50 protein-coding genes are annotated in these 57,357 nt (G+C 66.7%); 29 read left to right on the top strand and 21 right to left on the bottom strand.

The window, feature by feature from the left end; all coding sequences use genetic code 11:
- The first annotated feature begins 308 nt into the window (after positions 1 to 308).
- The 12 genes from MRBLWO13_RS00250 (at position 309) to MRBLWO13_RS00195 (ending at position 13,988) form a co-directional block, all read left to right on the top strand.
- A complete protein-coding gene (locus MRBLWO13_RS00250; protein ID WP_341975746.1) occupies positions 309 to 2,117 on the top strand; it encodes a nucleoside-diphosphate sugar epimerase/dehydratase in 1,809 nt (602 codons plus the stop codon).
- The gene (locus MRBLWO13_RS00245) at positions 2,114 to 3,247 is read left to right on the top strand and encodes an aminotransferase class I/II-fold pyridoxal phosphate-dependent enzyme (RefSeq protein ID WP_341975745.1); all 1,134 of its coding nucleotides are present in this window, start codon (positions 2,114 to 2,116) and stop codon (positions 3,245 to 3,247) included. Before MRBLWO13_RS00250 ends, MRBLWO13_RS00245 begins: the two co-directional genes overlap by 4 nt.
- Positions 3,247 to 4,242: an ATP-grasp domain-containing protein gene (locus MRBLWO13_RS00240; protein WP_341975744.1), complete on the top strand. Its 996-nt coding sequence runs from the start codon at positions 3,247 to 3,249 to the stop codon at positions 4,240 to 4,242. The genes MRBLWO13_RS00245 and MRBLWO13_RS00240 overlap by 1 nt, the downstream gene beginning before the upstream one ends.
- On the top strand, positions 4,235 to 4,945 hold the full coding sequence (locus MRBLWO13_RS00235) for an HAD family hydrolase (RefSeq protein ID WP_341975743.1): 711 nt from the start codon (positions 4,235 to 4,237) through the stop codon (positions 4,943 to 4,945). The genes MRBLWO13_RS00240 and MRBLWO13_RS00235 overlap by 8 nt, the downstream gene beginning before the upstream one ends.
- Positions 4,942 to 6,153, top strand: a complete 1,212-nt coding sequence (locus tag MRBLWO13_RS00230) for a polysaccharide pyruvyl transferase family protein (RefSeq protein WP_341975742.1) — start codon at positions 4,942 to 4,944, stop codon at positions 6,151 to 6,153. Before MRBLWO13_RS00235 ends, MRBLWO13_RS00230 begins: the two co-directional genes overlap by 4 nt.
- Position 6,154: 1 nt before the next feature.
- A complete protein-coding gene (locus MRBLWO13_RS00225) occupies positions 6,155 to 6,838 on the top strand; it encodes a sugar transferase (RefSeq protein WP_341975741.1) in 684 nt (227 codons plus the stop codon).
- Positions 6,835 to 8,058 (top strand): glycosyltransferase family 4 protein, encoded by a 1,224-nt coding sequence (locus tag MRBLWO13_RS00220; RefSeq protein ID WP_341975740.1) that lies wholly within the window; start codon positions 6,835 to 6,837, stop codon positions 8,056 to 8,058. The genes MRBLWO13_RS00225 and MRBLWO13_RS00220 overlap by 4 nt, the downstream gene beginning before the upstream one ends.
- 61 nt (positions 8,059 to 8,119) lie before the next feature.
- The gene (locus tag MRBLWO13_RS00215; RefSeq protein WP_341975739.1) at positions 8,120 to 9,166 is read left to right on the top strand and encodes an SDR family NAD(P)-dependent oxidoreductase; all 1,047 of its coding nucleotides are present in this window, start codon (positions 8,120 to 8,122) and stop codon (positions 9,164 to 9,166) included.
- Positions 9,163 to 10,257 carry an NAD-dependent epimerase/dehydratase family protein gene (locus MRBLWO13_RS00210; protein WP_341975738.1) on the top strand — a complete coding sequence of 365 codons (1,095 nt, stop codon included), beginning with the start codon at positions 9,163 to 9,165 and terminating at the stop codon, positions 10,255 to 10,257. The genes MRBLWO13_RS00215 and MRBLWO13_RS00210 overlap by 4 nt, the downstream gene beginning before the upstream one ends.
- A gap of 1 nt (position 10,258) precedes the next feature.
- On the top strand, positions 10,259 to 11,386 hold the full coding sequence (wecB, locus tag MRBLWO13_RS00205) for a UDP-N-acetylglucosamine 2-epimerase (non-hydrolyzing) (RefSeq protein ID WP_341975737.1): 1,128 nt from the start codon (positions 10,259 to 10,261) through the stop codon (positions 11,384 to 11,386).
- 85 nt (positions 11,387 to 11,471) lie between these two features.
- On the top strand, positions 11,472 to 12,602 hold the full coding sequence (locus MRBLWO13_RS00200; RefSeq protein WP_341975736.1) for a hypothetical protein: 1,131 nt from the start codon (positions 11,472 to 11,474) through the stop codon (positions 12,600 to 12,602).
- Between the two features lie 99 nt (positions 12,603 to 12,701).
- The gene (locus MRBLWO13_RS00195; protein ID WP_341975735.1) at positions 12,702 to 13,988 is read left to right on the top strand and encodes an oligosaccharide flippase family protein; all 1,287 of its coding nucleotides are present in this window, start codon (positions 12,702 to 12,704) and stop codon (positions 13,986 to 13,988) included.
- A gap of 45 nt (positions 13,989 to 14,033) precedes the next feature.
- Here MRBLWO13_RS00195 and MRBLWO13_RS00190 read toward each other — a convergent pair whose 3' ends face one another.
- The 3 genes from MRBLWO13_RS00190 to MRBLWO13_RS00180 are packed head-to-tail and all read right to left on the bottom strand — an operon-like array spanning position 14,034 to position 18,211.
- Positions 14,034 to 14,915, bottom strand: coding sequence for a glycosyltransferase (locus MRBLWO13_RS00190; protein ID WP_341975734.1), 882 nt, complete (start codon positions 14,913 to 14,915; stop codon positions 14,034 to 14,036).
- Positions 14,916 to 14,920: 5 nt separating this feature from the next.
- Positions 14,921 to 16,174, bottom strand: coding sequence for an O-antigen ligase family protein (locus MRBLWO13_RS00185; RefSeq protein WP_341975733.1), 1,254 nt, complete (start codon positions 16,172 to 16,174; stop codon positions 14,921 to 14,923).
- Between the two features lie 39 nt (positions 16,175 to 16,213).
- The gene (locus tag MRBLWO13_RS00180; RefSeq protein WP_341975732.1) at positions 16,214 to 18,211 is read right to left on the bottom strand and encodes an acyltransferase family protein; all 1,998 of its coding nucleotides are present in this window, start codon (positions 18,209 to 18,211) and stop codon (positions 16,214 to 16,216) included.
- A 103-nt stretch (positions 18,212 to 18,314) separates the two neighbouring features.
- On the opposite strand from MRBLWO13_RS00180, the gene MRBLWO13_RS00175 reads away from it, so the two are divergent.
- From MRBLWO13_RS00175 to MRBLWO13_RS00160, 4 genes are read left to right on the top strand one after another with little or no spacing between them, the layout of a single operon-like run.
- Entirely contained in the window at positions 18,315 to 19,619 is a 1,305-nt protein-coding gene (locus tag MRBLWO13_RS00175; RefSeq protein WP_341975731.1) for a nucleotide sugar dehydrogenase, read from the top strand.
- Positions 19,620 to 19,669: 50 nt separating this feature from the next.
- Entirely contained in the window at positions 19,670 to 20,224 is a 555-nt protein-coding gene (locus MRBLWO13_RS00170; RefSeq protein ID WP_341978514.1) for an acyltransferase, read from the top strand.
- The gene (locus MRBLWO13_RS00165; protein WP_341975730.1) at positions 20,221 to 21,318 is read left to right on the top strand and encodes a DegT/DnrJ/EryC1/StrS family aminotransferase; all 1,098 of its coding nucleotides are present in this window, start codon (positions 20,221 to 20,223) and stop codon (positions 21,316 to 21,318) included. Before MRBLWO13_RS00170 ends, MRBLWO13_RS00165 begins: the two co-directional genes overlap by 4 nt.
- Positions 21,318 to 22,316, top strand: a complete 999-nt coding sequence (locus MRBLWO13_RS00160) for a Gfo/Idh/MocA family oxidoreductase (protein ID WP_341975729.1) — start codon at positions 21,318 to 21,320, stop codon at positions 22,314 to 22,316. The genes MRBLWO13_RS00165 and MRBLWO13_RS00160 overlap by 1 nt, the downstream gene beginning before the upstream one ends.
- Positions 22,317 to 22,329: 13 nt before the next feature.
- Here MRBLWO13_RS00160 and MRBLWO13_RS00155 read toward each other — a convergent pair whose 3' ends face one another.
- The 3 genes from MRBLWO13_RS00155 to MRBLWO13_RS00145 all read right to left on the bottom strand — a co-directional run bounded on the left by MRBLWO13_RS00155 (position 22,330) and on the right by MRBLWO13_RS00145 (position 25,574).
- Positions 22,330 to 23,097: a low molecular weight phosphatase family protein gene (locus MRBLWO13_RS00155; protein ID WP_341975728.1), complete on the bottom strand. Its 768-nt coding sequence runs from the start codon at positions 23,095 to 23,097 to the stop codon at positions 22,330 to 22,332.
- A gap of 63 nt (positions 23,098 to 23,160) precedes the next feature.
- Positions 23,161 to 24,264 (bottom strand): glycosyltransferase, encoded by a 1,104-nt coding sequence (locus tag MRBLWO13_RS00150; RefSeq protein ID WP_341975727.1) that lies wholly within the window; start codon positions 24,262 to 24,264, stop codon positions 23,161 to 23,163.
- A complete protein-coding gene (locus MRBLWO13_RS00145) occupies positions 24,264 to 25,574 on the bottom strand; it encodes a UDP-glucose/GDP-mannose dehydrogenase family protein (RefSeq protein ID WP_341975726.1) in 1,311 nt (436 codons plus the stop codon). Before MRBLWO13_RS00145 ends, MRBLWO13_RS00150 begins: the two co-directional genes overlap by 1 nt.
- A 153-nt stretch (positions 25,575 to 25,727) precedes the next feature.
- Here MRBLWO13_RS00145 and MRBLWO13_RS00140 point away from each other — a divergent pair, with 153 nt between their 5' ends.
- Positions 25,728 to 26,780, top strand: a complete 1,053-nt coding sequence (locus MRBLWO13_RS00140) for a heparan-alpha-glucosaminide N-acetyltransferase domain-containing protein (RefSeq protein WP_341975725.1) — start codon at positions 25,728 to 25,730, stop codon at positions 26,778 to 26,780.
- Positions 26,781 to 26,784: 4 nt separating this feature from the next.
- Here the strand turns inward: MRBLWO13_RS00140 and MRBLWO13_RS00135 are convergent, their stop codons facing one another.
- Both MRBLWO13_RS00135 and MRBLWO13_RS00130 read right to left on the bottom strand, forming a co-directional pair.
- Positions 26,785 to 27,810 (bottom strand): MauE/DoxX family redox-associated membrane protein, encoded by a 1,026-nt coding sequence (locus MRBLWO13_RS00135; protein WP_341975724.1) that lies wholly within the window; start codon positions 27,808 to 27,810, stop codon positions 26,785 to 26,787.
- Positions 27,811 to 27,831: 21 nt separating this feature from the next.
- Entirely contained in the window at positions 27,832 to 28,476 is a 645-nt protein-coding gene (locus tag MRBLWO13_RS00130) for a hypothetical protein (RefSeq protein ID WP_341975723.1), read from the bottom strand.
- Positions 28,477 to 28,717: 241 nt separating this feature from the next.
- On the opposite strand from MRBLWO13_RS00130, the gene MRBLWO13_RS00125 reads away from it, so the two are divergent.
- From MRBLWO13_RS00125 to MRBLWO13_RS00110, 4 genes are read left to right on the top strand one after another with little or no spacing between them, the layout of a single operon-like run.
- Positions 28,718 to 30,163 (top strand): O-antigen ligase family protein, encoded by a 1,446-nt coding sequence (locus MRBLWO13_RS00125; protein WP_341975721.1) that lies wholly within the window; start codon positions 28,718 to 28,720, stop codon positions 30,161 to 30,163.
- 25 nt (positions 30,164 to 30,188) lie between these two features.
- Positions 30,189 to 31,793, top strand: a complete 1,605-nt coding sequence (locus MRBLWO13_RS00120) for a polysaccharide biosynthesis tyrosine autokinase (RefSeq protein ID WP_341975720.1) — start codon at positions 30,189 to 30,191, stop codon at positions 31,791 to 31,793.
- A gap of 4 nt (positions 31,794 to 31,797) precedes the next feature.
- A complete protein-coding gene (locus tag MRBLWO13_RS00115; protein WP_341975719.1) occupies positions 31,798 to 32,952 on the top strand; it encodes a glycosyltransferase family 4 protein in 1,155 nt (384 codons plus the stop codon).
- Entirely contained in the window at positions 32,949 to 33,848 is a 900-nt protein-coding gene (locus MRBLWO13_RS00110) for a polysaccharide pyruvyl transferase family protein (protein ID WP_341975718.1), read from the top strand. Before MRBLWO13_RS00115 ends, MRBLWO13_RS00110 begins: the two co-directional genes overlap by 4 nt.
- Positions 33,849 to 33,936: 88 nt before the next feature.
- Here MRBLWO13_RS00110 and MRBLWO13_RS00105 read toward each other — a convergent pair whose 3' ends face one another.
- Genes MRBLWO13_RS00105 through MRBLWO13_RS00085 form a run of 5 tightly spaced genes read right to left on the bottom strand, consistent with a single transcriptional unit; the run spans position 33,937 to position 38,960 of the window.
- Positions 33,937 to 35,136 (bottom strand): hypothetical protein, encoded by a 1,200-nt coding sequence (locus MRBLWO13_RS00105; protein WP_341975716.1) that lies wholly within the window; start codon positions 35,134 to 35,136, stop codon positions 33,937 to 33,939.
- 28 nt (positions 35,137 to 35,164) lie between these two features.
- Positions 35,165 to 36,193: a glycosyltransferase family 1 protein gene (locus tag MRBLWO13_RS00100; RefSeq protein ID WP_341975715.1), complete on the bottom strand. Its 1,029-nt coding sequence runs from the start codon at positions 36,191 to 36,193 to the stop codon at positions 35,165 to 35,167.
- A 26-nt stretch (positions 36,194 to 36,219) separates the two neighbouring features.
- Complete coding sequence (locus tag MRBLWO13_RS00095) at positions 36,220 to 37,080, bottom strand: glycosyltransferase (protein WP_341975713.1); 861 nt, start codon at positions 37,078 to 37,080, stop codon at positions 36,220 to 36,222.
- 48 nt (positions 37,081 to 37,128) lie between these two features.
- Positions 37,129 to 37,968, bottom strand: a complete 840-nt coding sequence (locus tag MRBLWO13_RS00090; RefSeq protein ID WP_341975712.1) for an alpha-1,2-fucosyltransferase — start codon at positions 37,966 to 37,968, stop codon at positions 37,129 to 37,131.
- 41 nt (positions 37,969 to 38,009) lie between these two features.
- Complete coding sequence (locus tag MRBLWO13_RS00085) at positions 38,010 to 38,960, bottom strand: glycosyltransferase (protein ID WP_341975710.1); 951 nt, start codon at positions 38,958 to 38,960, stop codon at positions 38,010 to 38,012.
- A 50-nt stretch (positions 38,961 to 39,010) separates the two neighbouring features.
- Here MRBLWO13_RS00085 and MRBLWO13_RS00080 point away from each other — a divergent pair, with 50 nt between their 5' ends.
- Positions 39,011 to 39,919: a glycosyltransferase family A protein gene (locus MRBLWO13_RS00080; RefSeq protein ID WP_341975708.1), complete on the top strand. Its 909-nt coding sequence runs from the start codon at positions 39,011 to 39,013 to the stop codon at positions 39,917 to 39,919.
- 1 nt (position 39,920) lies between these two features.
- On the opposite strand, the gene MRBLWO13_RS00075 is transcribed toward MRBLWO13_RS00080, so the two are convergent.
- Complete coding sequence (locus MRBLWO13_RS00075; protein ID WP_341975706.1) at positions 39,921 to 41,732, bottom strand: ABC transporter ATP-binding protein; 1,812 nt, start codon at positions 41,730 to 41,732, stop codon at positions 39,921 to 39,923.
- A 157-nt stretch (positions 41,733 to 41,889) separates the two neighbouring features.
- Between MRBLWO13_RS00075 and MRBLWO13_RS00070 the strand changes: the two genes are divergently transcribed.
- Entirely contained in the window at positions 41,890 to 42,396 is a 507-nt protein-coding gene (locus MRBLWO13_RS00070) for a hypothetical protein (protein ID WP_341975704.1), read from the top strand.
- Between the two features lie 45 nt (positions 42,397 to 42,441).
- Here the strand turns inward: MRBLWO13_RS00070 and MRBLWO13_RS00065 are convergent, their stop codons facing one another.
- Genes MRBLWO13_RS00065 through MRBLWO13_RS00055 form a run of 3 tightly spaced genes read right to left on the bottom strand, consistent with a single transcriptional unit; the run spans position 42,442 to position 46,605 of the window.
- Complete coding sequence (locus tag MRBLWO13_RS00065) at positions 42,442 to 43,539, bottom strand: glycosyltransferase (protein ID WP_341975702.1); 1,098 nt, start codon at positions 43,537 to 43,539, stop codon at positions 42,442 to 42,444.
- Positions 43,536 to 44,567 carry a glycosyltransferase gene (locus tag MRBLWO13_RS00060; protein WP_341975700.1) on the bottom strand — a complete coding sequence of 344 codons (1,032 nt, stop codon included), beginning with the start codon at positions 44,565 to 44,567 and terminating at the stop codon, positions 43,536 to 43,538. Before MRBLWO13_RS00060 ends, MRBLWO13_RS00065 begins: the two co-directional genes overlap by 4 nt.
- A gap of 37 nt (positions 44,568 to 44,604) precedes the next feature.
- A complete protein-coding gene (locus tag MRBLWO13_RS00055; protein WP_341975699.1) occupies positions 44,605 to 46,605 on the bottom strand; it encodes a glycosyltransferase in 2,001 nt (666 codons plus the stop codon).
- A 100-nt stretch (positions 46,606 to 46,705) separates the two neighbouring features.
- On the opposite strand from MRBLWO13_RS00055, the gene MRBLWO13_RS00050 reads away from it, so the two are divergent.
- From MRBLWO13_RS00050 to MRBLWO13_RS00035, 4 genes are read left to right on the top strand one after another with little or no spacing between them, the layout of a single operon-like run.
- Positions 46,706 to 47,911 (top strand): glycosyltransferase, encoded by a 1,206-nt coding sequence (locus tag MRBLWO13_RS00050; RefSeq protein ID WP_341975697.1) that lies wholly within the window; start codon positions 46,706 to 46,708, stop codon positions 47,909 to 47,911.
- A gap of 9 nt (positions 47,912 to 47,920) precedes the next feature.
- The gene (locus tag MRBLWO13_RS00045; RefSeq protein WP_341975695.1) at positions 47,921 to 48,781 is read left to right on the top strand and encodes a hypothetical protein; all 861 of its coding nucleotides are present in this window, start codon (positions 47,921 to 47,923) and stop codon (positions 48,779 to 48,781) included.
- Positions 48,778 to 49,047, top strand: a complete 270-nt coding sequence (locus MRBLWO13_RS00040; protein ID WP_341975693.1) for a hypothetical protein — start codon at positions 48,778 to 48,780, stop codon at positions 49,045 to 49,047. The genes MRBLWO13_RS00045 and MRBLWO13_RS00040 overlap by 4 nt, the downstream gene beginning before the upstream one ends.
- The gene (locus MRBLWO13_RS00035) at positions 49,047 to 50,057 is read left to right on the top strand and encodes a MauE/DoxX family redox-associated membrane protein (protein ID WP_341975692.1); all 1,011 of its coding nucleotides are present in this window, start codon (positions 49,047 to 49,049) and stop codon (positions 50,055 to 50,057) included. The genes MRBLWO13_RS00040 and MRBLWO13_RS00035 overlap by 1 nt, the downstream gene beginning before the upstream one ends.
- Before the next feature lie 3 nt (positions 50,058 to 50,060).
- Here MRBLWO13_RS00035 and MRBLWO13_RS00030 read toward each other — a convergent pair whose 3' ends face one another.
- The 3 genes from MRBLWO13_RS00030 to lepB form a co-directional block, all read right to left on the bottom strand.
- Positions 50,061 to 51,917, bottom strand: coding sequence for a DUF4012 domain-containing protein (locus MRBLWO13_RS00030; RefSeq protein WP_341975691.1), 1,857 nt, complete (start codon positions 51,915 to 51,917; stop codon positions 50,061 to 50,063).
- Between the two features lie 44 nt (positions 51,918 to 51,961).
- On the bottom strand, positions 51,962 to 53,365 hold the full coding sequence (locus MRBLWO13_RS00025; RefSeq protein ID WP_341975689.1) for a sugar transferase: 1,404 nt from the start codon (positions 53,363 to 53,365) through the stop codon (positions 51,962 to 51,964).
- 325 nt (positions 53,366 to 53,690) lie between these two features.
- Positions 53,691 to 54,389 (bottom strand): signal peptidase I, encoded by a 699-nt coding sequence (gene lepB / locus MRBLWO13_RS00020; protein WP_341975688.1) that lies wholly within the window; start codon positions 54,387 to 54,389, stop codon positions 53,691 to 53,693.
- 154 nt (positions 54,390 to 54,543) lie between these two features.
- Here lepB and MRBLWO13_RS00015 point away from each other — a divergent pair, with 154 nt between their 5' ends.
- The gene (locus MRBLWO13_RS00015; protein ID WP_341975686.1) at positions 54,544 to 56,013 is read left to right on the top strand and encodes a polysaccharide biosynthesis tyrosine autokinase; all 1,470 of its coding nucleotides are present in this window, start codon (positions 54,544 to 54,546) and stop codon (positions 56,011 to 56,013) included.
- 10 nt (positions 56,014 to 56,023) lie between these two features.
- Positions 56,024 to 57,076: a hypothetical protein gene (locus tag MRBLWO13_RS00010; protein ID WP_341975685.1), complete on the top strand. Its 1,053-nt coding sequence runs from the start codon at positions 56,024 to 56,026 to the stop codon at positions 57,074 to 57,076.
- Between the two features lie 36 nt (positions 57,077 to 57,112).
- Here the strand turns inward: MRBLWO13_RS00010 and MRBLWO13_RS00005 are convergent, their stop codons facing one another.
- Positions 57,113 to 57,298 (bottom strand): hypothetical protein, encoded by a 186-nt coding sequence (locus tag MRBLWO13_RS00005; RefSeq protein ID WP_341978512.1) that lies wholly within the window; start codon positions 57,296 to 57,298, stop codon positions 57,113 to 57,115.
- Between the last annotated feature and the right edge of the window lie 59 nt (positions 57,299 to 57,357).

The raw sequence follows: 57,357 nt of genomic DNA, 5'->3' as shown, positions 1-57,357 counted from the left end.
TTCCCGGTCGTTGAGCGAGCCCAGCATCTCTCCCGGTCGTTGAGCGAGCCCAGCATCTCTCCCGGTCGTTGAGCGAGCGCAGCGAGACGAAACGCGCCCAAATCCCGCGCACGATTCCCCCGCCCATCGCCCGCGAAACCCACAAAGATCCCGCAGTCTTCCGCCGACATCGTGCACGAATTCTTCGACTGGGTGTGGAATCATAGGTTTCAGTGCTGGGGGGAGCGCAGAGAAAGTTGATCCGTGTGGACCCGACGCTGGATGAGCCATTGATGACCGGAGAGATCTCTACCATGCAGACCAAGTCAATGGCACAGAAACGCCGGCGCGGGCTCGCGGCAGCGGTCGACGGCGGAGCCTGGGCTTTCGGCATCGTGCTCGCCGTGGCCTTGCGGTTCGAGTTCATGATGGAAGCGCGCGGCTGGATCTCGACGATCCTGCTCGGATTCGTTGCAGCGGGGCTGCACATCGGTGCCGGCTACTATCTCGCGCTGTACCGGGGCCGCTATACATACGGGTCATTCGAAGAGGTACGCACCCTCGGGCTGCTCGTGCTCGCCGAGACGATCGTCATCGCGCTGTTCATCATTCCGCTCGGCCCGCTGATCGGCGTGCCCCGCGGTACCTCCTTCTTGGCAGCCCCTCTTGTGCTGCTGCTCATGTTCGGCGTGCGCTATGTCGCTCGGCTCATGATCGACCGTGCGCGCAAGCCCGGTGCCGACGCCGAGCCGGCCCTCATCGTCGGCGCGGGATACATCGCCGATCGCCTGTTGCACCAGGTCAACACCGATCCGCTGTCGCCCTTCCGCCCAGTCGGACTGCTCGACGACGACCCCGCGAAGGCCAACCTGCGCCTGCGCGGTGTCTCGGTCATCGGCCGCACGAATGAGATCGAAGCCGCTGCGCGCGATACCGGAGCGACGATGCTCATCATCGCGGTCGGCCAGGCAGACAGCGCGCTGATGCGAAAGTTCAGCGACCAGGGCGAGAAGGCGGGTCTGCGGGTTGCAGTCACCCCGACCCTGGCCAGCCTCCAATCCGGCGCGGAGTCCCCGTCCGATGTGCGCGACATCAGCATCGAAGACCTCATCGGCCGCAACCCGGTCGACACGAACGTCGAGCAGATCGCCGGGTACATCACCGGAAAGCGGGTTCTCGTCACCGGGGCGGGCGGGTCGATCGGATCCGAGCTCTGCCGTCAGCTGGCGAAATACGGACCCAGCGAGCTGATCATGCTCGACCGTGACGAAACCGGCTTGCAGATGGCGCAGTTGGGGACCAAGGGGCACGGTCTTCTCGATACCAACGAAGTCGTGCTCGCCGACATCCGTGACCCAGAGCTGATGGATCGCTTGTTCGATGAGCGTCGCCCCGAGGTCGTGTTCCATGCGGCGGCTCTGAAGCACCTGCCGATGCTCGAGCAGTACCCGGATGAGGCATGGAAGACGAACGTGCTCGGGTCGCTCAACGTCATCCGGGCCGCGCGTCGTGTCGGGGTGACGACGTTCGTCAACATCTCCACCGACAAGGCGGCCAACCCCACGAGCGTGCTCGGGCACTCCAAGCGCGTCGCCGAGAAGCTCACGGCGTGGGCGGGCGAAGAGACCGGGATGCGCTACCTGTCGGTGCGTTTCGGCAACGTCATCGGGAGCCGCGGCTCGATGCTGCCGACCTTCCAGTCATTGATCGCCGCAGGGGGCCCGATCACCGTCACGCATCCAGAGGCGACTCGCTTCTTCATGACGATTCCCGAGGCCTGCCAGCTGGTGATCCAGGCGGGCGGCATCGGCCGCGCCGGCGAAGTACTCATCCTCGACATGGGCGAGCCGGTGTCGATCCTCGACGTCGCGAAGCGCATGATCGCGATGTCAGGGCGGAACATCGAGATCGTCTTCACCGGACTGCGTCCTGGCGAGAAACTGCACGAGGAGCTCGTGGGGCACAAGGAGAACCTGGCGCGTCCGTTCCATCCGAAGGTGTCGCACACGCGTGCCGACGTGATCACCCCCGAGCGGCTCGACAAGGCGGGCTGGGAGGCGCGCATGAAGGCGAATCCGCGGAACAACGACACGGCCATCATCGAACGACCGAACCTGGAGAAGGCTGAACGCGCGTGAGTGAACGCATCTACATGTCGTCACCTGATGTGACGCAGCTCGAAGAAGACGCCGTCGTGGCAGCCATGCGATCCGGGTGGATCGCGCCGCTCGGCCCCGATGTCGACGCGTTCGAGCGCGAGCTCGCCGAACGGGTCGGGGTGGCAGAGGGCGTCGCGCTGAGTTCCGGCACGGCCGCCTTGCATCTGGGACTCATCACTCTGGGGGTCAAGCCCGGCGACATCGTGGTGACCTCGACGATGACCTTCGCGGCCACGACGAACGCGATCATGTACACGGGCGCCGAGCCGTACTTCGTCGATGCGGATGCTGCCACCGGAAACATGAACCCGGCCCTCCTGCGCACAGCGCTCGAGCGCCTGAGTGCAGACGGCGAGCATGTGGGGGCGATCGTTCCTGTCGATCTGCTCGGCAAAGCCGTCGACTACACCGAGATTCTCGCGATCGCCGATGAGTTCGGTGTGCCGGTGCTGGCGGATGCCGCAGAGTCACTGGGTGCCAGCCACGGAGGAAAAGCAGCCGGCTCATTCGGCCGCGCGTCGATCGTGTCATTCAACGGCAACAAGATCATGACGACGTCGGGCGGCGGGATGCTGCTCACCGATGACGCTGCGTTCGCCCAGCACGTGCGCTACCTGGCCACGCAGGCGCGTCAACCGGTCGTTCACTACGAGCACACCGACGTGGGCTATAACTACCGCATGAGCAACCTCCTCGCTGCCCTCGGGCGGGCGCAGCTGTCGCGCCTGGACGGGATGATCGCGAAGCGCCGTGAGATGCGCGAGCAGTACAAGGGGCTCTTCGCCGACGTCGCCGGTGTCGAGGTGTTCGGCGGAGACGGTGACGGCGACGACAACGTGTGGCTGACGTCGATCCTCATCGATTCGGACACCACGGGTTGGACGCCGCAAGAGCTCTCCGCGGCGCTCGCCGCAGACAACATCGAGAGCCGCCCCCTGTGGAAGCCGATGCACAAGCAACCGGTGTTCGAGAACTACCGCGGCGAGATCGACGGTACTTCAGAGGCGCTGTTCGAGCGCGGGTTGACGCTTCCGAGCGGATCGGCGCTCAGCGACGGCCAGCGCGAGCGGGTCATCAGCGCGATCTCCGAGTTCCTGGCGGGACGCTGATGGCGGGTGAGACCGCGAGGACGTCCTGGCTGCTGTCGAGCGCCGGACGTCGTGGGTCTCTCGTCAACCTGCTGAAGCAGCAGCCGATGCATGCCGATCGATCGCGCGTGATCGCGACCGATCGGTCGGAGTTGTCTGCCGCAGGACGGCTGGCCGATGTGTTCGAGCAGGTGCCCTCCGTTCGAGATGAGGCATTCATCCCACGGACGCTGGAGATCGCGCGACTGCACGACGTCGGGGTCATCATCCCCACCATCGACCCTGAGATCGAGGTGTACGCGAATCATCGGGACGAGTTCGCAGAGCAGGGTGTCGACGTCTGGGTGTCGAGTCCCGAGGTGTCTCGGTTGGGGTGGGACAAGTGGGCGCTGTATCAATGGTTGAGAGAGCAGGGCCTGCCCACCGTCGAGACGTTTGAGGTCTCCGATCTGCCGACGGGGGCGCTGGCCGGCGCCGTCGTGGCAAAGCCCCGTTCCGGCTCGTCGGGAATCGGTGTGGTGCTTGCGGACTCCGTCGAAGCGCTGAATGTGGCGAACCTCGACGAAAGCTACATCATCCAGTCTCGTGCGCCCGGCTTCGAAGTCACGGTGGATTTCGCGGTCGGCCGCGACGGTCGGGTCCTCGGGATCGTGCCGCGTCGGCGCATCGAGGTGCGAGGCGGGGAAGTCTCCAAGGGCGTCACCGTCGACTATCCCGCCGTGATCGAGGTGGCACGCCAGGTTGCGACACGCCTTCCCGGTGCATATGGCGCGCTCAACGTGCAGGTTTTCTACGAGCCGTCTACACGCGAGCTCAACATCATCGAGATCAACCCGCGTTTCGGCGGCGGATACCCGCTCGCTCACCTCGCCGGCGCGAACTTCTTCGACGCGTTGTTGCGAGACGGGCGCGGAGAGGATATCCCGGAACTGGAGTGGAATCCGGGAACCCTTCTTCTGCGGTATGACACCGAGGTCATCGTGTCCGGTTTCGACATTCGGAGCCTCGATGCCTGATCGTGTCTATGTGTTCGACCTGGACGACACGCTCTACCTCGAGCGAGATTATGTTCAGAGCGGGTTCGCACATATCGGCAACGTCGCGCGCGACCTTTACGGCGTCGACGGCGTTGGTGATCACGCGTGGTCGCTTTTCGAGAAGGGCGTTCGCGGGAACACATTCGACCTCATCGTCGATCGGTTCTCACTGCCCCCAGAAGCGACTCGACTCCTCATCGGGGAGTATCGCGATCATGATCCGGTGATCACGTTGCAGCCCGATGCGCAGTCGTATTTAAGCAATCTTCCCGACGATGCCGTCGGGACCGGTGTCATCACAGACGGATATGCCGGAGGGCAATGGCGCAAGCTGCGCGCCCTGAAACTCGACGCAGTCCTCGACAACATCGTTGTGACGGGCGAACACGGCCAGGACTGGACGAAGCCCAGCGAGAACGCGTTCCGTCTCATCGAATCGAAGTTCTCGCGGCCTGGCATCGAGTTCGTCTACTTCGGAGACAATCCCAAGAAGGACTTCCACGCTCCGCGGCAGTTGGGATGGCGCACCGTCCGTGTCCGACGCCCGCTCGGCCTGCACTACGCCGTCGATGACGCCTTCGCCGTCGACGAGACGATCTCGACGTTCCCTACGACCGGTGCGTCAGCACAAACCCCGGTGGGCGTTCCGTCCAGCCGTGAGAGAGGAAGACTGCCGCAGTGATCGGATTCACAGGGCCGTATTCGGATGTCAACTTCGGTGACTACGCGATGCTCGTCAACAACGTGTATGAGCTCGACGCCAAAGATGCCATCGTCTTCGTTTACGACAGGCCGTTCGTCGAGAGGATCCGCGACGACTACTTCGCGGATCGCAACGTGCGTCTCGTCGAGATCGCGCTGCGTCCTGGTGCATTCTCTGAGGGCCGTGACACCCAGCACCTGACCCCGATGGAAATCCTGCGGGAGATCGAGAACATCGACGAAGTGACCGCAGCGGTCGCCGAAATGGACACGTTGTACGTCAACGGGGGCGGCTACTTCAACTCCCTGTGGACACAGCCGCATCGCATCGAGCGGCTGATCCAGATCATCGCGCCTACTCTCGTCGCGGCGACGATGAACATCCCTGTCGTCTTCACCGCGAACGGCTATGGACCATTCCGAGGGGATACGGAGTTCTTCGCGAGCTTCTTCGGTTCGCTGCCGAACGCCCGATTCGGCGCGAGAGACACGATCTTGTCGCCGCACTGGCTGAATCAGGCAGGTGTCCAGCCCGACCGGATCCACACTCTGCCGGATGATCTGCTCTTCATCGACGAACGCCTCACCCCGAAACAGGAGCCGCGGGCTGGCAAATACGTGGTGATGGAGACGTATCTGCCGACCGCGTTCATCACGGAGAACTTCGCGCACTTCGAGCGCTTCTCCCAGCGCATGGCGCACGACCACGGGCTCGGGGTCGTCTTCCTCCCCTTCAACCTCGGTCATGGCGGTGTCGACCAAGGAGCGCTTCTTGCGGACCGACTCGACGACGTCGAGATGTTCGACATCACCGGGCGCGGCTACCTGCCGATCGAAGACGCGGTCGCGCTCGTGAGCGGTGCGGAGCTGGTCATCTCCAGTCGATATCACGCCGTGATTCTCGCGCTCTCCGTGGGAACGCCCTTCGTCAGCGTGCTCAAGGATGTCCTCGGGGACAAGCAGTACTACTACGGCAAGAACGTGGGCGCGCTCGAAGGCGTGCTCGAAGGACAGCCGCACGACCTGCGGGACTACTTCTTCATGGACTACGTCGAGGCGCTGGATGCCGTCGTCGATGACTTCGCCGGCATCACCCGACGTCAGCGCGAGAACTACTCCGCCGCGTTCCCTCGCACAGGTTCGAAGCTGCGCTCGGCACGCGAGGCGTATCTGAACGGAGACAGCTGAGATGGGCGCACCTTCAACGCGGACGGCCGGGTCACGTTTCTACGCTCGGTTCGGCAAACGGGTTCTCGATCTCTTCGGGAGCGCGATCGCCATCATCGTGCTCTCGCCTGTCCTGCTGGTCACCGGAGTCCTGGTGAAGACGACCTCGCGCGGACCGGTCTTCTTCTTTCAAGAACGTCCGGGTCTGCGCGCGCGAACGTTCCGCATCATCAAGTTCCGCAGCATGCTCACGTTCGAGGACAGCTACGACGACGAAGGCAACGAGCTCACCAATGACCAGCGCGTGACGCGGGTCGGAGCGATCATGCGGCGGACGAGCATCGACGAGCTCCCGCAGCTTTTCAACGTGTTCCTCGGTGACATGTCGCTCGTGGGCCCGAGACCGGCGTTGCCGTACCAGGTCGAGCGGTACGACGCGACGCAGCGGAAGCGCATGGACGTGAGGCCAGGGATGACCGGTCTTGCTCAGGTCAAGGGTCGCAACTCTCTGAGCTGGGAAGAGAAGATCGCCATGGATCTGGCGTACGTTCGCCATGTGAGTCTCGGACTCGACCTGAAGATCATGGTGAAGACTGTCAACGTCGTCGTGTCAGGCTCGGGACTTCGCTTCGAGAAGCACGATGAGCTGAGTGCGCACAATGGCGACCTCCGCCGGCACATCGGAGAAAGGAAGGATGGCGAATGAAGATCGCCATCATTTCGCAGTACTTCCCGCCGGACAAGCCGGGACGGATCGCAGACGAACTCTCGCAAGAGCTTGCGCGTCGAGGGCATTCTGTTCGGGTGCTGACTGCTTTCCCGCATTACGACACGGGGAAGATCCCGCCAGGGGTCCGTCAGCGGTGGCGCCATGTCGAGTCTCGGGGCGCCGTCAAGGTCCGACGCGTGCCGATCTTCGCAAGCCATTCCCGCAACGCCATCGGCAGGATCGCCAACTACCTGAGCTTTCCCTGGTCCGCCCGATTCGCCTCGTCATTCGTGAAGGATGCGGACGTCATCTACGTGCACGGCACCCCAGCGACGCCTGCGCATGCCGCCTACGTCTGGTCGAAGAAGTTCGGCATCCCCTACCTCTTCCACGTGCAGGACATCTGGCCGGAGTCCGTGACCGGCTCGGGCTTCCTCCCTGCGCCCGTTGGGAGATTCGCGAACGCCGCCATCAACCGCTGGCTGCGCAAGGTCTACGCGTCGGCGTCCGCGGTGGTCGCAATCGCTCCCAGCGCGCAGCAGCTCTTCGTCGAGCGTGGTGCCTCGGCTGACCGAGTGCATCTGGTGTACAACTGGGCTCGCGACACAGAGCGCAGGGCGGCAGTGCCCACGAGTGAGCGCCCGGGATTGACCCTGTTGTACGCGGGCAATCTCGGAGTGTTGCAAGACCTCGAAACCGTTCTGCAGGCTGCGGGGCGAGTGCGAGACCTCGAAGATTTCCGCCTCCTCATAGCGGGTGGCGGCGTGCTGGAGGGTCGGCTGAAGGAACTGGCGGATGAGCTCGACCTCAACGAGAAGGTCGAGTTTCTCGGCAAGTTGAGCCCCGAGGATGTCGTCGGCGCGTACGAGCAAGCGGATTTTCAGATCGTGTCCCTCAAGCGGCTGGATATCTTCGCCGGCAATATCCCGTCGAAGTTCCAGGCCGGACTTGTCCATCAGGTCCCGGTCATCACGACCGTCGCGGGAGACGTCTCACGGCTGGTCGTCGAGAACAGCCTGGGTCTGGTTGCTGAGCCCGAAGATGTCGAGTCGCTCGCGAACGCATTCCGCGAGGCGCACGCAACGACCTTCGTCGAGAGGCAGGCACTTCGCGCACGCGCCCGCGCGTTCTACGACGAGCACCTCACGAAGGAGCAGGCCGTGAGTGCGATCGAAGCCATCTTGACCTCGATCGCGGCGAACGACGACCGCAGATGAGGCCCCCGAGAATGTCAACGGCGAACGCACACGAATCGCGATCCCACGGAAGAAGAGAAGAATGACGACGTACGCAGGCAGGAAGATTCTCGTCACCGGTGGAACCGGTTCGTTCGGCCACACCGTGGCACGGAAGCTCCTCGAAAGGGATGTGGCGGAGATTCGCATCTTCAGCCGCGACGAGGCCAAGCAGGACCTCATGCGTCACGAGATCAAGGACAGTCGCCTGCGCTTCTACGTCGGTGACGTCCGTGACTACGAGAGCGTGGATCGCGCGACGCGCGACGTCGATTTCGTCTTCCATGCGGCGGCGCTGAAACAGGTGCCGTCCTGCGAGTTCTTCCCGATGGAAGCAGTACGAACCAACGTGACGGGCAGCGAGAACGTCGTGCGCGCCTCGGACCGGAACGGCGTGACATCGCTCGTGTGTCTGAGCACCGACAAGGCCGTTTATCCGGTCAATGCGATGGGCATGTCGAAGGCCCTCATGGAGAAGGTCGCCCAATCGCACGGGCTCAACAATCCGAACGCCGCGACGACGGTGTCGTGCGTGCGCTACGGAAATGTCATGTACTCGCGGGGCTCGGTGATCCCCCTGTTCATCCGCCAGCTCAAGGCAGGCAAGAACATCACCGTCACCAACCCCGATATGACGCGCTTCATGATGTCCCTCGCGCATTCCGTCGACCTCGTGGAGTTCGCGTTCCAGAATGCGCAACAGGGAGATCTTTTCGTGCGCAAGGCGAAGGCATGCTCGATCGGGTCCCTCGCCCAGGCAGTGCTCAACCTGTTCCAGTCCAAGGCATCCGTTGAGGTGATCGGCACGCGGCACGCCGAGAAGTTGTCGGAGGCCCTCGCCACACGCGAAGAGCTCGCTCGCGCACGCGACATGGGCGACTACTTCCGGGTCGAGGCGGACAAGCGCGACCTCAACTACAGCTTGTACTTCGAAGAGGGCGACGTCGCGCAGAACAAGTTCGAGGACTACGACTCCCACACGGTGGCGCAGATGGCCGTCGAGGAAGTGGAGCAGCTCCTGCTCACGCTGCCCGAGGTGCGCCACGAACTGCGCCTCGCCGGGATCGATGCGGAAGAGCCCGGCGAGTGACTCGTTACGCCGTTTCCGGGGCCGGCGGCTTCCTCGGCTGGCACACGAGGGCAGCCCTCCAGGAGTCCGGAGTGACGGTGGATGCCGTCCCAGTGGGAGATGCCTTCGACGCCCAGCGGGCTCTCGCCGCCGTCGACGGCAGCACTCGCGCTGTGCACATAGCCGGTGTCAACCGCGCCTCCGATGAAGAGGTGATGGCAGGGAACATCGGATTCGCCGAGCAGTTCGCCGCCGCGCTCCGTGCCGCGGACAACCCGCCCCCGGTCGTCGCCTACGCGAACTCGACCCAGGTCGGCAACGGGTCCGTCTACGGCGAGGCGAAGGCACGCGCCGCCGAGACACTCGCGGCGGCAGCGAGTGACATCGGTGCCGAGTTCGTGAACGTGTCGCTGCCCAACCTCTTCGGAGAGCATGGGCGCCCCTTTTACAACGCGGTCACGTCGACCTTCAGCCATCTGATTGCGAAGGGCGAGAGCCCGACGGTCGAGAACGACAAAGAGCTCACCCTGCTCCACGCGCAGAACGCCGTGGATCTGCTGACGGGGACGGCTTCCGTCGACCGGCAGGCCCATCTCGAAGTCGTCGAAACCGTGTCGGGCCTGCTCGCTCGTCTGCAGGGTTACGCCGCGCTGTATCGCGACGGTGAGATTCCCGATGTCGACAGTGACTTCGACCGGGACCTCTTCAACACCTACCGCTCGTTCACGTTCCCGGAGCAGAGCCCGATCTCGCTGACCAGACACGCAGATGCGCGCGGATCGTTCTTCGAGATCATTCGGTCGCACGGCGGTCCGGGGCAGTCGTCATTCTCGACGACCGTGCCCGGTGTGACCCGCGGTGACCACTTCCATCGGCGCAAGATCGAGAGATTCACGGTTCTGCAAGGACGGGCTCGCATCTCGTTGCGGCGATTGTTCTCCGATGACGTCATCTCCTTCGATGTCTCCGGCGATGCGCCAGGTGCCGTAGACATGCCGACGATGTGGGCCCATAACATCACGAACGTGGGGAGTGAGACTCTCTACACCTCGTTCTGGACGAACGACATCTTCGACCCTCAGAACCCCGACACGATTGCCGAGGTAGTGTGACATGTCCGACAAGCTCAAAGTGATGACCGTGGTCGGGACCCGGCCCGAGATCATCCGACTGTCTGCGACGATCAAGTTGCTCGATGAGCACACGGATCAGATTCTGGTCCACACCGGTCAGAACTACGACTACGAGCTCAACGAAGTCTTCTTCGAGGACCTCGGGCTGCGGAAGCCGGACCACTTCCTCGAGGCGGACACGTCGTCCCTCGGGGCAGCGCTCGGCTCCATCCTCGCGAAGACCGAGCAGGTGCTCGTGGAGGAGCGTCCTGACGCATTCCTCGTGCTCGGAGACACGAACAGCTGCATCTCTGCAGTGATCGCCAAGCGCATGAAGATTCCGGTGTTCCACATGGAAGCCGGCAACAGGTCGTTCGATGAGAACGTGCCGGAGGAGACCAACCGTCGTCTTGTCGACCACGTCGCCGACTACAACCTGGTCTACACAGAGCACGCGCGCCGCAACCTGCTCGCTGAAGGTCTGCACGCGTCGCGGATCCTGCTCACCGGGTCACCGATGCGTGAGGTCCTGGAGCAGAATCGCGAACAGATCGACGCAAGCGACGCGGTCACGCGCATGGGTCTGACACCCGGTGAGTATTTCCTGGTGAGCCTGCACCGCGAAGAGAACGTCGACAACCCTGGGCGCCTGCGCTCGGCGATCGCTGCTCTGCAGGCGCTTCGCGCGGAGTATGCGGTGCCGATCCTGGTGTCCACCCACCCTCGCACGCGCAAGCGGATCGAGGCCCTCGAGGATGCCGCAGCGACCGATGGGATCGTCTTCCACCCGCCGTTCGGATTCCACGACTACATCAAGCTTCAGATGGACGCGAAACTGGTGCTCTCGGACAGCGGCACGATCAGCGAGGAGTCGAGCATTCTCGGCTTCCCTGCGGTGACGATGCGCGACTTCATCGAGCGTCCCGAGTCTCTCGATGCGGGTGCGATCATCACGACTGGTCTGGATCCCGAAAACGTACTTCAAGCCGTGTCTGTGCGGTTGCAGATGGACAATGATGCGATCTCGATGCCCAATGGTTACGAGATCGCCAACACGTCCTGGCGCGCGACCGCATTCATTCTGTCCACGGCGCATTCGCACAAGAAGCGGTTGGGTCTTCATTCGTGAAGCCGATGATCGGTCAAGTCCGTGACCCCCTGTCGTAGGGCGTCTGGAACGAGGCTTTCGATTTCGTGCGTGCGAGGATGTGCACGTGACTGAATGGGTCGCCGTGAGTTTCGGCGCGTTGGACATGCGGGACCATGAGCTGGGCGCGCAGGGCTACGACCTGGTCGTGGTGCCGATTCGGCCGGGTACCCCTCGCTTCCTGTTCGGCCCTGGAGCTGAGGTCTGGCTCCGTCTCGTGGCTGGCCCCGTGGCAGACAGCGACCTCACCTCGGAAGAGCGCGAGATCGTTCGCGACATGGAGCACATGGGGATCGCTTCGCGAGACTCGGAGGACCCCGCGCGCGTCCGCGAAGTCAACGCCCCCTGGATGAGTTCGATGGTCCACGAGCTTGTGTACGCGCTGCTCGGCAACGTCGCAGCAAGGAACGATATCGACCTGATCTTCCTCAAGGGACCCACCTTGCATGCTCAGGGGTTGCGAAACAGAGAGCACTCCGGCGATGTCGACTGCTGGGTTGCTCCGGGAAACGACTCCCGGTTGGCGCGCGCGATGGAACCGTGGGGCTGGGCCCCTGCCTTCTCTGCCTTCACAGGAACGCGTGTCCTTCACTCGCTGACGCTGAGGGCCGGGGAATGGGGCTGCGCAGTGGACGTCCACTCGTTCTTCCCGGGGATGGCAGTCGGCCGGTCTGCGTCCTTCGCGACGGCTCTGTCCACGTCGGATATTCGAACTTTCGCCGGGCAGACTGCTCGCACACCGACCATCGCACTCCACGCGATCATCAGCGCCCTCAACGAGATCAGGCCTGTTCGTGGCCAGCATCCGGGGGCGGCGAGTGTCCGCTCCGCAGCGCACAGCCTCAGCGTCGCGGGGGAAGCAACGATCGAGATGGCAACGAGGGTGGGTGCGGAATTCGCTCTCAAGGACAGCCTGGTCGAGGCATTCCCTCAGGCAGGATTGCGATTCGACGATGCCGTGGTGCCGGAGGACTGGTCCTGGAGGCTGCAGACCTCGACCGTGGGTGTCTATCTCGAGGCGCTGAAGCTCATCCCGTGGCGCGACAGGTTGCGGGTCGTGTTCCGGGTGGTCTGGCCATCGGCAGAGAGCCTTCGCTCCGGGCCGATCGCGACGATGCACCCGAACGCGAGCGTTTGGAAACTGCGGAGCCTTCGTGTGGCCGCGGGACTTCGGCAGCTGGGGAAATTCCGCAACTAGTAGGATCGCGGTCGTTCCGTCGACTGCCGATCTCTAGGACCGGGCTCGCAAGAGCGAAGCAAAGAACACCACATCATTCGATCGGAGCACAGTGTGAGAATGTCCGCGTTTTGGGATCGCCTGCGGTCTCGCGGCTCGAAGGGGGCGATCACCCTCATCTTCGGCACGGCGTTCGGCCAGCTCATCACACTGGCGATTACACCGATACTCGCGCGGATGTACTCCGACACCGATTTCGGATACCTGTCCCTTGTGCTGTCCTCTGCGTCCATCGCGGCACCGGCAGCCGCGCTCCGCCTGGAATCCGCGTTGATGCTTCCGCGATCGTCGCGGGATGCGACAGCGTTGCTGAGTGCGGGCCTGTGCAGCGCTGTCGTCATCAGCGCTTTCTCCGCGGGGCTGCTCACCCTGTTGTTCTCCTTCGGCCTCTTGGAGAACATGTCTCGGTTGCCGTGGATAGCACTCTGGGTCGCCGCAATCGTGTTCCTCACTGCGGCGTTCACACTGCTCAGCCAGTTCGCGCTTCGGGGTCACCGGTATGGGCCCGTGGCAAGGCGAAGCATCTATCAGTCCGGGTTGGCCGCGGGCGCACAGCTGGGTCTCGGGCTGGCGGGCGCCTCGGCGACAGGTCTCATCGGGGGCTACGCGATCGGACGGGTGGCAGGAATCGCCCCCCTGACACTTGCGCTTCGATCCGAGTTGGAGAGATTCGGTCGCGGAGACATGCGAAGGGTCGTGCGCGAGTATTGGCGCTTTCCCGTGCTGTTCGCGCCGTCCGCTGTTCTGAACTCCGCCGGTTTGGTGCTACCCATCCTCTTCGTCGGCACGTGGTTCACCGTCGCGGATGCGGGGCAATGGGGGATGGCGGATCGTCTTCTCGCCGCACCGCTGGTTCTGGTCGCGACGAGCATCGGGCAGGTGGCGGAAGCCCACATGTCCGAGACCTATCGCGAATCGCGCCCAGGGCTGGCGCGGTACTATCTGTCGGTTTCGGGTGTACTCGCGGGGATGTCAGCGGCGATGGTCGCCATCATTGTCTTCTTGGGCCCGTGGATCGTTCCGATCTTCCTGGGCGACGGTTGGGACAAAGCGGTCCACATCATGATCGCGCTGCTGCCGATGCTTGCGACTCGGCTGATCGCGAGCCCGATGAGCAAAGTGCTGATCGTGCTGCAGCACGGCGCATGGAATCTGGTGCTCGACGTCATGAGAGTGGTCATGGTCGTCACCGCGGTCATCGTGGCGATCTCGCTTGACCTCGATGTCGTCGAGGCCGCCTGGTGCACGTCCATCACGCTCAGCGCGGTCTACGTCGTGACGTGGATCGTGGGTCTACAGCTCGCGCGGCGGTATACCCCGGCATCGCCGCAACCGATTCCCGCGTGACGTCGGCTGGGCGACTCCAGTCGCTTCGACCTCCAGCCCCTCCGCTCAGCGCCCTGAGAACAAACCGAAGAAGATCGATCGCAGTTTGAACAACCAAGGGGTCGCTGTCGAAGCGGCGCGGGCTCGACTGATGAAGCTGGTGTTCGGGGTCGCGAGGATCTTGAGAAGCTTCCCCTCATAGCGGTGCTGATCGAGTTCCTTCATGCCCTCGAGTCGACGCGTCTGCTGGGCGGTGAGTGCCACCGGCGGGTTGTCCAAGATCAGCGTGTACGGCAGCGCCCGCACGTGCATCTGTTCGCGCATGACGGCGAACGGCTTGTTGCGCGGGTTGGAGTTTCCGTCGTGGATCCGGTAGTTGAGGACCACATCAGATCGCTGCTCGATGGTGTGGGCCAGCAGCCGCACATTCTCGGCGAGCCAGACGTCTTCGGCGACCAGCTGACCGGGTATCGGGAACACGAGATCCGCGAGTTCCCGGCTCAGGATGCCGGTTCCACCGGAGAAGTTTCCTTTTCCGCTCTTCGGGATGATCAGCCCGTCGTGCCGGGAGGATTCCGACATCGTCCGAAGCGCAAAATATGCGGCTACCCGGGTCTCGGGCGCAGACGAAAGGGCCTCAGCGCGCAATGCCAACGACGTGGGCGGGAGGGTGTCGTCACCCCCGAGCAGAACGATCGCGTCTCCCGAACTTTGAGTGAATGCGCTGTTGAAGGCCGCGACCTTCCCCAGCTTCGTCGCCGGTCGGATCGATTGAACACGCCGATCGCGGGCCGCATAGGAATCCGCGATGTCCGCCGTTCGGTCCGTCGATCCGTCATCGACGATGATGAGCTCGAAGTCCTCGTGTGTCTGCGCGAGGACACTCTCGATCATCTCGGAAAGGTGATCCTCTTCGTTGTACACCGGCGAGAGGAGAGAAATCTTCATGTATGTCAGGCCTTCGTGGTCTGCTCGCCTGCGCTGTGCGCTGGCGAGTCGGTCGTGCCGGCAGCGGACGTCAGGTTCGACTCAATCGTCTGGTCGGAGCCGTCTGCCGCGGTCTCTGATTCCGGGGCGGTGGAGATGACGCTCTTTATCGCAGAGAGGAAGCCCAGCGTGAGCATGAAGAAGAAGGTGCGCGCGTTGAGATCACCGGAGACATTCACGGAGACCAGTTCGCCGACGAACAGCGCGAGCACGACGAGAGCCGCGGGATCTTTCCCGGAACGTCGGATGAGACCGAGCAGCACCGCGACGACGACCAGAGTGAAGATCACTCCGACGACGATGCCGAACTCGGTGAAGATCTCGAGGAAGATGTTGTGCGGGTAGAAGAACTGTGCCGGGGCATGGGCGTGCGCCGCCCAGTTGCCGAAACCGACACCACTTGGATACTCCTCGATGACCGGCAACGTGATTCGCCAGAACATCTCGCGCGCCTGGTCGGAGAAGCCTTCCGAAAGGAGGGACTTGAACCGGCTCTCGGCGAAGAACGGGAGCTCTGCGACAGCCCAATAGGCGAGGCCGCCGGCGCCGCCGATGGCGAGAACCTTCGCGATCCGGCGACGCCCCGAGAACAGGGCCATCACGATCGCGGCTGCCGCCACGGAGAGAAGAGGGCCGCGCGAGCCAGTGGTGATCAGGCCGACGGCGAGAATAAGCACCGCAGGAATGGCCCACACCAGGCGAATGTGGCGCTGCCAGATCATCCAGATGATGGCGATGAGGGCGAAAGAGATCGCTCTTCCCAGCCAGATCGGATTGGAATCGAAAGTCTCCGCCCTTCCTCCTTGGAAGCCGACGATCGACAGCGCGGACAGGATCAATGCCGCTCCGAGCCAGGCGCGCGCGAACGTGAGAAGAGCAGCCTTGTCGCGGATCAGACATGCCGCGACGGCCGAGATGAGTGTCGCAGTGATCCATTTCTCGAACTTGTCCTGCCCGTAGAGCGACGTCGGGGCGACGACCCATGCGTGCACCGCGACGATCGCGAACAGCGAGACGACGAAGAGGATCACCGGATGGAATCGGGGGAGCCAGCGGATCAGTTCGTAGATGACCACCGGGGCCGCGAGTACGGTGCTGATCAGTGCGATCCCGAGGCCACCCACGGTCGGGAACAAGTTGCCGACGAGCATCCCGACGAGGATGAGTGAGCGCGTGACCCGTCCGAACTTGGACAGCGGGACCACGGGAGAGAACTTCACGAGGTCGATCCTACTTGCAGCGTGCAACCGGGCGTCTGGCTACCGCAGAGCATCGACGAACACTCCAGCGATCTCCTCGCTGTAGGTCGGGCTGATGTGCAGGCCGTCACGGTAGAGCCAGGTCCCGTCGCGGTAGGTCTCGCACCATCCGGACTCGCACACCTGTCCGGTGAGGTCGATCTCTTCGGCACCGGAGGTCGCGATGCCGTGCCGGTCACCCTTCGAGATCGCCGCCATGCTCTCCTGCATGTCAGACGTCGAGACGCGGGCCGAGCACAGCGACGGGTCGGCAAACAGGTCGGCATTCTGGCACTGCACGGGGTGCCACCAGGCGCGCGTTGTCCCCTCGAAGTGCGGCATCGTAGGCACGACGAGCACTTCGTGACCGGCGACCTCAAGATCAGCGATGCGCGCGGCCATGGCTTCACCCCATTGGTCCGCCTTCGAAGCCGGGTCGTCGAGGATCCCCTCGCCGGATCGGAAGACGATCCCGTTGTCGGTGATCATCTCGCCTGCGGCGGCCATGATCACCGTTCCCGCTGGTTGCTGGGAGAGCCATTCCTCGCCTCCCGCGGCATACACGCTGCACTCCGCACCCTTGTTGGGGTCGTTCCGGTCGACCCGGCCGACGTCGAAGAATGGGCACCCGCCCCACGTCGCGATGGTCAAAGGCCGATCGAGCGTCTCAGACGCCGAGATCAGGGCTTCAGTGAACTGCTGGGCATTGGAGTCGCCGACCAGGTAGATGGGTTTTCCCTCGCCGTTCCATGTGCACGGGCCCAGGTCGCGTTGCGCCACAGGCATGGTCGAGAGGCACTGGCTGTAGCCGATGGGGCGCTCGAGCAGTTGGTCGGCGGCGGCCTCCACGTTCTTGTTGCCCCAGTTCGACTGCGCACCGACGAACATCGAGCCGGCTGCCAGAAGTGCGACACTGACCGCGACGGCCGGCAACCGCACGGTGCGCCAAGACCAGATCTGAACCTTGCCTCGGAACGGTGTTTCGACGTAGCGGTAAGTGAGGAACGCAGCGACGTAGGTCAGAACCAGTGCGGCGATGACAGCGACGACGCTGTCCGGCCAGAGCCGCCGCGCGAACACCAGCAACGGCCAGTGCCAGAGGTACAGAGAGTAGGACAGATCGCCGATGTGTACGAATGGCCTCCACGCGAGCATCTGTGAACCGCGGTTCGGTGCCAGCCCGCCGAAGATGACGAGGGCGGCGCCGAGAACGGGTACGACAGCCACGATGCCGGGGAATGGCACGGAGTTGTCGATGAAAACCGCGCCGAGCATGATGAGCGAGAGTCCGGCCCAGGTCGCGAAGGCGTGGCCTCTCAGCTTCGTGAGCCAGACCGCGCCACAGGCGATCAGCGCGCCGACGGCGAACTCCCATGCACGGGTCGGCATCATGTAGAACGCGAAGATCGACGGGCTCTTGATGATCGGCAGGACCGCCGAGTAGGACGCGATGAGCGAGAGGGCGAAGGACACGACAGTGACAATGGTCAGCACGACCGCGGCCGCGCGCGCGCGGTGCTTCGCAACCTTCCACACCAGGAGCAGCACCAGTGGGAAGAACAGGTAGAACTGCTCCTCGACACCCAGCGACCACGTGTGCAGGTAGGGGTTGGACTGAGTGTGCTCACTGAAATAGTCGGATGAGATCGCGTAGAGCGCGATATTGCTGAGGCCGACGGCCGCGGCGCCGCCGGTTACTGCGGCCTGTTGTTGCGTGCCCAGCGGTGAGAGAAGCAGCATACCGACGAGGGCGGTGAACACGATGACCACGATGGCGGCGGGTATGAGGCGGTAGCCGCGGCGGATGAAGAAACGGCCGAGGCGGATGCGGCCTTCAGACTGAACTTCGCGGAGAAGCATCGCCGTGATGACGAACCCGGAGATGACGAAGAAGACGTCGACGCCGATGAATCCGCCGCGGAGTCCGAAGTGAGCGTGGTCGATGATCACGAGCGCGACTGCTACCGCACGCAGGCCTTGGATATCTCCGCGGAATCGGAGCGACGGTGGTCTGGACACTGCGACATCGTATCGAGGGTCTTCTCCTCTGTGGAACCTGATGTCAGCGCGGGCGACTCGCACGGAGCCCTGGTCGCAACAGCGTGCCAATAGACTCAACATCATGCGTATTGCCGTCGTGGCCCTCGGAAAGATCGGCCTGCCCCTTGCCGTCCAGTTCGCTGATTCCGGTCATGAGGTGATCGGCGTCGACGTCAACCAGAAGGCAGTCGACACCATCAACCAGGGGATCGAACCGTTCCCCGGCGAAGCGCATCTCCAGGAGAAGTTGTCCGAGCTCGTTCCCGCAGGACGGCTGCGTGCGACCACCGACTACGCCGAGGCGATTCCTGGTGCGGATGCCGTCGTGCTCGTCGTCCCGCTCTTCGTCAATGACGAGACGTGGGAACCTGACTTCGCGTGGATGGATGCTGCAACCGCCTCTCTCGCCGAGCACCTCACGCCGGGAACGCTCGTGTCGTACGAGACGACGCTTCCTGTCGGCACGACTCGTAACCGCTGGAAGCCGATGCTCGAAGAGGGATCCAAGCTGACGGAGGGCACCGACTTCCACCTGGTGTTCTCCCCGGAGCGGGTGCTCACCGGACGAGTGTTCGCCGATCTGCGCAAGTATCCGAAGCTCGTCGGCGGACTCTCGGAAGAGGGCGCTCGCCGTGCGCGGGAATTCTATGAGGCCGTTCTGCAGTTCGATGAGCGACCCGACCTCGTCCGCCCGAACGGTGTCTGGGATCTCGGCTCGGCCGAGGCCGCTGAAATGGCGAAGCTCGCCGAGACGACCTATCGCGACGTCAACATCGGCCTCGCGAACCAGTTCGCGCTGTTCGCCGCGGGCAACGGGATCGATGTCTATCAGGTGATCGACGCCTGCAACTCTCAGCCCTACAGCCACATCCACCGTCCGGGCATCGCCGTCGGCGGTCACTGCATCCCGGTCTACCCGCGCCTGTATCTTTCGACCGACAAGGACGCCGACATCGTCCGCACGGCTCGCCTCCTCAATGCCTCCATGCCCGAGCGGCTCGTCGCTCAGGCGGAGGGGGTGCTGGGATCGTTGGAGGGACAGCGGGCTGTCGTCCTCGGAGCCGCGTACCGCGGAGGCGTCAAGGAGACGGCGTTCTCCGGCGTCTTCCCGACGGTGGAAGCGCTCAAGTCGCGCGGCGCCCAGGTGCTCGTTCACGACCCGCTGTACGACGACGAGGAGCTTAGGCGACTCGGATTCGAGCCCTACGAGCTCGGAGGCGATGTCGACCTCGCGATCCTGCAGACCGACCACGCTGATTATCGGCAGATCGGCCCTGCTGATCTGCCGGGCGTGAAGCTCCTCGTCGATGGCCGCGCCGCGACGGATGCCGCGCTGTGGGTGGGAACGCCGCGTATCGTCATCGGCACCGCTGGGGTTCTTGCGTGAGTTTCGAAGACGTTCGGATCGTCGACTCCGCTGATGTCTCGCCGGAGGCGATGATCGGCGCGGGAAGTTCGATCTGGCATCTCGCGCAGGTTCGCGAGGGCGCCCGGATCGGCAAGAACTGCATCGTCGGACGCGGCGCGTACGTGGGCACCGGCGTCGTCATGGGCGACAACTGCAAGGTGCAGAACTATGCGCTGGTATACGAGCCGGCGAAGCTTGCAGACGGTGTGTTCATCGGCCCGGCGGTCGTGTTGACGAACGACACCTATCCGCGTGCGATCAATGCCGACGGCTCCCTGAAGAGCGCGCACGATTGGGAGCCGGTCGGTGTGACGATCGAGCGAGGCGCTTCGATCGGCGCGCGAGCGACGTGCGTCGCGCCCGTCACGATCGGCGCGTGGGCCACAGTGGCCGCCGGAGCCGTCGTGGTGAAGGACGTTCCCGCATATGCGCTCGTCGTGGGTGTGCCGGCACGGCGCATCGGATGGGTCGGCGAGGCGGGTATGCCACTCACCGCCGGCGAGCGTGAAGGATCGTGGGTGTGCCCGTCGACGGGCGCACGTTACGTGGAGTCCAACGAGACACTGACCAAGGAGATCGCGTGAGCGAGTTCATTCCCCCCGCGAAGCCCATCATCGGTGATGAGGAGCGTGAAGCGGTTGACCGGGTGATGCGCAGCGGCATGATTGCGCAGGGGCCGGAAGTCGCGGCCTTCGAGGAGGAGTTCTCCGCACACTTCGTGCCGGGTCGGCCCTCTGTCGCGGTGAACTCGGGTACAGCAGGTCTTCACCTGGGTCTGCTTGCGGCCGGTGTCGGTGCGGGGGACGAGGTCATCGTCCCGTCGTTCACGTTCGCCGCGACGGGCAACTCGGTCGCCCTGACCGGAGGCACCCCGGTGTTCGTCGATATCGAACCGGACACGTTCTCCCTGGACCCCGCAGCGGTGGCCGCGGCGATCACGCCGAAGACGAAGGGCATCCTCCCGGTGCACCTGTATGGTCACCCGGCGCGGATGCGCGAACTGGAAGCGCTGGCCGCCGAGCGCGGTATCGCCCTGTACGAGGACGCCGCGCAGGCGCATGGGGCGTCGCTGGACGGCCGCCCGGTGGGCTCGTTCGGCGAGTTCGCCATGTTCAGCCTGTATCCGACGAAGAACATGACCAGCGGCGAAGGCGGCATGGTCACCACGGCGACGGCCGAGATCGCGCGTCAGGTGAAGCTGCTGCGCAACCAGGGCATGGAGCGGCAGTACGAGAACGAGGTCATCGGGTTCAACGCCAGAATGACCGACATCCACGCCGCGATCGGGCGGGTGCAGTTGACGAAGGTCGACGCGTGGACGAAGATCCGCCAGGACAATGCAGCGTTCCTGGACGCGAACCTGCGCGGCGTCGTCGTGCCGCCGGTCGCGGCCGGTGCGGTGCACGTCTACCACCAGTACACGATCCGGGTGCCGGAAGACCGCGACGGATTCGTCGCGGCGCTCAAGAACGAGTACCAGGTCGGTGCGGGCGTGTACTACCCGATCCCGAACCACCGGCTGCCGTCACTCGCGCATTTCGCACCGGGGCTGGATCTGCCCGAGACGGAACGCGCCGCCCGCGAGGTCGTCTCGCTGCCGGTGCACCCCTCGTTGAGCCAGGAAGACCTGGAGCGCATCGTGACCGCGGTCAACGCGGTCGCCGGGGCGGGTGCCTGATGGCCAATCTGCGTGCCGGCCTCCTCGGCGTCGGCATGATGGGGCGCCATCACGCGCGAGTGCTGCGCGAGGTCGAGGGTATCGACCTCGTCGCGATCGCTGATCCGGGCGGAGACCCGCACGGCGTCGCAGGAGATCTCTCGGTGCTGCCCGACATCGAGGCGCTCATCGGCGAGGGCATCGATATCGCAGTCGTCGCCGTCCCGACACGGTTCCACGAAGACGCCGCGCTGAAGCTCGCTGCTGCCGGCGTGCACACACTCGTCGAGAAGCCGATCGCAGACAGCATCGAAGCGGGCCAGCGCATGGTCGACGCGTTCGCCGCAGCCGGGCTGGTCGGAGCCGTCGGACATATCGAGCGCTTCAACCCCGCGCTGCAGGAAATGCGTCGCCGGATCGAAGCAGACGAGCTGGGTGCGGTGTATCAGGTCGTCACCCGCCGGCAGGGGCCGTTCCCGTCGCGCATCGCAGACGTGGGGGTTGCGAAGGACCTCGCTTCTCACGACGTCGACCTCACGGCGTGGGTGGTCCAGTCCGATTATGAGATCGTGTTCGCACAGACCGCGTTCAAGAGCGGCCGGGAGCACGAAGACATGATCACGATCACCGGGCGCACGGCGTCTGGCGTGATCGTGAACAACATCGTGAACTGGCTCAGCCCGATGAAGGAGCGCCTCACGGTCGTCACCGGCGAGAAGGGCGCTTTCGTCGCCGACACCTCCACCGGAGATCTCACGTTCTACGCCAACGGGACCATCCCGCTGGAGTGGGAATCCGTTTCGAGGTTCCGCGGGGTGTCGGAGGGAGACGTCACCCGTTATGCGTTCGCGAAGCGTGAGCCGCTGAAAGCCGAGCACGAAGCATTCCGTGACGCCGTCCTCGGCAAGCAGACCGACCTCGTCACGATGGAGCAGGGTCAGCGGACACTGGTCGTGGTCGAGGCCGCGCTGGACTCGGCCCGCGCTGGTACCTCCCAGACGCTGCGTCCGTCGTCGTAGAGCCGACCAGAGCTCAGCTCAACCCCGCCCGGAGTACCCGGGCCACTTCGTCGAGTGCAGGCGCGAGCTGCGACGCCGACAGATCGTACGTCTTCTGCGACCGGCGGTACGGGTCGATCACGTCGTCATCCTCGGGGCTCCCCGTGGGGGTCATCCCGCGCTGGGCGCCGACTGCGTTGACGACAGCGCGCAGCCGCTCGCGCGGTGATTCGCCGGCCGCGTTCGCCGCTGCTCTGGCGTCATCGGACGAGAGCGTTGAGGCCAACCGGGCGAACTCGCGGATGGTGAACACACGTCGCAAGACGTTGGGCATCAGCTGAACCGTGTGCGTGCGGTGCTCCCTCGCCATCGCGAGAACCAGGTCGGAGTCGCGCAGCAGCGGCTCCACGAGCAAGCGGGCGCGATGCGCCGCCGCATCCACAGGAGCCGCCCCCAGCCCCACAGCGAGCACCTGTGCCGGCTCGGTCATCTCGTGATCCACGAGGGCATGCGTGCCCGCGCTGTGCACACGCACGCCGAGGCCGCTGAGGCGGGCACGGAGAAGGGCCTCAGCCATCGGCGAGCGGCAGATGTTCCCGGTGCACACCATCAGCACCGTGGGGGCGTCAGCGGGCGCCTCAGAGGCGACAGGACGCGGCGTCGGCGAGGGAGGAGGCGTCATCGCGGGTACGCCGGTGATCAGTGTGTCCTGCGGAGCAGGCGAGCTGAGCGCGTCGAGAAGCTCTCGGCGCTGACGGCGGCTCAGGCCGATGTGGGGATTCTGAGAACCGGGTTCACTCATTCCTCCAGCGTAGGGCGAGTCCCTTGTGAAGACGGGGAATCAGCTCGGCGGCGCAGCATCCGATCACCGCACCCCGACGAACGCGCGGATCGCGTCGGCAAAGCGCTCTTCGCGGAATCGGGCGGTCGCCGACGCGGCGTCGAAGCGCGGCAGCCCCAGAGCAGTCTCGATGGCCACCGCCAGGTCGGCGACGTCCGTCGTGGCGGCGATCACGCCGCTGACACCCGGCTCGATCGCCTCGATCTGGCCGCCGACGGGACCGGCGACGACGGGGGTCCCCGCGGCCTGCGCCTCTACGAGCACGATGCCGAAATCCTCGACGGGCGGGAAGACGAACACACCGGCCTGCTGCATCAGTGCGTAGAGCATCGCATCCGACGGCGACACGACGATGCGAACCGGCACTCGTGCCTCGGCGGCCACCGCGCGAAGGTGTGGCTCCTCCGGCCCGCGGCCGGCGATCACCGCGGGGAGACCGGCCCTCTCGGCCGCTCTGATGACGAGATCAAGGCGCTTGTACGGGATGAAGCGCGAAGCGCCGAGGACGAAGGGCGTGGGGAGGTCGTCGAGCGCTCGCCGCTCGTCGCCGGTCACGGTATTTCGCCAGTCGGCCTGGGCGCGAATGCGGTCGACGGCGACGGGTGGATGGATGACGACGGCATCCCGTTCCCAGGCCTGCGCGATCCGAGCTTGCACGAAGGCGCTGTTCGCGGCGATCGCCGTCGCCTCCTGCGCGCGTCTGCGGTCGAGACGTCGGAACAGCGGGGCCACGGCCTTCACGATCTTCTTCTCGCCGCGCTCGTCCAGCTCGGGGTTCCAGATGTATCGAGCCGGCGTGTGCGCGTAGACGAATTTGGGAACGTCGCGACCGACCATGCGCGCGTGGTGGGCGAACAGGTGCGAACTGATCAGCATCCAGTCGTAGTCCTCCCGAGAGGGAAGCCGCCGCCAGACGCCTGTCGTGACCGGCAGTGCGAGGGCCTTGTGCCGCCGCAACGGCGTACGGGCCAGCCATGTCTCGAACACGCGACGGTCGGCGAACCGCTGGGGCGCATCATCCCACAGGCACTGGATGTCGGCGTCCGGGAACGCCCGCGCCATCGCCTCGAGCACCTGCTCCGCTCCACCGGATGCTTCGATCCATTCGTGAACGAGAAGGCCTGTCACTACGGTCGGCCCATGCCGTAATACGTCCATCCAGCGGCGCGCCAGGCGGCAGCGTCGAGGCAGTTGCGGCCATCGACGATCACCTGACCGCGCGTCAGTGACGCGGCGTGCTGCGGAGACATCTGACGCCGGTACTCGTCCCACTCGGTGACGACGAGCACTGCATCCGCTCCGCGCAGCGTCTCATCGCGATCGGCCTCGTAGGAGAGCTGCGGATGCAGTCGCCGGGCGTTCGCGATCGCCTGCGGGTCGGTGATGACGACGTTGGCCCCGAGGCCGTTCAGCCGCACGGCGGCATCCAGCGCGGGGGAGTCGCGCACGTCATCGCTGTACGGCTTGAACGCGGCTCCGAGCACGGCGACCTTCTTGCCGAAGACGAGGCCGCCCAGGGCTTCCACGACCAACTCCACGGCGCGGTCACGGCGGCGCATATTGATGGCATCGACCTCGCGAAGGAAGGCGACCGACTCGCGGCGTCCCAGTTCCTCTGCCCGTGCCGCGAACGCGCGGATGTCTTTGGGCAGGCATCCGCCGCCGAAGCCGATTCCGGCGCCCAGGAACCGCTTGCCGATGCGGTCGTCGTGTCCGAGAGCCTCGGCCAGCTGCGTCACGTCGGCGCCGGTGACCTCGGCGATCTCGGCCATCGCGTTGATGAACGAGATCTTCGTCGCCAGAAAGGCGTTCGCTGCCACCTTGACGAGCTCGGCCGTCGCGTAGTCCGTGACGAGGAACGGCGTGCCCTTCGCGACCGCCGGGTGGAAGACCTCCCGGAGCACCTGGGCTGCGCGCTCGCCTGCGGGGGTCGCCGGGATACCGACGACCAGCCGGTCGGGATCGATGGTGTCCTGCACGGCCCAGCCTTCGCGGAGGAACTCCGGGTTCCAGACCAGCGTCGCACCGGTCGCCTCCACCCGCGGTGCCAACTCGACGGCGGTGCCGACCGGGACGGTGGACTTGCCTGCGACGACGTCGCCCTCGCGCAGATAGGGGAGGAGCGCATCGAAAGCGGCGTTGACGTGGCTGAGGTCGGCGGCGTGCCCGCCTTGCTGCTGCGGCGTCCCGACGCCGATGAAATGCACGGCGGCACCCTCGGCGGCAGCGATGTCAGAGGTGAACGTCAGACGGCCAGAAGCGATGCCCTCGGTGAGGATGTCCTGCAGGCCTGGTTCGAAGAATGGCGCCTCGCCCCGCGTGAGTGCGTCGATCTTGCGGGGGTCGATGTCGATTCCCACCACGTCATGACCGATCGACGTCATGGCTGCAGCGTGCACAGCTCCCAGGTATCCGCAGCCGATGACCGACAATCGCACGATACGTTCCTCTTTCCAAGGGGCGTCGATACCTCATCATCCACCATTTCCGCCCTGGTGATAGGTGAACAGCGAGCGAATCCCTAGGCTTGAGCTGCCCTGGAGAACAACGGAACGCCGCGGCATGATCGCCTTCACAAGTGGGGACTGGATATGAGCACCGGCAACGCGACCAGCACCATGAGCGATCGCCGTTCGGCATCCCGCTCCCGACGACGGATGCTCATCCCCGACGTGCTGCGCGGCGTCGCCATTCTCGCGATGCTCATCGCCCACGCCGGCCCGTTCGTGCCGGACATGCCGAAGGCACTGCTGTTCATCCAGGGGACCATCAACGATGTCGCCTCGCCCCTGTTCGCGCTCGTGATGGGAATCTCGGCCCAGTTGGTCTGGAATCGCAGGTCCGGCGTCGCCCGTACCCTGGTGCAGCAGAGCTGGCGCGGAGTCCTCCTCGTCGCGCTCGGGATCTGGATGACGACGTGGGGGTCGTGGGTGATGATCGTGCTGCAGTCGCTGGGGCTGCTGCTGATCTTCGGTGTACCGCTGCTGCTCCTGGGAACGCGGACGCTGATCATCGTCGCGGCCGCGATCGCGCTTCTGAGTCAGCCGCTGCTGATGCTGGCGCGGGGTACGACGTGGTTGTACACGCAGCCGCTCATCGTTCAGGAGCTCGCGAACGGCCTGGCGGTGGGACGTTCCTATCGACTGATCAACCTGCTGCCGTTCTTCCTGCTGGGCGCGCTGCTGCTGCGGCACGGGTTCCGGCGCGACCGCCTGCTGTGGGTGATGGCCGCGATCGCACCCGTGGCGTTCCTCGGGAGCATGGCCGTCGAGCGCTTCTTCACGGTCGCCGTGCAGTCGGGCGATTACCTCGACACGCTGCATGACATCGGTCTCGTGTTCGCCGCCTACGTCGTCGTCGTGCTGGTGGCGACGTCCGGCGGAGGCGTCTTCCAGCGGATGCTGGGGCCGGTGGGGGCATGGGGGCAGGTCGCCCTGAGTCTCTACGTCGTGCACGTGGGCGTGATCGCGTTGTGGGCGCGCTCCAACGGGTTCCCTCAGACGAACGAGCCGCTCGGCTGGTTGCTCATCGTTCCTGGCATGGCGTTGCTGGGCTGGGCGTGGGTGCGATTCGTCGGCACCGGCCCCATCGAGTGGCTGCTCGGAATGATCACCGGGCGTCCCAGGAAGTGGCGGGTTCGCTAGAGACTCACGGCGTCTCGGCCTGAGCGTTGACGATGCCGCGAACGAGCGCGTCGATCTCGTCTTCGCGGTGCGCGATCGGCGAGGCCACGAAACGGTAGTTGAGGCCGCCGAGCAGTACGGCCGACGGGATGCCCTCGACGCCGAGCTGCTGCTTGGCTGATCGTGCCCCGAAGTACGCGAACGGCAGCGCTTGAGGCACACGCGCCTTGAGCGCATCGGGGCGTGAGGAGGTCGCGACCCGCAGCAGGATCGAGGGGCCGATCATCTGCTGCCATTCCGGCAATCGACGGGCCGCCGCCTCGCACTTGCCGCACTCCGCGGAGAGGAAGACGAGGAGCACGGGCGAGCCGCTGCCGAGTGCGTGCAGCGGCACGGTGACGCCCGCGGGGCTCACGAGTTCGGCGTCGGGAAGAGGATCGCCCTCCGCTGAGATGCGCACGGATGTCGAGGACGAGTCAGACGGGATTGTCGAGTCTGCGCGGTCGTGGCGGATGCGGAAGAGAGCGGTCGCCAGCACTCCGACCGCCAGCAGCGCCCAGGCCAGGCTAGCGAGCAGCACCAGCCCGCGGTCGGCTGTGAAGAGTTCGACGATGAACGATGGATGCCCTGGGGCGGTGACGGCAACGGCAACGGATACCAGGATCAGTACGGCGTTGCGGGCGACGGTCCAGCCGGTGACGCGATCATCGACAGACAGCGGCCCGAAGCATCCGCAATCCACGTCATCGCCGCGACGCAGTACGCCGACGATGAAAACGGTGAAGACCGCGAACGTGCCCAGCGCGAGTGCCGCGGCTGCGGCACGATACCAGCCCGGCGCGATGAGCAGCGCGAGGCCGAGCCCGATCTCCCATGCCGGAACCGCGGCGGCGATCCATCGGCGCCGGACGAACTCGGGAACCCCGAGGGCCTCCATGCTGTCGAGGGTGCGCCCGATCCGTCCGCTCTTCGTCGCACCTGACAGCAGGAGCACGAACGCGACGAACCCCGTCGAGATCATCAGAATGAACTCGACGGGGTTCGTGGGCATAACCCTCAGATTAGCGGCAGATCAAAGGTCGCAGGTCTGAACGGCGAGCGAGCCGGTGACGAACGGGATGCCGAGGTCGCCCAGGTTGATGGCTGCGGCCAGGAGGCTGCCGGTCGTCGCGCTGTTGTCACCCGCATTGGCGTCTGCCTGGACCTGGGTCAGCGTGAAGCTGCTCAGTGCGCCGACGTTGACGAGGGCGTCGTACACGTTGACCGAGAACGAGCTGCCGTTCGGGATCGCGTTGGTGAGCGTGATCACGTAGCCGTCGGTGGTGCTGACGACACCGGCGACGCCGGCGCCGATCACTGCCTCGAGGCCGGTGAGCGTCAGCAGTGCGTTCGGGTCGGTGAGCAGGTACTGCGTGCCCGCCGGGATGTCGCCGGTCGTGGCGGTGACGGTGAACTCACGCGTGGCGTTCGGCTCGAGGCCGAGGACGCCCAGCGCGGTCTGGACGACGCCGACCAGGCCGGCTCCGACGATGCCGGTCAGCACCGAGATGTCGTAGTCGCCGCTGCACTCAGCAGTGACGGTGCCGTTCCACGCGACGCTGGCCGAAGCGAACGGGGTGGCGGCGGCAACGGCGATGACGGGCAGCGACCATGCGGCGCCCTTGACGAGGGTACGACGGGAAACGCCCTGGGGCGCGAAGGTGTTCTCTTCAGACATGAATATCTCCGGTGGTCATTTCCGCTGGGGAGGCGGAAGGGCAGGGAACCGCACAAGCGGCTTCTCCGAGAGTGGCCGAGTTCTGTACGTCATGGCTGAATCGTGTCGCAGAACGATCGAACGATGTCGGAAAGCGATCGAAACGGTGGACTAATCACAACCGAGGCGGCGGCCCTGGGCCTGCGAGCACCTCAGTGCCATACTGAGACCACGCTTGAGGGGGCGCTATGGGGATGAAGGCATGCACGCGCGTCGCATGACGGGACAGCCCTCTCGCCTGCGCGACTGGTGGGCCGGTGTCTGGCGCTGGGTGCTCTTCGCCGGCGGCGTCGCTGCCGGCGGATATCTGCTGCTCGATCGCGGGATCGCGAACGGTGTGGTCACGGCGGCGGCCATCGGAGCCTTCCTCATCGGTGCCGTGCTCACCGCATCCAAGCCGATGGCGATCGCACTGATGGCGACACCGGCACTGTTCATCGTGGAGCGCATCGGAATCGGTCCGGGCGATCTGACGGTGTCGGATGCCGCACTCGCCGCGGCCTTCGGCACCGCGGTGTTCCTCGGCGACCGCGATCTCAGTCCGCCGCTGAAAGCGCTGCTCCAGCTCAACCTCATCTATCAATTCGCAACTCTTTTCACCGTCATCGCGAATCCGTTCGCGCAGAACGTGATCGAGTGGTTCCACGCCTGGCTCCTCATCTCCGGAGCTCTCCTCAGCGGCTGGGCGATCGGTCGCGCGGGCAAAGCCCGCACGGCACTCGTCCTCATCTACGCCGTGGCGACGCTCATCGCCCTCGGCACGCTCGCCAGCGCACTGGCACTGATCGCGGCCGATGATTTCGGGGCCGTGTATCCGCAGTGGCCCTGGGCGATGCACAAGAACTTCGCGGGCGGCGCTCTCGCCTTCGCCGCATTCGTCGCGTACATCAATCCGGACTGGGCGCAGATCCCGAAACGATGGGCGCGGGCCGCACTGTTCCTCTTCCTCGCTGCCCTCGCCCTCACGCAGTCGCGACAGGCGATGATCGGCTTCCTGGTGGCGCTGCTCATCCACGTGCTCCGTCAGGGAGCCGCCCGGCACTGGGTGCTGATCACCGTGATCGCCGTTCCCAGCGCCGTGCTCATCGTGCAGAGCGTCGTCGAGCAAATCGATTCGCAGAACCGCTTCAATTCCGTGTACCAGCGCATCGAATGGATGCAGGAGGTCTACGCGCTCTGGAAACATTCGCCGTTCTTCGGCCACGGCCTCCGCTACTGGTACGTGCATCCGACGGCGAACTTCCAGCCGCCGCAGGCGGAGCTCGAAGTCGTCGCATCGACAGGGCTCGTCGGCCTCGCCGGATTCATGATCATGTGGATCGGCATCATCATCGTGCTGTGGCGCGTCGATGCCCGCTTCGGAATGCTCGCGCTGGGCTCGGTGCTCGCCCGCATCGTGCAGGCGCAGTTCGATCTCTTCTGGGTGTCTGCACAGGTGTCGATCCCGTTCCTGATCGCCGGTATCTGTCTCGGGGCGCAGGCGCTCGCGGTGAGTCGTGGTGAGGCGAAGAGCTTCTGGAACGACCGGCGACGGGCCACCGGCCGGATCGCGACGACAAGGACAGGCCGACAGGTGTCGCGGAGTACTCGGCATCCCGCACGCAGCCGCGTGAAGAATGCACCGCCCGCCGACCGGGCCCGCGCGTAAGATCAGTCAAAACACTGGGGGTGGCATGCAGATCCGCGACTATTTCCTGGCGCTGAGGCGTCATGGGATTGCGATCGTCCTACTGGTGCTCGTCGGGCTCGGCGCCGGTTATGGCTGGGCAGCCATTCAGACACCGGTGTACGAAGCGTCGGCCAGCGGCTTCCTGAGGTCGAAGGCGACCGACCAGCAGGGCGTCGCGCTCGCCCCGAACGCGAGCGACAACTTCGCCAAGGCGAAGGTGCCGACCTATCGCGACATGGCGACCTGGACCAACGTCGCGGAGTTCGCCGCGAAGCAACTGGGCAGCGAAAGCTCCCCGGAGGATCTGGTGCGCCGGATCACCGTCGACAATCCGCTGAACACGGCGATCCTGAAGATCACCGCCCAGGGGACGACCCCCGAGGCGGCTCGCGACCTGGCCTCGGCCTGGGTGATGGGTTTGACCGCCACGATCGATGAGTTCGAGGGCGACGGCACGCCCGGTTCGGCGCCGGTGGGCATCGTGCTCGGCGAATCGGCATCGCTGCCGACGGCGCCGAGCTTTCCCGACACGAAGACGGCACTCCTTGTCGGCGGCGTCCTCGGGCTCGGCGCGGGGATCGCGTTCGCGCTGTTGCGCGCGCTGTCCGATCGGCGTGTGCGCCCAGGGGACGACGTCGAGCAGCGACTCGGCGTCTCGGTGCTCGGGAGCATTCCGACGGTGGGGAAGAAGGACCCGGATCAGCGTCTCATCGATCTCTCGGACACCACCAAGAAGGGGAGCTTCGCGGTCTCCGAATCGCTGCGAACCCTGCGCACGAACCTGCAGTTCATGGACGTCGACCACCCGCCGCGCTGCATCGTCGTCACCAGTGCGATGCCGGGGGAGGGCAAATCCACCGTCGCCGCGAACCTCGCCACGATGCTCGCCGCGAACGGAGAGCACGTCGCACTCGTCGACGGCGACCTGCGGCGTCCGACGGTCGCCACGACCATGGGCCTCATCCCCGGAGCAGGTCTGACCGACGTCCTCGCGGGACGAGCCGACCTCATCGAGGTGCTGCAGAGGACGCCGCGTGTTCCCGGACTGGTCGTTCTCGGGGCAGGCACGATCCCGCCCAACCCGAGCGAGCTGCTCGGGTCTGACCGGATGCGCTCGCTGCTGAACGAGCTCGCCGAGCATGCGATGGTGATTATCGATGCGCCGCCGCTGCTCCCCGTCACCGACGGTGCGATCCTCACGCATCAGGCCGACGGTGCGATCATCGTGGTGACGGTCGGCGGCACCACCTACGACCTCGTCGACAAGGCGGTCGAGGCCCTCGAGAAGGTGCGAGGGCGCGTGCTCGGGGTCGTTCTCAACCGGATGCCGCTGACCGGCAGCGGCACAGCGAACTATTCGTACGACTATCACCCGCAGGAGGCGGAGACCGTCGAGACGAAGACGGACAAGCCGGCGAAACCGCGGCGGGTTCGCACCGCTGCCCGTCCGGGCGGCGGCGTGGTACGAACCGGGCAGAAGCCTCGGCCGCGGCCCGCTCCCTCGACCGGTGCCGTGAACGCGGACTTCGACGAGGATGCCGCCCTGGAACAGCTTTTCGACGACGCGACGGTCGAGACGTCGGCGCCGAAACGACGCCCCAGCGGTTGACGTGATGTCGTCGGATGAGCGGCGCTCCCCGTTGCGCGTCGCGCTGATCTCGTCGTCGTTCGCTCCGCATGTCGGCGGGGTGGAGACGCACGTCGCCCAGGTCGCGACCGCGCTGCACGATCGAGGGCACGCGGTCGAGGTCTGGACGGTCGACCGCGGCATGTGGTCGGCACGAGCCTTCCCCGTGCCAGTACGGTACCTGCCGACGCCGCTGCCCGCCCGGTCGCTCGACGGGTTGTTCCGCACGGTCTGGTCGGTACCGCGGGCCTGGCGCGAATGGCGGCGCACATATGCGAGATTCCGCCCCGATGTGCTGTCGGTGCAGTGCTTCGGACCGAACGGCGTCTACGCCGCAGCCTTGCACCGGGCGTTCACGACGCCGCTCGTGGTCAGCTCGCATGGCGAGACCCTCGGCGACGACAACGGCGTCTATGCCCGCTCGGCGCTGCTGCGGCGAAGCCTGCGCGCCGCACTCGCCCAGTCATCCGCCGTCACCGCGCCGAGCACCTACGTGCTCGACGACCTGCGCGCACGCTTTGGACTCGCGGGCGGGGTTGTCGTGCCGAATGGCGTGGATCTGTCGCTCGGGACGGCAGACCCGGACGCGCCGCGCCAGCGACTCCTGCTCGCGATCGGTCGACTCGGGCGGATGAAAGGCTTCGACCTCCTCATCGACGCGTTTGCGCTGGCTGCGCTCGAGGGGGTCCGGCTCGAGATCATCGGAGACGGGCCGGAGCGGGTGCGCCTGCAGCAGCAGATCGTGTCTCTCGGGTTGGTGGAGTCCGTGACGCTCGTCGGTGAGAAGGATGCGACGGCCGTCGCGCGGCGCATCGGCGACGCAGCCGTCGTCGTGGTGCCGAGTCGTTCCGAGTCGTTCGGGATCGTCGCCCTCGAGGCGTGGCGGGGCGGTGCTGCCCTCATCATGACTTCACGCGGCGGTGCGACCGACTTCATCCGCGATGGCGAGGATGCGCTCCTCGTCGACCCGGAAGACACCGCGGCGCTCGCCGCGACGCTGACCTCGGTGATGACCGACGAGCGGCTGCGAAGCAGAATCGCCACCGCTGGAGCGCAGCGGGTCGGCGAGTACGGCTGGTCCCGGGTCGCCCTCGACTACGAGGAACTGTTCACGCGCGTGCGCTCGGACGCCGGGCCGTGAGGTACGAGGGGGCTCTGCGTCGGCGTGGCCGGCAGCTGCGCCGCTTCGCTGAGGCGCTCGCGGAGCCGCACGCCCGCGGGGACGGTGTGATCATCCCCGCGTTCTGGTGGGACGGGCATCCGAACTTCGGCGACGACCTCACACCTTGGCTGCTGCCGCGCTACGGAATCGTGCCGTTGTACCGCGAGCCGCGCGCGGCCCGCCTGATCGGAGTCGGAAGCCTGCTGGAGTTCGTGCCGCAGGATTTCACCGGCGCGATCTGGGGATCGGGGCTCATGAACGATCGGCGGCACCTGCTGCCGGCGGCATCCGTCCTCGCGGTGCGTGGACCGCTCACCGCGGAGCGCATCGGCCTGGCCGAGGAGCCGACGTTCGGGGATCCGGGCATCCTCGTCGCCCGACACCTGCCGCGGCCGCCGTCCGACGGCAGGATCGCGGTCGTGCCGCACGGACATCACCGCCCGCATCCGCAGCTCGATCGTCGAGTGCGGGAGGCCGGGCAAGCCGCCGTGCGCGTGGTGAACGTGCATCAACGGGCGGCGGTCGCCGTGCGCGAGATCGCCGCGAGCCGCGCCGTGATCACGACATCACTGCACGGGCTGATCACCGCGGATTCCTACGGGATCCCGGCGGTGTGGACGACGCTCGACCCGCCGCTCGGCGGCGGCGACTTCAAGTTCCGCGACTACGAGGCAGCGGTGACGCCTGGCCGCACGCGGTTCCGGCCGTTCGACGAGGCGCTTTCCCTGGACGACCTCGTCGCCGAGGCGTGGGCTGCGGATGCCGCGACGGTCGCCCGCACCGGCGATGGGCTGGAGCAGGCGCTCGCCGGAGCGCTCGCGCTGCCGCTCGGTCAGCTCCCCTTCCCCGGTGGGCTTCTGGCGGCGCTGCGGTAGGTTCCGGTCGCACGTGGCGTCGTCTGCAGGGCCTGACACCCGCACAAACTGCGACCGGAACGGTCGAGATCGGTCGCCGCCCCGCGGCTCAGCGGCGCAACGCACCTCGTAACGAGCGCACCAGGGGGAGCGCGGCCACTCGATGCGCGAGGCGGGATGCTGCGGCACGGAACCGAGAGGCGAGTGATCGACCGCGATCGGGCACCCGCCAGTGCCAGCCGATCTCCTTCGCGTACTCGCGGAGCTCGCGGGGATAGGGGCCGTCGGAGGACAGCACGCTGGCGATGAAGGCGTCCCGGCCCTTCACGTAGGGCTCGAGGGAGAACGTCTGCGGGCAGAATTCCTGCAGGTGCCCGGCCATCTCGAGCGTCAGCATCGCGCGCATGCACTTGGGGCATGCGGAGCAGTTGCGCGTGCGTTGCGGGTCTCCGTCGGTGCACACGTCGAGATAGCGGGACTCGGGGCGTCCGATGAGCGACAGGGTCTTCTGCACCCGCGTGAGCCCCGAGTTCGCGGAACTCACGGTCACCGCCGGCGTCGATACGAGCGGAACCAGAAAAGGGTCGAAGCGGGCGATCTCGCCGGAGGAGTCGATGTGGACGGCGGTGAACGAGATCGCCGAGGCGAGGTGCAGGCGACCGATCCCGGCACCCAGAAGATGGGGAATCGTCGCGTTGCGCATCGTCACGGACTGGATGAAACCGATGCGCGGATAGTGCTCGTCGAGGTTGCTGTCGACCGTGACGAACGGGACGCCGAACTCGGCAGCAGCCCGTGCCAGCGGGGCACGGCGGGCCTGCCAGAGAGCGTCGCCGTCTCTTCCGTGCCCGTGCGCGCCCACGTTGTTGTTGAGGAGGTGCGTCACCCGAAGCGAGTCGGGAACATCGTCAGGCCAGAGGTACTCGGCGAGCGTCGCGAACGAATCCACCCCGCCCGAGAACCCGGTGGCGACCCCGGCAGCCGGCCGTGACGGTGCGGCGATGGCATCCGCTGTCACCCGGATCTCATGCAGATCGGGATGGATCAGACGGAGGAGACGCTGCAGATCTCCGTTCGCGCTGTGCAGCAGAGCATCCGTCACCACCCCGCCGACATGCAGGTCGCGCCCCTCCTTCATCGCCGGCATGAGCAGCCCGATCACGACGTAGTCCGCGCGGTCGGCGATCAGGTCGGCGAAGCGCTCCTCCACCGAGAACCACAGCGCTGGCCGCCCGCTGACGTCCGCCACCGCGCGCACGCGCTCATCATCGCGTTCGATGCGTGGTGGCGACGTTTCGATCACGTCCATGCGCTCAGTATGACCCTCAGCGCACGGGTCAGCGCAAGGAGTTCCAGACCCGCGCATGTGCGAGCGCGCTGCGATCCCAGGTGTAGTCGGCGGCATGCGCCCGACCGCCGCGCACGAGGGCGCCCAGCGCCGGATCGTCCGATGTCGCATCGAGGATGCCGGTGGCGATCGACGCTGCACCCGGTTCGACGATGATCGCGTGGCCGGCGGCGACCTCGGGCAGGCTGCTCGTGTTGGCAGCCACGACGGTGACCCCGGCAGCCATCGCCTCGAGGACCGGCAGGCCGAACCCCTCGTACAGGGAGGGGACGACGACGGTCGTGGCAGCGGCGACGAGGCCGGGCATCGTCTCGTCGGGGAGCATGCCGAGCAGACGAACCCCCGGCATGCCGGCGAACAACGCCGTGCGCTGCGGATGCGGAGGGCCGGCCATCGCCAGCAACAGGTCGGGACGCTCGCGGTGCACCCGCGGCCACGCATCGGCGAGGGCTGCGAGATTCTTGCGCAGGGCCGCCCCGCCCGCGTGGAGCACGTACGGGGCTTCGAGGCCGAGGGCACGTCGAGAAGCAGCATCCAGTGGAGCCGCATCGAAGTAGCGCACGTCCACGCCGTTCGGGATCACGTGCGGATCTCGGATTCCGAGCAGATCGACGGCCTCGGATGCCGTGAACGCGGAGACGCAGATGACGGCGGCGCTTCGCCTGAGCTCCTCAGCGGCAGCGCGGACGGGGGCCGATTCGTCCGCGAACCGCCACGCGACGACGTCGTGCAGCGTCGCCACGTCGACGTGCGGGGAGGGCGGCAGCTCGAGGGCCATCCGGTGCGACACGGCGTCGCCCTGGTACAGCACTCGCCCGATCGCTCGGCGCACTGCGGCAGGTGCCGCGGCAACGCGGCCGAGCGGCAGTCGGCGGTTGCCGGCGAGAGACGACCGGAACGAGCGGAAGTCCAACTCGCGCACCGTCCAGGGCCGCGGTGAGACTTCGGCGAGAGCGGCCTCAGCGCGAGACGTGATCTCGCGCTGGTAGACCTGTGCACCCATTGGGGTGTCGGTCATGATCGTCGAGATCGAGAGACGCGATGTCATCCGCGCCTCCGGATTCTGCGTCGCACCGACTTCACGAAACGTGCGCCGCGACCGAGCAGCCGATTGATCGCTCCGTACCGGCGTTCCAAGACTGCGAGGCGTGCGGACTGCCGTGTGTGCTCATCGGCAAGCGTCCAGTACCGCGCCATGATCTCTTCGACGTGTGCGCCCCAGATCGCCGGGTTTCGGCGGACCACATCGAGGCTGTGTTCGCGCTTCCCTTCCTCGGACATCGTGGCCGTCACCTGCGCGGCGTGCCGCCGGTACTCGTAGAGCGGCTGATGCACGATGCGGGCGGTGCGGCCACTCGCCAGCAGGCGCACCCAGAACTCCCAGTCCTGGCCGAAGCGGAGACCGGTCGCGAAGCCGCCGAGCGCGACCCAGTCGCTCCGCCGGAATGCGGATGCTCCCGGGATCGTGTTGCCGAACAGGATGTCGGCGACGCCGTTCGTGGCGGGCAGGCGGTCGACCTTCTCGAACGATCCGAAGAACTGCAGGTCGGTCGACACGACGCCGACCGCCGGGTCGGCGTCGAGCATCGCAGCGACCTCAGCGCAGAGGGAGGGCTGGATGCGATCGTCGCTGCCCACCGGCATGACGTAGTCGGTATCGAGAGCCGCGGCGCCGGAATCGAGAGCGACGCTCGTGCCCCGGTTCTCCGGGTGCCGCACCACCTGCACGCCCTTGTCCGACCAGCGGGCGAGAGCTTCCAAGGTGCCCGGTTTCACCGAACCGTCGTCGACGACGACGACCGGACAGTCCACGGTCTGCGCCAGCGCCGATGCGATGCACTCGTCCAGATACGCGCCATCGGTGTTGTAGACCGGGATGACGATCCCGATTGTGCCAGTCCCCATGTGTAACCCCCTCAGCCCGGGCAAAGTCTATGTCGCGCGACGCATGGTTCAGTGGTATCCGTCGATGATCGTCCACGACGGATCAAGGTGATAGGCGTCCGTACCGCGCTCGGTGCGTGCATGGAAGCGGGGCATCACGATCTGGGCGTCGGAGTGCAGCACGCCAGCGATGTATCCGCCCCAGTACGAGAACGTCGAGTTGGTGCCGATCAGCTTTCGGCTGCCGGATACCGCGAGGAAGTTGCCGACAGCGCCGCGGGGTTCGTACACGACCTCGTCGGCATGGTGGCTCAGCAGGAGTCCGAGGTGCTTGCGACACCATTCGGGGTCGTCGGATACCAGCCGGATGCGCGCGGCCGGGCCGATCCGTTCCAGGGCGTCGGCGATGTAGCCGGCCTGGTCGAACGCGTAACGCGCGCGGAGGTGATCCTGCGCGTAGTAGTCGCCGCGCCGGACGTTCACGACGACGGTGTCGGAGTCGTCCACCGGGATGTGCGGTGCCAGGACATCGGCGATGAACGCGTCGAGGGCTCGACGGCTGAACTCCTCGCCGAACTTCTGGTTCCAGAATCGCTCTCCCCATACCCGGCGATCGTGGAAGCGCACCTCGTCTCGCGCCACCGTGAGCTCACGGAGGCCGGGAAAAGCGTCGAACCAGTCGGCCATCCCCGGGGCTTCGAGCACCAGCCACGGCTGCCCCGCGGCGGAAGACTCGTGCGCCTGCAGCCACAGGTAGAGCCAGTTCCCGAAGCGCAGGCCGACCGGAGGGGTCATCGTCACCGTGCGGTCTCCGCGGCGGAAGCGATCGGCCAGGACCGTTCCCGCACGCCGAGCGCGCCACGCGAGGTGACCCGCGATGCGGGCGGGCAGACGCCGGAGTTCGGACACGCAGTCATGATAGGCCCCGTGTGCTCATGCCGGCGTGAGGATCAGCGGCGCAGAGCCGCCTGAATGCGTTCGGCATCCTGTCCCGCGCGCTCGGCCGGCAGGGGCGCCCATCGCGCCTGACGGATCGCCGCTCCGAAGCCCCACACGATGCCGAGAATCGACACGCCGAGCCGTTGAACGCGGCGGAGGAGCCCGCCCGCATCGCGGATGGCGCGAAGGTCTGCGGCGATCCAGCGACGCAGGAGGGGAGAGCGGAGCCCGGCGTAGCGCGCGAGAAGCACCATGTGGTTTCGGCGCCCGTAGAGCTTGTAGCGAGTGTCGAAGCGGCGGCCCTTCACATGAGGCGCCGGGAGGTGGTCGACGACGGCGTCCGGCGCGAACACGGTACGGCCGCCCAGCCGCTTCACCCGCAGGAAGATGTCGGTGTCCTCCCGCATGGCTGTTCCCGGATAGTCGTCGCGGAAGCCGCCCAGTCGCGCGAGCATCTCGCGCCGGAACGACATGTTGGCGCCGATGCCGTGATCGACCTCGATGAGGCCGCTCGGCAGCGACGCGAATCCCGCTGTCAGCGTGCCGTCATCGCGCAGCCGGCCGATCGGCAGTTCGTACGTCTCCTCGCCGGGGAGAAGATTGCGCGTGCGTCCGGCGACGGCATCAGGGCGCGGCTCGGAGGCGAAGGCATCGTCCAGTCCACGCCTCCACCCGGGGGAGATGACGACGTCATCGTCGAGGAACGCGACCACGGTGCCCCGCGCATGCAGCAGGGCCGCGTTGCGCGAGCGCGTCATCCAACCGGCGAGCCCCGGACGGTGCAGGTACTGCGCGCTGGGGAATGCCGCGACGGCTGCGGCGCGGTCATCGACGGCAGACGCGTCCACGACGATCACTTCGACGTCGTCGCCGACGTGCGCGGCGAGAGACTGGAGGCAGCGCACCATGAACGCGGAGCGTTCGTAGGTAACGATGCACACGCTGAGATCCGGGTCGGACATGCCGCTCAGCATAGTTGTAGGCTCACCGCTGGAGGGATGGAGGTGCGCGAATGCGGGACCGTGCGGTGACCGTGATCATTCCGACGAACCGGGGCGGTCGCTACCTCGAGGAGGCCGTCGCTTCCGTGCGCGCGCAGACCGCACCCGTGCGCGAGATCCTGCTGGTCGACGACGGCTCGCCCGAACCCGGTCTTTCTGAGATCGCCTCCGGACTCGGCCTGCGGTACCTGAGGCAGCCGGCATCCGGTCTGTCCGTCGCCCGCAACGCCGGGGCCGCGGCCGCGGAGGGCGAGTGGATCGCGTATCTCGACGACGACGACGTGTGGCATCCGGAGCGCATCGAGGAGCAGCTGCGCGCGCTCGTCACCATGCCGGATGCGGTGGCGGTGTGCACCGGCGGGTGGTACATGGATGCTGACGGGGTGACCTTCGGCTCCGGCTGGGGCGCTCGGCAGGCGACATCAGCGCAGATGATCGCGTACGACGAACTCCCACCGCGGATCACCACGCTGCTCATTCGACGGGACTCCTTTCTCACAGAAGGCGGATGCCGAACGGCGATGGAACCGGCTGAGGACAACGACCTGATTCTGCGGCTGCTGCAGATCGGCGAGTTCGCGAATGTCGACCGACAACTGGTCGGCTATCGCCGGCACAGCGCGAATGTCACCAGCCGCGGACTTGCCGGCCGCGAGGCGAACCGACGCGTCGTGCTCGATCAGTTGCGAAATGCGCGGCTTCGCGGCGACCGCGAGCTGACAGGACTGCTACGGCGCCACCGCCGTGCCTTTCGCCGCTACGCTGCCGCGGAGAATCTCGGCGAGTTCATCGCCGCGACCCGTCGTCGTGACACACCGTACGCCGCACGCCTGGCTGTCTGGGGTGCGCGGCGTGCGCCGTGGACATCGATCACCGCGCTGGCGGCGCGTTTCGGCCGCCGAGAGTCCCGCGCCGGGTGATTCAGTCGAGCGATCCGAGTTCGACCAGCCGGGCGAATTCGGCATCCTGGGTGCGCACTTCGTCGAAGGTCCCCTCAGCGCCGATCCGGCCCTCGCGCAGGTGCACCAGATGGTCGACCGAGCGGATGGTGGAGAGCCGGTGGGCGACGATCACGATCGTCATCTGACCGCGCAGGGCCTGGAGCGTCTGCGCGATCTCGTGTTCTGTCGCATTGTCCAGCGCGCTCGTCGCCTCGTCCAGGACGAGGAGGCGCGGCCGACGGTACAGTGCGCGGGCGAGGCCGACGCGCTGACGCTGGCCACCCGAGAGTCGCACGCCGCGGTCGCCGACGATCGTGTCGACGCCGTCAGGGAGTTCCTGCAGCAGCTCTGTGAGCTGGGCCTGGCGCGCGGCCTCGTGCAGTCGATCCATGTCGATCGTGGCGGCATCTTCGCCGAAGGCGATGTTCCGGGTGATCGTCGCGTTCAAAAGGAAGACGTCCTGCGGTACGACCCCGATCCCCGAATACCACGACGCGAGATCATCGTCGATGGAGCGGCCACCGCACCGGATCGCCCCTGAGGTCGGCGCCAGCAGCCCGAGCACGAGGTCGACCACCGTGGTCTTGCCGGCGCCGCTGCCGCCGGTGAACGCCGTGGTCTGGTTCTCGGCGATGGTGAGGGTCAAGTCGGACAGGACGGGCTGTTCGGCGTCGGGGTACGCGAACGTCACGCCGTCGAGCAGGATGTCACCGACGTACGGTGGGCCGCTCTTCGGGGTCTCATCGTGGCTGCCCTCGGCCTGCAGCTCGTCCAGGGTCTCGATCATGATGCGCAGCCCCGCCTGCCCGCCGCGCGTGGTCGCGAGACTCGCGCTCACGCGGTTCATCGTCGGCAGCGCTCGCATGGATGCCGCGGCGAAGAGGCCGAGCACCGGGATGACCTGCTCGCCGTCGCCCATCGCGAACAGGATCACGGCGATTCCGACGATGGCGACGATGAAGGCGATCTCGAGCAGGTAGCGCGGCACATCCGAGATGAAGCCCATCTCTCGACCGAGGTGCGCCCCGCGCAGACGAGCCGAGCGGAAGTTGCGCACGAACGATGACGCGCTGGAGGTGAGTCTCGTCTCGCGGAACCCGTCGAGACCCGGCATCAGCGACTGCCACGCCTCCAGACTCGTCACGGCCAGGTCTTCGCCGATTCGCAGCTGACGCGCGCGGAGGATGCGCTGCACGCCGAAGACGAGCCCGCCGAAGAGCACGACGGCGAATGCCGTCACGAGCGGGGCGCTGATGGCGAGCACAGTCATGATCGCGAGCAGCATCAGGAAGTCCGTGCACACGTTCACCACGGCCACGAGCACGCTGGCGGCCTGGCTCGTGCAGTCGTTGATGTTCCGGTAGACGACGCTCAGGGAACGCGCGCGGTGGGCTGAGTAGGGCGACAGCACGTAGCGGTTCAACATCTCGGATGAGGCAAGTGCGGCGATCCTCGAAGTACGGCCGAGCAGCCACCAGCGAAAAGCCATCGATCCGATGCTCTTCACGATGAATGCGAGTGCGACGAACCCGGCGATCAGCGGGATCAGGGTCGAGAGCTCGGAGGTGCCGACGAACTGCACCACCCACTCCAGGAACGGACCGTCGGGAGTTCCCGAAGTGATGAGCTGCATCAACGGGATCATCGCCGCGACGCCCGCCATATCGAGCAGCGCCAGGGTGACCGAGGCCGCCACGGTCGAGCCGATCCAGCGCCGCGGATGCGAGTCGGTGAGCAGAAGCAATCTGCGCAACTGCGGGAGGAGCGGTGGCCGGCGCACGGGGTCGGTCATCTCGTCCTCCCTCCTGGCAGTGCTCCGCAGATGACTGTTCCGCGCGGAGCGCTCTTACGCTATCATTCAGGTGAAGTCGCTCCGTGTCTGGGGACATGGCACCTGGGGAAGGGTCCCGGGACGTCAATTGAGCGATCAAAATCTGGGGAGTTCAACCATGGTTGACAATGCAGCAAAAACGTCCGAAGGTATCAGCCGTCGCACCGTGACCAAGGCTATGGCCTGGGCGGTTCCGGCCATCGCCATCGCAGCGCCGGTGCCCGCGTTCGCGGCGTCGGGCGAGACCATCATCATCACACCGGGAACGGCCTGCAAAGCGCCGGGCAACAGCTGCAATCCGATCGTCAAGGGCTACAGCGTCCCGGCGACCGTGAGCAATCCGGACCAGAACCAGGACGCATGGGTCACGGCGATCTCGATCAACGTGAACACCAGCGGGATCAACTTCGGACTCAATCCGATTCCTGCGCTGCCGTGGTTCATCCCGGCCGGTGGTTCGCTCGATGTGAACTTCAACGCGACCAGCAACAGCAGCGCGAACCTCGTCTTCGACCTTGGCTTCCTCGTCACGTGGGGACACGAGTCGGATGGATCCGACACGGACCACGAGCAGATTCAGGTCACGGTCACGATCCCGGCGACGCCGCCGGACTGCTGCAAGTAATCCAGTGAAGCCCCGCCTCTTGCGGGGCTTCACTGACCAGGAGCGTCAGTGGATCGACTCGATCACCCGACGCATCTGATCCACGCGCACGCGCCAATCGGCGGCGTCCGCTGCGTTCCCGGGCAGCGGATCCTCCAGAGCGCTGATCACGGCGTCCGCGAACCCGTCCGCGTCTGCGATGCGGATGCGGGAATCAGATGCGTCGCGGAACCCCGCCACGGCCGTCGAGACGACCGGACGGCCCGCGGCCTGATACTCGTAGAGCTTGATCGGGTCGAGGCTGTCGGTGAACGCCGTGACCAGGTGCGGCACCAGCAGCACGTCGGCGTGCTGCAGGTGCGCCGGCACGGCTGAGCGATCGAGAGCGCCGAGTCGGCGGACTCCGGCCTCGTCGAGTCTCTCCCGGTCGAGCCTGCTGAGGAGATCCGGACCCGCCAGCACGAGGCGCACGCGATCGGCGAGTTCCTGGGCGACACGGACGCAGAGCGCCACGTCGATGCGGTCCGGATGCAGGGTGCCCAGGTACAGTGCCACCGGAGCAGCCGGCAGATCCGCCGGTCGCTCGGCGGGGACGCGGTAGGCGTCGAGATCGACGGCATTCGGGATCAGATGGATGCCGCTGCGCTGCGCGCTCTTGCGACGGACGAGCTCCGGAGAGCAGGCGACGACGGCGTCTGCACGCTCGAGCAGCATCCGCTCACCGTCCGCGATCCGCGCGAGTTCTGCCGCGGGACGAGACGCGCTCAGCCAGTCGTCGGTGATGTCGTACAGCGAACGCCACCCGGTCATCGGCACGAGCCCGGCCGCGGCGGGGTCGTTCACCCAGAGGATCGGTGCGGCGAAGCCGAGGCTTGCGGCGGCACCACGGATCGACTGCGCGCGACGCTGGTCGCCGCCGCGATCCCACTTGCGGGGCAGCCACTTGGCGGGACGGACCGTCCACAGCCGATCGGCGACTTGGCGCACCGGCTGGCCGAACCCGGGTCGGCGGCGAATGCGGAGGTCGTGCAGCGGATCGTCCGGAGGTTCGACGAACAGCACCCGAAGCTCCCGATCGGCATCGAGGAGCCCGGCGACGAGGTACTGGTTTCGCCGCCAGACGGAGTCCCAGCCTTCCAACGAGAGAACGACGAGGTCGGTCATGCGTTTCTCCTCGCCATCGCACGACGGTACACGACCTCGGTGCCGGTGGCCTGCTGACTGATGGAGAACTCGCTCTGTGCTCGTTCGCGCGCGGCATGGGCGAGCAGGCTTCGCCGCTGGGGCTCATCGGCGAACACACGAAGTGCCGCAGCGGCATCCGCCACATCATCGGGCCGGAACAGCGCACGTGCGTCGAGGCCCTCGAGCAGGTCGAGGTGCCCGGCGGCGCCGGCGGCGATCGGCGCGACCGCGTGCGCCATCGCCTCCAAGACGGCGAGCCCCAGTCCCTCGACCGGGCACGGCGCGAGCAGAATGGATGCCTCGGTGAGCAGCTGCGGCACATCGTCACGGAAGCCGAGCAGGTGCACTGTCTGGGCGACATCGAGGTCATCGACGAGCGCGGTGAGCGGGTCGCGCTCCGGTCCTTCGCCGACCACGTCGAGGCGCCAGCCCTCGGCCGCCAGCCCCGACGCCGCGAATGCCCGCACCCCGACGCCGGTGTGCTTCTCCGGCTGCAGACGCTGCACCATGAGAATGCGCTTCTGGGTGCCATCGGACGCGACGTCGGCCGGAGGGATGCCGGAATGCACGACGACACTCGGCACGCCGATTGCCGCGGCGACCGCCCGACTGATCGAGATCTCGGCATCTACGCGTCGTCTGATGATGGCGTCGAGCGGCAGCGGTCCGAAGCGTCCCCGCGGACTCGCGAAGTGCCGCGTCGAGACCAGAGCGGTGCGGCGGCCGAAGAGAGCCACGGCGCAGGCGCCGTCGGCTGCGGTCATGTGCGAGTTCACGACGTCGGCGGGAGCCCGTCGTACCACTCGGAGCACGTCGCGAGTGCGAACGGCCGGGACCATCCGAGCACCGACTGCCTGCAGGGCGGCGCTCATCCGGGCGGGGGCTCCGCCGACCACCGTGACATCGTGTCCGTGCGCAGCCTGAGCCGACGCAAGGCGCAGCACGAACTGCTCCACGCCGGCGAAGCGGTCTGACGCGACGGCGTGCACGATCCGGAGCGGAGTCATGACCGCGCCTCGATCGGGGCGACCAGGGCGGCGGGCATCACCGCTCCTGCCGGAATCGTGCCTCGACGCGCACCGGCCCGAGCCGGTAGACGGCTGCCCGGCGCCGTGCCTGCATACGGCGCTCGCCGCGGAGCAGGGCGGCTCGTGCTGTCGCGCCGGCCCAGCCGGCGAGCCGGGCGACGGCCCAGCCGGACGCGCCGAAATGCTTGCGGAAGTAGCGCTCCTGCGATGCGAAGAAGTACGCCTCGCGGCGCCGCGGATCCGAGCTCGTGCCGCCGGCCCGGTGGAGGGCGGTCACCGTCGGAACGCCGCGATGCCGCCAGCCGAGCAGGTGCGCGCGGTACGCCCAGTCGGTCTCCTCGGCGTAGAGGAAGAAGCGCTCATCGAATCGACCCACCTGCGCGAGTGCCTCGGCACGCAGCAGCAGAACCGATCCGATCACGAATCCCGGCCCGCGTGCAAAGGCGCCGAGACCGAGTGCGTCCGTCACCGCGCGGAAAGGGGTCGGGAATGGCCACTCCACGCGTGCTGAGCGCCCATCGCCGTCGACCTGAGCCGGACCCACGCTGGCGAGTCCGGGATCGGCGTGCAGGGCCCTCTGCAGCGTCTCGACGGTGGCCGGGGTCACCTCGGCGTCCGGGTTCAGCAGCAGCACATCCGCGTCGGGATGCAGCCGGTCGGCCAGGGCGAGGTTCACGGCGGCACCGAATCCGAGGTTCGCCCCGGAATCCCGGTAGCGCACACCGAGATCGGCGCAGAGATCGGCGATCTCGGGGAGGGACGAGTTGTCGATGACCGTGACCGGAAGCGCCGCAACGGGCTCGAGCGCCCGGCGGAGCAGATCGGCGGAGCCGTACGCCACCACGATGACCTCGACGGGGCGCACCGGGACCGTCGACGGGCTCTCTGACCGAGGTGCGCGAACCACCGAGCGGTACAGCTCCTGGTAGGCGACGGCGACGCTGTCCCAGCTGCACTCGACGGCCCGCTCGCGGCCCGCCGCGATCAGTTCGTCACGATGAGGGCCGGCCGCGGCGATCAGCGATTCGCCCAACCGCGCGGCATCCCCGGCGGGCACAACGATCCCGGCGCCCCCGACGACATCGGGGAGCGCACCCGCATCGCTGGAGACGACCGGCACCCCCGTCGCCATGGCCTCCACGGCCACGCGGCCGAACTGCTCGGTCCAGCGCGGCGTCGGAAGCGACGGCATCGTGAGCACGTCGATGGAGCGGTAGAAATCGTCGACGGCATCCGGGTCCACAGGGCCGACCAGTTCCACCCTGTCTGCGACGCCGCGCTCGGATGCCCAGCCGCGGAGGTCTGTCGCGAGCGGTCCCGATCCGCCGATGCGCGCATGCAGACGCGGCTGCAGCGCGAGCGCATCGAGCAGCGTGGCGAATCCCTTCTCCGGAACGAGGCGCCCCAGCATCCCGACCGTCACAGACTGTTCCGGTCGCAGTTCGTGCGGGTCCTCGGCCGCGCCAGCCGCATGAACTGCGACCGGAGCGGGTGGGGTCGAAGCGACCTCCACGCCGAGCGGGATCAGGCGTGCCCTGCCGGAAAAACCCTTGGCCTCCACGATCCGCGCCGCCTCGGCGTTGCAGGCGGAGATGCCGGCCGCCGAGCGGAGCGCCCAGCGCTCCAGCCAGCGGAACGGCACCGGATACCTCTTGAACAGGTTCTGGGCGGTGTACAGCACGACCGGGGCGCGGTTGCGGCGCAGCATCCGCAGCACCAGTACCTCTGCGGTGCTGAGCGCGAACGGCTCCTCGTGGATGTCGATGACATCCCACGTCTCGCCGAGCGCACGCCAAAGCGGACGCGGGTCGTAGAGGAACAGTGCCGGATGAGTGCCGAAGGTGCGCGCGGGGGAGACCTGCTCGTCCGCTGCGGCATCGAGGTCGACCCAGGTGCCACCGGCGTGCCAGCGGCGGGCGGTGATCAGGGAGACATCCTCGCCGCGCGCGCGGAGGGCGTTCTCGCGCCCGCGCCATGCGGCGATTGCGGCGCTGTGCGAAATTCTCAGCACTCGCACGAGGCCTCCCCAAGATATGCTCTGTGAGCAACCATAACCGTCCATCAGTGCACAGGGGAGCGCCCGGGACGGCATGCAGTTTCCTGGGGGGAGGGCAGCCGTGGACAGCATCCGACGCGACGCGGATCGTCCCCGTGTCGTGCACCTCGATCACACCACCGTGCGTGGCGGTGCCGAGCTTGCACTCGTGCGTCTGCTGTCGGTCGATCCGGCTTGGACCCCGGCTGTGCTCGTGCCGGCGATCGACGAGGTCGACGTCTTCGCGCAGATGCCGCCGACCGTCGTGCGCCGCGTGCGCGGCGTGCGTCAGCACTCCGGCGGCAGCGGCGGGTCGCGCACTCATCTGTTGGGGCTCGCCGTGCGGCTCGTCGCCCAGGCGGCGTTCACCCTCACACATCCGCTCGTCCGCACCGCCGATGTGGTGGCGGCGAACAGCACGCGTGCTGCCGCATACGCGGCTCTCGCTCTGCGGCTGTCGCGGCGACCATTGGTGGTGCACCTGCGCGACATGATCGACGAGGAGAGCCTGGGAGCATTCGGGTACCGCACGATGACGCGTCTCGTGCTGCCCCGGGCCGATGCGGTCATCGGCAACTCGCACGTGACCCTCGCGGGAGCGCTGCCGTTCCTCCGCGAAGGTGCCGTGGCGGTCGTCATCCCCAGCGCGTCCGGATTGACCCTGTCGTCGGGTCGAGTGCCGACGTCGGGTCCGCTGCGGATCGGGATGCTCGCGCGGATCGATCCGTGGAAAGGGCAAGCCGAGCTGCTGGAGGCCTTCGCGGATGCCTTCCGCGACGGTACCGAGGAACTGGAGATCGCCGGGGGAGCGCCCTTCGAACATGAGGGGTTCGCCGAGAAGCTGCGCACGCGCGCGGCGGAACTCGGAGTGGGAGATCGGGTGCACCTGCTCGGCCACGTCGACGACACCGCCGCGCTGCTGAACCGGTGGGACATCGCCGTGCAGTACTCCACCCGCGCCGAGCCGATGGGGCAGAACGTCCTGCAGTATCTCGCTGCCGGAGTCACCGCCATCGTCGCGGATGAGGGCGGTCCCGCGGAGTGGGTCACGGATGGCGTGAACGGTCGGTGCGTCACACCCCGCGATGTGCCCGAGCTGGCTCGTGTGCTGCGGGAGCTCGCCTCGGACGGTGAGGGCCGGGATCGACTGGCCGCGGCTGCCGTGCAGACACCCGGGCTCCTCGACGATGCTGCCGTCGCGGCCGCGCACGCCGAGGTGTTCCGCCGGGTCGCACGTCGCGGTGATCGGCATGCGCGCCGCCGCCTCACCGCCGGCGCGCAGGAATAGGCTGACGCCGTGGATTCGCTGGACACGACACCGATCTCGCTCGACGTGCGGCTGGAGTTCAGCCGTGCGGCCGTCGAGGTGATCGCGCGCCGTATCGGTGTCCGCCTGCTGCACATCAAGGGCGAGACCCTTGACGGTGCGCTCCGCCCGGGAAAACGCAGCGGCACTGATGTCGATGTGCTGGCCGACCCGAGCTGTATGTCCGAACTGCATTCGCAGATGCTGCAGAACGGTTGGAGCGTGTACAGCTCCTTTCTCGACGGTTCGCCCTTCGGACACGCGCAGACCTATCACCACCCGGAGTGGGGCTACCTGGATCTTCATCGCCGATTCCCGGGTATCGGCATACCCGATCAGGAAGCTTTCGAGGTGCTCTGGCCGGATCACGGAACCTATTCCGCTGCCGGAGTGGAGTGCTCGATCTCGTCGGTGGACGCGCAGGCTGTGCTCTTCGTGCTCAACGCCGCGCGCGACCTCGACGCGCTCGCCGCCGAGGCACGAGCGCTGTGGGCGGGCCAGAGCGACGACGAACGCGTGCGTCGCTCACGGCTGGTGCGCCGACTCCGGGCCGAGGTGGCGTTCGCCGCCGCGCTCGGCGATCTCGAGCGCTACCGACGTCGTCGCGAATACCTGCTCTGGAAGACCGTGTCGCAGGGCGGCAGTCGCACCGATGAATGGTGGGGACGAATCAAAGCCGCACCCACCGTGGGTGCGGCGCTGCGCACCGCCGCTCGAGCGCCGCGAGTCAATCGCGCCGCTCTGGCGCACGAGCTCGGCCGTGAACCCCGCGCACGCGACGTCATGCTCGCCTTCCTGCGGCGAATCGGCACGGCGCTCCGGGAGTCCCTCGGCCTCAGGGGCAGGTCGTGACCCGCTTCGTGCAAGCCCGGGATGTCGGCGTGATCGACGACGGGATCCGGGTGTTCGCCGCAGTGCTCCCGAAGGGCCCCATCGTGGTGCTCGCCGGCGTCGGCGCGGCGGTATGGCGGGCAGCGCTCGGCGCAGACCTCGCGACGCTTGCCGTGCGCCTGGTCGACGGCGACGTGTGCGAGGAAGGTGATGCGGCGACGGATGCCGCGCTGTTCACACGGGCATTCGTGGATTCCGGGCTGCTGCGCGAGGAAGAGGATTCCTGATGACGTCACTACTGGCCGTCGCTCCGCTGATTCTGGCCGGTGTATTGATCGCGAGCGGCATTGCGAAACTGTTCCGACCCGAAGATGCGGATGCGTGGGGGGAACTCGGCGTTCCCGCGGTGCTGCGACAGCGCTGGCTCATCAGACTGCACCCCTGGGGCGAGATCCTGCTCGCGCTGGCATTGCTCTTCTTCGGCGGGGTGCTCGGTCTGCTCGCCGCCGCAGGAGCCGTGCTGCTCTTCAGTGCTTACCTCTTCCTCGTCTGGCGGCGATGGAGGACGGTCGATGGGGCCTCCTGCAGCTGTTTCGGCGCGCGTCAGCCGATCACCGGGCTGACGATCGTGCGCAACGCCTGGTTCCTGCTGCTGTCGATTCTCACGACCTGGGTGATCGGGGTCACACCGTTGATCGGCGGGGCGGTGGTGACGCTGGGCGATGACGGCGGATGGGTTCTCGCGCTCGCAGCATCCGCCCTCACGGTGGCCCTGATCCTCTGGCATCCGCCGCAGCCCTCGTCACCAGAGGCCGGCGTGCCGATCATGGGTACTCCGGGGACGGCCACCGGGGCCGAGCCGGAGGAATACCTCCGCGCCCGCACGCCGGCCGTGCCCGTGACGCTGGCCGACGGGCGCACTGTCAATCTCCGCGATCTCGCGGCGCGCGGTCCGATCCTCCTGCTTGCAGTGAAGGAGGGATGCAGCTCCTGCGTGTCTGTGATCGCGGCCGTACCTCGCTGGCGCGCGCTGCTGCCCGAGGTGAGCGTGCGCTTCCTGCTCTGGCCCGCGCCGGAGAGGAGCTCGCTCACCGAGCTGACCGAGCCGCAGTCCCTGCACGACCCCCACATGTATGTGCAGCAGTCGATCGCCGACTGGGCGACACCCGCGGCCGTTCTCATCGGCGCTGACGGCTACCTCGCCGGCGGGCCGGTCTCCGGCTCAGACGCGGTGTCGTCTTTCATCGACGAGATCTATGAGAACCTGCACGGAGAGCGACCCGCTCACGATTCCTGAGGGTCAGCCGCAGCCTTCAGCCGTCAGTTGCTCAGCCACCGGGCGCACCATCGGAGTGTGACGGATGTCGAGCGGCCCGTACTCGCCGGCTGCGCCGGAGAACGTCGCGACGACCGTGCTGGTCTGGCCCGGCGTGGTGATGATGGGCACCTTGACGGCGCCGCGACCCAAGTGCTGGACACCGCCGACATTGCCCGGCTGCCCGTCGACCGTGAGCCCGGTGAACGTGGAGCCGACCGGCCCGTAGAACACGAGGTCGGTGGCGACATCCCCCTTCGGGAAGTACTTGCCCGGAGCGATGTGGCGGGGGAGATCCGGTGCCTGCTCCGGCGTCACCGTGTTCGTCAGAGTGGCCGTCGTCGTGAATACCGGGCTGTCCGGCGCCGTGCACTGCGTCGACGCGGCAGCGATGTCGAGCTGCATGTAGTAGTCGAGCTTGCTCTGGGTGAAGTCGTTGACGTAGACACCGAGCAGCGTCGTGTCTTCATTCGTGCTCGGCAGACGACCAGACATCTTGGTCTCGCCGATGAGCTTCGCCTCGGCCTCGTTGGCCGGCGAGTACAGCAGCCGGTCCTCCTCCACTGCGAGCGCGAGGCTGTCGAGGAGCGCCTTCGGTGCGGCGTTCCCGGAGGTCACCGCGTCGAAGACCGATTTGGCCGCCGCCGCGAAGAACGCATCCTGCAGGTAGCCCTCGGGGAACATCCAGTACGCCTCGTTGAGGAGCAGCGGGACGGCGTTCTCGGCCGTGAGAGTGATCGGCTGTTCGATGACCTCGATCGTCTCGCCGTTGACCTCAGCGGTCGCGGCCGGGATGACCGTCGGACCGGTTGCCTGGAGCAGGTAGCTCAGTCCGATCGGGTCGAACGACACGACGGCGTCCACCGGCGTTCCGAACTGTTCCGCCCAATAGGCGCGGACGACAGCGACCGTCTCACTGAAGTCGGGGCTGAGCGTGGCATCCGAGATCCAGCGACCCATCTTGTCGCCGTACAGCGCCACGGTCTCGGGGTTGAGCGGGACGATCGGCTCGGGCCGATTGTTCTTGAAGTCAGTGCTCGAGGCCTGCTGGGTGATGCTGATCCGCCCCTGGTCCGCCGTCACCAGCACGAGGGCAGCCGGGTTGCCGCCGGTGCCTCGGGCCTCTGCGTTGTTCTGAAAGATCATCAGGTAGTTGCGCGGGCCCTCGGCGCCGAGCGCGGTCGGCAGGATGCCGATGATGTCCTTCGCCGGGCCGAGCACCGGCTCCATCTCATCGACTGCTCCGGTGAGCTTCGCGAGTGCGTCATCGACCTGATCGAGCAGCCCGTCTCGGTTGATCGAGTCCAGGTCGGTCGCCGCCTTGGCGACGGCATCCGCCGCCTGCGTGACCGTCGTCTGCATACCGGCGACGGCGGCGAGATCGATCGCGCCGTTCACCGGCTTGAGAGCATCCACGCTCAGGGTCGTCGCCGGCGTGAGCGCGTTGGTCACCAGATCGTCGGTGACGGACGCCGCGGTGCGCACGGCATAGAGATTGGGTCCGACGACCGGCACCCACTCGAGGTTCTTCCACATCTCGTCGTCGGTCTGCTCACGTGCGTCCGCCGTCAACGCAGCGAGCTTCGCGGTGGTCGTCTTGGCGCCCTCCGCGTCACCCGCGAGGATCTGGTCCTTGGCCGTCGTGGCCAGGGGCATCGCCTGCTCGAGCGAGCCCTTCGCGGCCATCGCGCGATCGTAGATGCGCTCTCCGACCGTCCAGGCAGCGATCGCCAGTCCGATGAGCACGAGCAGGATGCCGATCGGGACCCACAGGCGGAAGCTGCGAAGCAGGGGCCGGCGCGGTCGGTCGGCGCGGCTGATGCGCTCGGCTCTCGTGGTCATGCCCTCAATCGTAGGAGTACCCGCCGAGTGGTTCATGTGAGGGGTCAGTACGCGCCGTGTCTCCGCAGCACCGCGCGCACGGTGCGCCAGATGATCACCAGGTCGCTCGTCAGCGACCAGTTCTCGACGTAGTAGAGATCGAGGCGGATGCTGTCGTCCCAGGAGAGGTCCGATCGTCCGCTGACCTGCCACAACCCCGTGATTCCCGGCTTGACCAGCAGACGACGTTGCACCCACTTCTCGTACGTGTCGACCTCGCTCATCAGCGGCGGACGAGGTCCGACCAGAGACATGTCTCCACGCAGGACGTTCACCAGCTGCGGGAGTTCGTCGAGGCTGTACCGCCGCAGGATCCGGCCGATCCGGGTCACGCGGGGGTCGTCGCGCATCTTGAAGAGGATCCCGTTGCCGTCCGACGCGTCGAGCAGCTGCGGCAGGCGCGCCTCCGCGTCGACGACCATCGTGCGGAACTTCAGCATCATGAACTGGCGTCCTTCGAGGCCGACACGGCGCTGCCGGAACAGCACGGGCCCGCCGTCCTGTCGCACCATCACTGTCAGCGCCAGGAAGACCGGGCTCAGCACGATGAGCGCGAGCGTCGCGACGATGACGTCGAAGGCTCGCTTGGTGGCGTACCGGGAACCGGTGAACGCCGGATAGTCGACGTGGATCAAGGAGAGTCCGGCGACCGGTCGAGCGTGGATGCGCGGACCGGCGACGTCCGTCAGTGCGGCGGCGACGATGAGGTCGACGTTCCGCGACTGCAGATCCCAGCCGAACTGGCGCAGCTGGGCGGGCGTGATCAGGTCGGAGCCGCTGTAGACCACGGCATCCGCACCGGCGAGGTCGATGCCAGCGACGGCATCATCGAGACTGCCCACCACCGGGATGCCCGGAAGCAGCGACCCCGTTCCGCGCTCGGTGAGGGCTCCCGTGATGACCATTCCGGCGCCGCCGTCGCGCTGCATCTCGCGTGCGATGTGCACCGACTTCGCGTGCTCGCCGACCAGGACCACGCGCGACAGGAACCTGCCCTCAGAGCGTTGAGCCGCGAGCCAACGCCGCCACCCCCAGCGGCTTCCCACGAGTACGACGAGTCCCGCCGGCAGCGCTAGCAGCAGGTAGCCGCGAGCCACGTCGATGTGCAGCAGGAAGGAGAGGATCGCGAGGACGCCGAAGACGCGGATGCTGGCGTCTGCCACGCGGCGGAACTCCTGCCAGCCGGTCCCGACGACCTTGGCGTCGCGAGTGCCGTAGAGCCGGAGCCCGAGGACCCACGTGATGACGAAGATGGCCGAGACCGACGTGTAGGCGATATCGAACCCTGCTCCGGTGACACCCGGGATGTACAGGTCGGCGTTGCTCTGCCCGAACCGGAGCAGCTGAGCCCCGAACACGGCGCCGATGATGATCGCCGTGTCGGTGAGCAGGAGGCGTCGCGCATACACGCGCTGCCATCGAGCCGGTTCGGCCGCATCGATAGCGGTCCGCTCGGCAGCGTGCGCCGCGGTTCTCGCCGCGGTCGCCCTTGCCGCCGCAGCACGGTCGTTCTTCCTTCCCTGCCTCGACGACAGAAAAAGATCCCCAGATATTGCCACAATCCCTCCCCAGAGAATGTGTGCGCCCCAAACAGCCCCTCTCTGCCCCAGCAGAGAGTGAAGACATCGCTGCCCCAGCAAACGATGTTCTTTCCTCCGTCAAGCTGACGAAGGCCCAGAGCCGCAGTCTAACCGCGCGAATGCGTTTCCGATACCCCGCGCCGCGGAGAAATCGTCAAAGACCCGTCCAGCGACCGACGGGCCAGACGATCGCGGCGGCGCGGCCGACGATCTGATCTCGTTTCGCCCATCTCCAGCATTCGGGAGTGGGCGCCTCGGATCGACGGCAGGCGATGGCGGAATCGCCCGACACGGAACGGTGATCGCCGAGCATGAGGTAGGAATCCGGTGGCACTGTGACCTCGGCGAAGCAGCGGCTCGATGCGGGCGTCGACGTGCAGTTCACACTGTCGTCGAAGAGGAAGTCCTCGAAGACGTAGGGTTCGTCGATCGGCTCGCCGTCGACGATGAGCGAGCCGTCGGCGCTGCAGCAGCGCACCGTCTGACCGGGGCCGGCCACGATGCGTTTGACGAGAGTGTGCGGGCCCGATGGGCCGAATCCGGTGACCTCGCCGACCCAGCGGAGGATCGCCTTGACGGGGCCATCGTCTGCGGCCGATGTGGGACCCCAGCTCTCGCCGACGTCGAAGACGATCACGTCTCCCGGGGCGGGGTCCGCCGCGACATAGGCGAGTCGGTTCACCAGGACCCGGTCTCCCGGCTGGAGAGTCTGCTCCATCGACCCGGAGGGCACGAGGTACGGCTTCGCGACGAAAGAGAGCACCAGGCCGGCGACCACGAAGGCCAGTGCGAGGTGGAACCATACGCTGCCGGTGATCCTGCGGCGTAGGGAGATCGGCTCGTCAGTGCTCACAGGGGCTCCTGATCAGAGAGGACGGCGGTGCCAGCCCACCCTACCTTCACCACACGAGGAGAGCGGTGCCGGGGTACGAGCGGAGCAGGACCGCTGTAGTACCTTTGTCGGGATGCCTGCGGGGCGTCGAACGACCGGAACAGAGGACGACTGAATGGACCTGCGCCACTACCTGCGCGTCTTCCGCGCACATTGGCTCGGAATGCTCGTTCTCGTGGTCGCGGCGGTGGCGATCGCGTTCGGCTGGACTCTTCTGCAACCGCGGGTGTACACCGCCGATGCGACAGCGATCGTGCAGGCCACGGCTGCCGCCGACGACATCGGCACGAAGCTGGTCGGTAACCAGCTCGCGGCATCCAGCGTGAAGACCTTCGTGAACCTCGGCTCGTCGCGCTCCGTCGCGGAACGGGTCATCGCGGATCTCGGACTGGAGACGACACCCGAACGGCTCGCCTCGCAGGTTACGGTGACCAACCCGCTCGACACATACTCGCTCAAGGTGACGGCGACCGCGTCATCACCCGAGGCGGCCCGTGACATCGCCGAATCCTGGGTGCGCGGTATGGGCGCTGAGGTGAACGTGCTGGAGACGGCCGACGAGGAGAAGCCCGGCCTCGTCTATCTGGCCGCGATCGACTCCGCCCGTCTACCGACGTCACCGTCGTCGCCCAACACGCGACTCGCCCTCGCGATCGGCGGCCTGATCGGTCTTGCCATCGCGTTCGGATACGCGATGCTGCGGTACACGCTCGATCGCCGCATCCGCTCGGTCGACGGCGTCGAGAAGGAACTGGGCGTCGCCGTGGTCGGCACGTTGCCCGAGGAGAAGTCGTTCACCGCAGACAACCGTCTCATCCCGCAGGACGGCGGCACTTCGGTGAACAGCAGCTCTGCGCACCTGTTCGCCATCGCCGAGGCGATGCGAGAGCTGCGCACGAACATCCAGTTCATGGACGTCGACAATCCGCCGCGGGTGATCGTCATCACGAGCCCGCTTCCCGGTGACGGCAAGTCGACTACCGCATCGAACCTCGCGATCACTCTCGCCTCCAGCGGGGAACGCGTCATTCTCATCGATGGCGACCTCCGTCGTCCGATGATCGGCAAGATCTTCGGACTCGTCGAGTCCGTCGGGCTCTCTGAGGTGCTGTCAGGGCGCGCGGAGATCGCACAGGTCGCGCAGCGGATCCCCGGCCGTGACAACCTCATCGTCGTCGCCGCCGGCAAGTTGCCGCCGAACCCGAGTGAGGTGCTCGGCTCCGCGAAGATGCACGAGCTGCTCACGTCGCTCGCGAACGAGGCCATCGTGATCATCGACGCGCCGCCACTCATCCCGGTCACCGACGCCGCCGTGCTCACCCAGCATGCGGACGGCGCCGTCGTGGTGGCCACCGTCGGCAAGACCACCTTCGAAGTTCTCGGCAAGGCGCTCGGAAACCTCGAACGCGCCAATGCGAGGGCGCTCGGAATCGTGCTCAACAGGGTTCCGCGGCGCGGCACCGGAGCCGCGTACTACGGGTACCAGTACCACGGCGACTACTACCGCGCCGACTCGGAGCCGAGTGATTCTGAGACCGCGGATGCCGAAGCCGGCCCTCGGCGCCGAGGCGCCACGATCGCGTGAGGATGCGGTCGTGAAGAAGGCGGTCGTCGTCCTCGCCGCGATGGGCGCCGTCGTGCGCATCGAGTTCGGCGACGGCGTTCCGGATGAGGTGATCGAGCGCGTTCGTCATGCCTGGACAGGTGCAGCCATCGACCCGGCGCCGGCGCGGGTCGACACCGATCTCCGCATCGAGGTCGACGACGTCCCCGAGGTCGAGCGCTTCCTGGAACGGCTTTCCACCGACGTGACCCTCGAAGCACTCGCCCACAACCGCGGGAGCCTGATGATGCTCCATGCGGCCGGCATCGCGCTCGATGACGGTCGGGTGATCGCCTTCGTCGGCCCCTCCGGACGTGGCAAGACCACTCTCAGTCGCGTTCTGGCGAACGTGCATGGCTACGTCTCGGACGAGACGATCGCCTTCGACCGTGACCTGCGGGTGCTGCCGTACCGCAAACCCCTCTCCGTGGTGCGAGAGGGGGCGCCGAAAGATCAGGTCGCGCCCGCGGATGCCGGGATGCGCGACCTGCCGGACGCCGATCTGACGCTCGCGGCGATCGTCCTTCTGGATCGCGACACATCGGTCGGCGAGCCCGAGATCGAGCACCTCCACTTCATCGACGCCGCCCCCGTGCTGGTCGAGCAGACGAGCTATCTCGTCGAGCTCGACGGGACCGTGGCCACACTCGCCGAACTCTGCGATCGCGTCGGCGGTATCCGGCGGCTGCGCTACTCCGAGGCGGCGGATGTGCCGGCGAAGATCGAGTCACTGCTCGCTCCCGGCCCTGCTCCGGAGGCATGGACACGCGCGTCCGTTGCGGTGAGAGATGCCGTTGGTCAGGCGTCGTCCTCGGACGCCGTCGACTACGGCGATGCTGTGGTCGTGCTTTCCGATCGCACACTGCGGGTACTGACCGGAATCGCTCCCACCGTGATCCGGGCGGCGAGAGAATCCGAAGAATTCGGATCGATCGTGAAAGCCGTGATCGAGCATCATGGGGTTCCGCCGAGCGGTGACCCCGAGGTGATCGTGCGGACGGCGATCGAGGAACTCACCGAAGCCGGACTTCTTCGACAGCGCTGACACACGACCCCTTCCGTCGGGGTCCTCGCGAGCGCGTCAGCTGTTCCGCGCGCGGAGCGTGCTGGGCGGAGGGAGCTGTTCCGCGCCGAGCGCACGCCGCATCTGCAGCGCGCTCGTGAAGCCGGAATGCCTCGCGATCTCGTCGATGCTCAGAGTGTCGTACTGCGGGTTGCGCAGCAGTGACTCCGCCAGTTCGACGCGCATCCGGCGCAGCGCGATCACCGGGGAGGTCAGTTCGCGTGCGAAGGCGCGCTGGAGCTGGCGCACGGAGACGTGCAGAT

The sequence above is a fragment of the Microbacterium sp. LWO13-1.2 genome (assembly GCF_038397725.1).
Lineage (GTDB): Bacteria > Actinomycetota > Actinomycetes > Actinomycetales > Microbacteriaceae > Microbacterium.
Note: the sequence above shows the minus strand (reverse complement) of the source record. Positions and strands in the feature narration are given on the sequence as shown.

Bases quoted from the DNA above. Each gene is read 5' to 3' on its own strand.
- MRBLWO13_RS00135 (WP_341975724.1), bottom strand. From the start codon at position 27,810: ATGCCCACGAACCCCGTCGAGTTCATTCTGATGATCTCGACGGGGTTC.
- MRBLWO13_RS00195 (WP_341975735.1), top strand. From the start codon at position 12,702: ATGTCCGCGTTTTGGGATCGCCTGCGGTCTCGCGGCTCGAAGGGGGCG.
- MRBLWO13_RS00170 (WP_341978514.1), top strand. From the start codon at position 19,670: ATGATCGGCGCGGGAAGTTCGATCTGGCATCTCGCGCAGGTTCGCGAG.
- MRBLWO13_RS00035 (WP_341975692.1), top strand. From the start codon at position 49,047: ATGACGTCACTACTGGCCGTCGCTCCGCTGATTCTGGCCGGTGTATTG.
- MRBLWO13_RS00105 (WP_341975716.1), bottom strand. From the start codon at position 35,136: ATGGACGTGATCGAAACGTCGCCACCACGCATCGAACGCGATGATGAG.
- MRBLWO13_RS00130 (WP_341975723.1), bottom strand. From the start codon at position 28,476: ATGTCTGAAGAGAACACCTTCGCGCCCCAGGGCGTTTCCCGTCGTACC.
- MRBLWO13_RS00030 (WP_341975691.1), bottom strand. From the start codon at position 51,917: ATGACCACGAGAGCCGAGCGCATCAGCCGCGCCGACCGACCGCGCCGG.
- MRBLWO13_RS00065 (WP_341975702.1), bottom strand. From the start codon at position 43,539: ATGACCGACCTCGTCGTTCTCTCGTTGGAAGGCTGGGACTCCGTCTGG.
- MRBLWO13_RS00115 (WP_341975719.1), top strand. From the start codon at position 31,798: ATGTCGTCGGATGAGCGGCGCTCCCCGTTGCGCGTCGCGCTGATCTCG.
- MRBLWO13_RS00220 (WP_341975740.1), top strand. From the start codon at position 6,835: ATGAAGATCGCCATCATTTCGCAGTACTTCCCGCCGGACAAGCCGGGA.
- MRBLWO13_RS00155 (WP_341975728.1), bottom strand. From the start codon at position 23,097: ATGAGTGAACCCGGTTCTCAGAATCCCCACATCGGCCTGAGCCGCCGT.
- MRBLWO13_RS00080 (WP_341975708.1), top strand. From the start codon at position 39,011: ATGCGGGACCGTGCGGTGACCGTGATCATTCCGACGAACCGGGGCGGT.
- MRBLWO13_RS00140 (WP_341975725.1), top strand. From the start codon at position 25,728: ATGAGCACCGGCAACGCGACCAGCACCATGAGCGATCGCCGTTCGGCA.
- MRBLWO13_RS00240 (WP_341975744.1), top strand. From the start codon at position 3,247: ATGGCGGGTGAGACCGCGAGGACGTCCTGGCTGCTGTCGAGCGCCGGA.
- MRBLWO13_RS00085 (WP_341975710.1), bottom strand. From the start codon at position 38,960: ATGTCCGACCCGGATCTCAGCGTGTGCATCGTTACCTACGAACGCTCC.
- MRBLWO13_RS00015 (WP_341975686.1), top strand. From the start codon at position 54,544: ATGGACCTGCGCCACTACCTGCGCGTCTTCCGCGCACATTGGCTCGGA.
- MRBLWO13_RS00120 (WP_341975720.1), top strand. From the start codon at position 30,189: ATGCAGATCCGCGACTATTTCCTGGCGCTGAGGCGTCATGGGATTGCG.
- MRBLWO13_RS00160 (WP_341975729.1), top strand. From the start codon at position 21,318: ATGGCCAATCTGCGTGCCGGCCTCCTCGGCGTCGGCATGATGGGGCGC.
- MRBLWO13_RS00235 (WP_341975743.1), top strand. From the start codon at position 4,235: ATGCCTGATCGTGTCTATGTGTTCGACCTGGACGACACGCTCTACCTC.
- MRBLWO13_RS00215 (WP_341975739.1), top strand. From the start codon at position 8,120: ATGACGACGTACGCAGGCAGGAAGATTCTCGTCACCGGTGGAACCGGT.
- MRBLWO13_RS00190 (WP_341975734.1), bottom strand. From the start codon at position 14,915: ATGAAGATTTCTCTCCTCTCGCCGGTGTACAACGAAGAGGATCACCTT.
- MRBLWO13_RS00060 (WP_341975700.1), bottom strand. From the start codon at position 44,567: ATGACTCCGCTCCGGATCGTGCACGCCGTCGCGTCAGACCGCTTCGCC.
- MRBLWO13_RS00070 (WP_341975704.1), top strand. From the start codon at position 41,890: ATGGTTGACAATGCAGCAAAAACGTCCGAAGGTATCAGCCGTCGCACC.
- MRBLWO13_RS00250 (WP_341975746.1), top strand. From the start codon at position 309: ATGGCACAGAAACGCCGGCGCGGGCTCGCGGCAGCGGTCGACGGCGGA.
- MRBLWO13_RS00095 (WP_341975713.1), bottom strand. From the start codon at position 37,080: ATGGGGACTGGCACAATCGGGATCGTCATCCCGGTCTACAACACCGAT.
- MRBLWO13_RS00225 (WP_341975741.1), top strand. From the start codon at position 6,155: ATGGGCGCACCTTCAACGCGGACGGCCGGGTCACGTTTCTACGCTCGG.
- MRBLWO13_RS00075 (WP_341975706.1), bottom strand. From the start codon at position 41,732: ATGACCGACCCCGTGCGCCGGCCACCGCTCCTCCCGCAGTTGCGCAGA.
- MRBLWO13_RS00100 (WP_341975715.1), bottom strand. From the start codon at position 36,193: ATGACCGACACCCCAATGGGTGCACAGGTCTACCAGCGCGAGATCACG.
- MRBLWO13_RS00175 (WP_341975731.1), top strand. From the start codon at position 18,315: ATGCGTATTGCCGTCGTGGCCCTCGGAAAGATCGGCCTGCCCCTTGCC.
- MRBLWO13_RS00125 (WP_341975721.1), top strand. From the start codon at position 28,718: ATGCACGCGCGTCGCATGACGGGACAGCCCTCTCGCCTGCGCGACTGG.
- wecB (WP_341975737.1), top strand. From the start codon at position 10,259: ATGTCCGACAAGCTCAAAGTGATGACCGTGGTCGGGACCCGGCCCGAG.